The sequence below is a fragment of the Paralcaligenes ureilyticus genome, from assembly GCF_004346225.1.
Taxonomy (GTDB): Bacteria; Pseudomonadota; Gammaproteobacteria; order Burkholderiales; family Burkholderiaceae_B; genus Paralcaligenes; species Paralcaligenes ureilyticus.
In genome coordinates this window covers 1-57,671 of record NZ_SMAJ01000019.1, presented here as the reverse complement: position 1 = coordinate 57,671, position 57,671 = coordinate 1, and the positions used below count along the sequence as shown (strand labels likewise).

Sequence of the window (57,671 nt, the reverse complement as noted above, 5' to 3'; positions counted from 1 at the left end):
TTACGGGCGGCGCCGGCCTACTGGGCTCGCGTCTTGCCAAAGCACTTCTCAAGCGCAACACACTGGCCGATGCGCAGGGCGTTCAACAGACCATTTCACGCATCACCTTGCTCGATGTGGTGGCAGCTCACGGGTTTAACGACCCCCGCATCCAAACCATTACCGGCGACATTTCCGACCCGGAAGTCGTGCGGGCCGCCGTTACTCCAGACACCCAATCCATCTTCCATCTGGCCGCGATCGTCAGCGGCGAGGCCGAAGCCAACTTCGATCTGGGCATGCGCATCAATCTGGACGCCACCCGCCTCATCCTCGAACGCGCGCGCCACAATCGCAACTGTCCGCGTGTCGTGTTCACCAGCTCGGTAGCCGCCTTCGGCGGCATTCTGCCCGCACAAGTGCTCGACAGCACGCCCACCACGCCGCAAAGCTCGTACGGCGCGCAGAAAGTCATGGGCGAACTCCTGATCAGCGACTACAGCCGCAAGCAGTTCATCGATGGCCGCGCCCTGCGCATGCCCACAGTATGTGTGCGCCCCGGCGCCCCCAACAAAGCCGCGTCCAGTTTTGCCAGCGGCATCATACGCGAGCCGCTAAACGGCACCGTATCAGTCTGTCCCGTAGCGCCAGGCACCGCGCTGTGGCTGATCTCGCCCGGCAAAGCCATCGCCAATCTGATACATGGCCACGAAATCGGCAGCCTGCTTGGCGCCAGCCGCGCCCTGAACCTACCCGGCCTGTCTACGACCGTAGGCGAGATGGCACAGTCGCTCGAACGCGTAGGCGGCGCTGCGGCCGCACAACGCATACGCTGGCAAATCGATCCGGCCATCGAACGCATCGTCAATTCATGGCCCGGCGATTTCCTCACTACCCGCGCCAACGCCATGGGATTTACGCGCGACGCCAGTTTCGACGCGATCGTGCAGGAATATATAAGTGAGGAGTTGAAGGCGGGGGGGAAATAGGCGGGAGTGGGTTTGGGCGTAGATGGCACCCACAAGGGGTGCCGCTACAAATACGTATGCGTCCCAATAAAATACGTATCCGTTGCCAATGTAGCGGCAGCCCTTGTGGCTGCCATTTCAACAATGTAGCGACGTGGGCGGTTAAGGCAGGGCGGGCGACTCGGGCACGCCGCGCGAATAATCTGCTTCGGGGATCCAAGGCGTGCGCTGTTTGAGTGGGACGCTTGCGATCAGTCCAGTGGACTGATCGCCCCACGAGTTCGCACGCCGCCCCGAAGCAGATTATTCGCGCGGGAAGTTCTGGCGTAGCCAGAACCGGGCACGTCGGAGCCTGACCTGCCTTAACCGCCCACGGCGCGGGGCTAGGAGGTTTTAAGCGGGATAGGGTGAGCCACTTTCAGCGAATGCCACCCACAAGGGGTGGCGCTACAAACATGGGATACCATCCCACGCATCCATTATTCCTTCACCGCCCCCGTCATCCCCGACACGTAATATTCCACAAAGAACGAATACACAATCGCGACCGGCAAAGACCCCAGCAAGGCGCCGGCCATTAACTCGCCCCAATGGTATACGTCGCCTTCGATCAGTTCCGTAACCATGCCCACCGGCACGGTTTTGACCTCGGTCGAAGAAATGAACGTCAGCGCGTAAATGAACTCGTTCCAGGAAAGTGTGAATGCGAATATGCCGGCCGAAATCAATCCAGGAACGGCCAGGGGCATGATGATCTTCACCAGAATCTGCCAACGCGTCGCGCCGTCGATAAGCGCACACTCTTCCAGCTCGTAGGGAATGGACCGAAAATACCCCATCAGCAGCCAGGTGCAAAACGGAATCAAGAACGTGGGATAGGTAAGAATCAAGGCCCAGCGTGTGTCGAACAGGCCCAGCTGGAACACGATCGACGCAAGCGGAATGAACAGGATCGACGGCGGCACCAGATACGCGAAGAAAATCCCCAGGCCCACTTGCTTGGAACCCTGAAAGCGCAAGCGCTCTATCGCATATGCCCCAAACACGCTCGCGGTGAGCGATATGAAGGTCGCCGCCACCGACACGATCACCGTATTGATCATCCACCCGTTAAAGGGCGTATCGAACAACAACCGTTTGAAGTGATGCAGCGTGGGCGCCACCACCCAGAACGGGTTGCTGGTGTGTAACGCCAGTTCCGCGTCGGACTTGAACGCCGTGATCACCATCCAGTAAAACGGAAACAGCAGTACAAAAACAAATATGGCCAAAGGGATATAGACGGTTACCCAGCGTCGCGGCAGCGACTGCAGAAAGTCCATCCCCTGTTGCTCGGGCTGCGGCTTTTTCATTTATCCCCTCCTTGTTGCCAGGCGCGACGTTGCAGCCCGAAATACGAGAACATGATGGACGCCAGCAGGAACGGAATCATCAGTATCGCCAACGCGGCACCCTCGCCCAGCGATCCGCCCGGAATGGCGCGTTGAAACGACAAGGTCGTCATCAGATGCGTGGCATTGAGCGGGCCACCGCGTGTCAGCACGTAAATCAGCTGAAAGTCGGTGAACGTAAACAGTACCGAGAAAGTCATCACCACCGCAATGATGGGCGTGAGCAGCGGCAAGGTCACATAGCGGAACTGCTGCCAGGGGGTCACCCCGTCGATCGACGCGGCCTCATACAGCGCCGGCGAAATCGTCTGCAGCCCAGCCAGCAGCGTGATCGCCACAAAGGGAATGCCGCGCCATACGTTGGCGACGATCACCGAGGCCCGGGCCATCCATGGGTCGCCCAGGAAATTGATGTAATGATGGATCACGCCCATCTTCACGAGCGTCCAGCTGATAATCGAAAACTGCGGATCGTATATCCACCAGAATGCCAGCGCCGATAGCGCCGTGGGCACGATCCACGGCAGTAGCACCATGGATCGGAAAAAAGATTTGAACGGCAAATTCTTGTTAAGCAACAGAGCCAGCCACAGGCCCAGCATGAACTTCAGGATACTGGCCACAACGGTATAAAGTATCGTGTTGAACAGGGCCAGCTGCGCGATCGAATCGCCGATCAGATAGCGATAGTTGTCCAGGCCTATCCAATGACCCGAACTTCCTATTTTGGCATCGGTAAAACCGAGCCAAACCCCCAGCCCAAGCGGATACGTCAGAAACACCAGCAGCAATATGGCCGAGGGCAGCATAAAACACAGCCCCAGCACATTCTTGTTATTGAACAGTCGAGATAGCATAAGCATCCTAGATGGAAACGTCGCTGACGGCGGCCTGGGCCGCCGTCAGGAGGGAGCGTGCCGCCCGGCCCCCGGGCGTCGCGCTCTTAGGCCTTGTAATAACGCTTGGCGCGTTCAGCCGCCTGCTTGGCCGCTTCTTTGGGTGTCTTCGATCCGCTTGCCGCCGCGGCAAACATATCAACCACCACATAATCGGCCATGACAGCTGCCGAAGCGGTTCCAAGAGGCCCTGCATGGCCGTTGTCGATCATGATCGCCGCGGAATCGCGGAACACGGTCGCTTTCGGATCCGACGTCCAGATCGGGTTGGCCTCGTAGGCTTTCAGCGGTTGACTGACATAGCCAATGGCGGCCTGCATCCACGGGTTGTACTGATCGGCTTCCATCATGAATTGCATGAAAGCCTTGGCGGCCTTGGGATACTTGGAGTACTTGAACAACATCATCTGTGTGATCTGCATCAGCTCGGTATGCTTGCCGGTAGAGCCTACGGGAAGATGTGCATGCTCGATATCCAGCGCGATCGCCTGCATTTTCGGATCGGCGGACTTCTTTGCCGCGTAATACACCGAAATGCCGTTGGCCGTCAGACTGATCTGGCTGTCCAGGAAGGCCTTGTTATTGGACGGATCCTGCCACGCCAGCGTGCCCGGAATAAAGGTTTTGTACAGTTCCCTGGCATATTCCAGCGCCGCAACGGTTTCGGGCGACTCGACCACCACATGGCCCTTTTTATTGACCAGCATGCCGCCGTGCGACCACAGCAGCCAGTGCGCAAAGTTATTGCCGTCGCCCACCGCGTGGCCAAACGCAAAACCCGCCGGCGTGTTCTTGGCCTTGAGCGCCTGGCACAGTTTGAGAAAACCCGCCAAGTCTTTGGGAACGGTATCGAACCCGGCCGCCTTGATCATGCTTTGACGATACACCAGCGCGTTGCCGACAACCCCCAGGGGTATGGCGATCCACTTGCCATCCTTCATGCCGTATTTCTTGCATACGTCGTACCAGCCGCCGTATTTCTTGTCCAGGTAAGTACCCAGGTCGGAAACGTCAACCAGCTTCTCGGGATATTGCTCCGGGTCATCGAACCAGCCGATGATAATGTCGGGACCGCTGCCCACCCGTGCCGCCACCGCCGCCTTGGGCCGCACATCTTCCCAGCCTTCGTTGTCGATGCGTACCGGTATGCCGGTTTGCTCGGTGAATTTTTTGGTGTTTGCCATCCAGAGGTCTTCGTCGCCCTGCACGAAGCGCTTCCACCGCAGCACACGCAAGGTGGCGCCTTTTTCCGGCGTGTAATTCAGCTTGGTGCCGGCTTCGGCGGCAAAAGCGCTGCCGCTCAGGGTTGTTGCTGCAGCCGCTGCGGCCGTAGACACCAGAAAATCGCGTCTTGTAAGTTTTGTCATGTCTTCCACTCCTTTGGTTAAAGGGACTAAGCCCACGGGAAATCAGTCTTGCTGTGTGCCTCCAAAAAATCAGTTTTGCCGCAAAGCCTTGCCGGACTCTGCGTCGAACAAATGGGTGTGATGGTGGTCGGGAACCAGGCGCAGCGTGTCGCCCGCCTTGAAGTTGTGGCGCTCGCGAAAGATCGAAATGAGATCCGCATTGCAAAACCGTGAATAGACCTCGGTGTTGGCGCCGGTGGGCTCAATGACGACAACCCCCGTTTTGATCCCTTCGTCGCCCGAAGCAACATTCAAGTGCTCGGGGCGTACGCCATAAATCACCGGCTGGCCATCGACTCCAGCCGTCTGGCCGGTGGTGATGGGCGCAGGCACGAACGAGCCGTCGGGAAACTCTACCCGCGCGCCGGATCCACTGCGACGCAACACGCCAGGCACGAAATTCATCGCCGGCGAACCGATGAAGCCCGCTACAAACAGGTTATCGGGGTGGTCGTAAAGGTCGAGCGGCTTGCCGCGCTGCTCAACCACGCCATCGTGCATGACAACGATCTGATCGGCCATCGTCATGGCTTCGATCTGATCGTGGGTCACATAGACCGAGGTGGTGTGAAGGCGCTGATGCAGCTCTTTGATTTCCGCACGCATTTGCACACGCAGCTTGGCATCGAGGTTGGACAAGGGCTCGTCGAACAGAAAAACCTGCGGGTCGCGCACAATGGCGCGGCCCATCGCAACACGCTGACGCTGACCGCCTGAAAGCTGACGCGGGAAACGCTCCAGCAATTGCGAAAGGCCCAGAATTTCAGAGGCGCGATCGACCCGCTTCTTGATATCGTCTTTGTCGATTTTGGCCAATAACAAGGAAAACGCCATATTGTCGTACACCGTCATGTGCGGGTACAACGCGTAATTCTGGAACACCATGGCAATGTCGCGTTCCTTGGGCTGCATATTATTGACAACCTTGCCATTGATCAGGATTTCACCTTCGGTGATCTGCTCCAGCCCGGCCAACATCCGCAACAAGGTCGACTTGCCGCAACCCGACGGCCCAACCAGTACGGCAAATTGCCCATCTTCGATGTCGATATCGACACCGCGAATAACCTGTGTGCCGCCGAAATACTTCTGTATTCCTCGAATCTGCACTGATGCCATGCCGTGTTCCTTTGTCTCGTTCTACTTATGATTTATGCCACGCCTTCCACTACCACATACGATGGGCGGCCTCGTTGCGCCCAATCGATTAAATTCTGCGCAGCCTTGCGCCGCAATTCTTTTTCCGCCACCACAGAATAAAACGCAGCGTGCGGCGTCAGCAATACACGCGGATGCTGCACAATGCGGGCATCTATGGCGGGCGGCTCGATCGGCAGCACGTCGAGCGCGGCCCCATCGAGACGACCGCTGTCGAGTGCCGCAAGCAAGGCGTCGATATCAACAACGGGGCCGCGCGCCGTATTGACCAGGACGCCGCCCTGCGGCATCAGGCCCAGCGCTCGAGCATTGACCAGGCCGCGCGTCTCATCATTTAGCGGAACATGCACCGAGATCGCATCGGACTGGGAAAACAACTCGTCCATGCTAACGCGTTCTACGTAAGCCGGGAAGTCCCCGTCGATAATATGCGGATCGCAGGCGATCACCCGCTTGAAACTGTTTCGGCTGATGTGCGCCATACGCTTGCCTATACGGCCCAGCCCCAGAATGCCGATGGTCATGTCGCCCACGCGCCGCATCTTGCCCGCCGACGTGAAATGCCATTTCCCGGCCTTCACGTCGCGGTCGTAGAAAGCAATATGACGCAATAAGGATAGCGTCATCGCCAGCGCATGAGTGGCCACCTCGCCCACGCCGTAATCAGGCGAATTGCCCACCCATACGCCATGCTCTTCGGCGTCGGCCAGATTTATCGTATCGAACCCGGCGCCAAACCGGCTGACAATGCGAATCTCCGGCCTTGCGGCAAATACACGGGCGTTCACGGGGGCGTACTGCACCAGCAGCCCCTGGCAACCTTCCGAGGCGGCGATGACATCGGCTTCGCTGCGGCATTGCGCCACGACGACCTCGACGCCCGCGGCACGATACAGATCTTGCTCCAGGTCAAGATCGGGAAAATCATAATCTGTAATCAAAACTTTCATGCACCGCTCTCAGTGATTGTCTTTGGGTATGCCCGCGCCGCTTTTACCTCGCAGAAAATCAAGGTCGGCGCCCAGATTGGCTTGCTGCACATGCTCGACATAAAGCTTGACCCAGCCGCGCGCCATGGGCGCCGGCGGCGCTTGCCATGCCTCGCGGCGGCGTGCGAGCTCTTCATCGGACACATGCAAATGCAGCTTGCGCGCGGCCACATCCAGTTCGATGATGTCGCCGTCCTGCACCAGCGCCAAAGGGCCGCCCGCGGCGGCCTCGGGGGCCACATGCAGAACCACCGTGCCATACGCGGTGCCGCTCATGCGGGCGTCGGACACCCGGACCATATCGGTGATGCCTTTGCGCAGGATTTTCGGCGGCAGCGGCATATTGCCGGCTTCGGCCATACCCGGATAGCCGCGGGGCCCGCAATTCTTCAAAACCAGCACGCAATTCTCGTCGACGTCCAGGTTTTCATCGTCCATGCGCTCGTGCATATGTTCGCTGTTTTCGAACACGACCGCGCGGCCCTTGTGCTTGAGCAGGGCCGGCGTGGCGGCCGAAGGTTTGATGACGGCCCCATCGGGGCATAGGTTGCCACGCAGTACGGCTATCCCCGCCTCGGTCTTGAAAGGCTCGTTAAAGGCATGGATGACCTCGCGATTCCAGTTTGGCGCATCCTTGCAGTTATCCCACAGGGTCTGGCCATTCACCGTCAGGGCATCGCGGGCAATGACATCGCCCAGCTCGCGGATCACGGCGGGCACGCCGCCCGCATAATAAAAGTCTTCCATCAGATGAGTGCCCGAAGGCTGCAGATCAACCAGGCACGGCAATTTGTGGCCGAGCGCATCCCAGTCGGCAAGCGTCAGGTCAACCCCGATACGCCCCGCAATCGCCAACAGATGAATCACCGCGTTGGTCGAGCCACCGATAGCGGCGTTCACGCGGATGGCGTTTTCAAAGGCCTGGCGCGTCAGGATTTTCGACATGACCAGATCATCTTTGACCATCTGCACAATGCGCCGGCCCGAAGCGCGCGCGAGCAGATTGCGGCGCGCATCCACGGCGGGAATCGCCGCGTTGCCAGGCAGGCTCATGCCCAGCGCTTCCACCATGCTGGCCATCGTGGATGCCGTACCCATCGTCATGCAATGCCCATGCGAGCGATGCATGCAGCTTTCCGCTTCGAAAAATTCTTCCTGCGACATTTGCCCGGCGCGAACTTCTTCAGACATCTTCCAGACGTCGGTGCCTGAACCCAGTTCGCGGCCTCGAAACTTGCCGCTAAGCATGGGACCGCCCGACACACCGATAGTGGGCAGGTCGCAGGACGCCGCCCCCATCATGAGCGAAGGCGTCGTTTTGTCGCAGCCCATCAGCAATACGACGCCATCCAACGGATTGCCGCGTATCGATTCCTCGACGTCCATGCTGGCCAGGTTGCGAAACAGCATGGCCGTAGGCCGCAACATCGTCTCGCCCAGCGACATGACCGGAAACTCGAGAGGGAAGCCGCCCGACTCCCAAACCCCGATCTTGACCTGCTCGGCCAAGGTGCGGAAATGCGAATTGCACGGCGTCAGTTCAGAGAAAGTATTGCAAATGCCAATCACCGGGCGACCGTCGAACTGATCGTGCGGGATGCCTCGATTCTTCATCCACGAACGGTAGATGAAACCGTCGCGGTCAAGCCGTCCGAACCAGGCCTGGCTGCGACGCACAGGCTTTTCTTTGTCACTCACTATTGTCTCCTTTACCGCCCGCGATTATTTTTTGTACCGCCGCACCATCACATGGTTGGCCCGAGTATCCAGGGCGCGAACTCGTCTTCGCCAAACCCCTGCAGCTCGCTTTTCGTGCGATCGCCCGATGCCACTTCGATGATGCGCCGGAAAATCTGCTCGCCTACCTGCTGCACGGTATTGGCGCCATCCAGAATCTCGCCGCAGTTGATGTCCATGTCTTCGCTCATGCGCCGATACATGGTTGAATTGGTCGCCAGTTTCAGCGACGGCGAGGGCTTGCAGCCGTAGACCGAGCCGCGGCCAGTCGTAAAACAAATAACATTGGCCCCTCCCGCTACCTGGCCGGTGGCTGAAACCGGGTCGTACCCCGGGGTATCCATAAACACCAAGCCATGGGCCGTCACGGTTTGCGCGTATTCGACGACATCGGACAGATTGCTGGTGCCGGCCTTGGCGACTGCGCCCAAAGACTTTTCCAGAATCGTCGTCAACCCGCCCGCCTTGTTCCCAGGCGATGGATTGTTATTCATTTCGCCGCCCAGACGTTCAGTGTATTTTTCCCACCAATGAATCCGGTCGACCAGTTTTTCACCCACCGCGCGGGAGATCGCCCGGCGCGTCAGAAGATGCTCGGCACCGTATATTTCCGGCGTTTCGCTAAGAATGGCCGTGCCACCGTGTTCGACGAGCAAATCCATCGCCGCGCCTAGCGCCGGATTGGCCGTAATGCCCGAATAACCGTCAGATCCGCCGCACTGCAAACCCACGGTTATATGGCTGATGGGCAGCGGCTGGCGCTCATCTCGGTTGGCAACGGCGAGCATTTCGCGCACGATCTCGATGCCGCGCTCTATGGTTTTACGCGAACCGCCCGTGTCCTGAATGGTTAGAGTGCGCAGCCGGTTGGACTCGGCCAAATGTTCGGCCGCCAGCAAAGACGAAATCTGATTGGATTCGCATCCCAGTCCTACAAACAGAACCCCGGCAAAGTTTGGATGCCGGATATAACCGGCGATCACCCGCCGTAGTAAATCGATGCCTTCGCCTTTGGAAGCCATGCCACAGCCGGTTTTATGCGTAATGGGCACCACGCCATCCACATTCGGGAACGCGCCAAGGGCTTCATCGCGAAACGCGTCGGCAATCTGCCGACAGACCCGGGCCGAACAATTGACGCTGCTGACGACACCGATGTAGTTGCGTGTGGCCACGCGCCCGTCCGGGCGGACAAAGCCGTTGAAGGTCAGGGCCGCTGGCGGTTTGCGCACAGGTTTGACGTCGGCGCAAAAAGCATAATCGCGCGCGAAATTGTGCATGGTCATATTGTGCAGATGGATATGCTGGCCCGCGGCAATATCACAGCTGGCAAAACCAATGATCTGGTCATACCGGCGTATGGCGTCGCCCGCAGAAATCGCATGCGCCGCCATTTTGTGACCGGCCGGAATGGCCTCGGAGGCAGCGATGTTTTCGGCAGCAATGGCCGTACCCGGCTTGATATCGCGGGTCGCAATCAGCACATCGTCGTTTTGATTCAGGCGGATTACGGCTGGCGCCTGATCCAGCCGGCCGATCTCGTCGACCGGTATTGAAATTTCCTGTGCCACACGGCCTCCAGACTATAAACTTTCTGATCCCTGCCGGCGGTCGCCAATGCGTCGCGCCCTGATTTCCAATTCGGCCTTCAGTCTATTACACAAACAAATATGGGTAAAGTGGTATTACCAAATCTCGCTCGTCAGGGTAGGGTAATCCATGGCAGCCCTTTTACCTTGACAAGCCCATTGAGATATGGAAATCTGTAGCTACCGATTGGTAAGGCCAATTTACCCATTGCGACGCGCAGGCGCCGCCAACCTAAGGAAAACCCGTGGCACAAGCGAATCACTACGATTTTTCAGGCCGTCATGCCGTTGTGACGGGCGGCGCGGCGGGGATCGGGCTGGCCATCGTGCAACGTTTGCTTGCGGGTGGCGCAACCGTTGCGCTTTGGGATCGCGACGCCAAGGCGCTAGACCAGGCGCGCGCATTGCTTGATTCGACACAGGTCCACACAGTAGGGCTCGATGTCGCGAGCGAAGACGAGGTAGCGCACGCAACCGCTTCCACCCTGCAGGCGATGGGCAGCATCGACATCCTGGTCACCAGCGCGGGCATTACCGGGCCAAACGCCACGGTATGCGACTACCCGGTCGCCGAATGGGACCGTGTCATGAACATCAACCTGCGCGGCCCATTTTTATGCTGCCGCGCGATCGCGCCGCAAATGCAGGCCAGGGGTTACGGCCGCATTGCCAACATTGCATCGATCGCCGGCAAGGAAGGCAACCCGAACGCCTCCGCCTACAGCGCCTCCAAGGCCGGCGTCATTGCCTTGACAAAATCCTTGGGCAAGGAGCTCGCGCAGGCCGGCATCACCGTCAACTGCGTAACGCCCGCCGCCGTGCGCACGGCCATGTTTTCGCAAATGACCCAACAGCATATCGATTACATGCTCTCCAAAATCCCCATGAACCGTTTCGGCACAACGGCTGAAATCGCGGCGCTCGTATCCTGGCTCTGCTCGGAAGAATGTTCTTTCACCACCGGCGGCGTATTCGACGTTTCGGGCGGCCGGGCCACGTACTGATGGCCGCCCCGCGTTTTTCCGCCGGCTCACTGCGACAATTCGCCACCGATCTGCTGGCGGCGGCCGGCATGGCAGACGCCCCCGCGCAAGCCGTCGCCGATACCCTGGTCGAGGGGGATCTGCTGGGCCACGACACGCACGGGCTGGCGCTCCTCGCACCCTACCTTCAGGAAATCCGCAAAGGCTCAATGGCCAAGTCAGGCCAGCCCGAAGTGCTCTCCGACCGCGGCGCGGCGCTGTGCTGGGATGGCCACCGGTTGCCCGGCCCCTGGCTGGTCAGAGAAGGCATGGACGCTCTTGAACCTCGCGCCCGCCAGTTCGGCAGCGCCACGCTGGTCATCCGCCGCAGCCACCACATCGCCTGTCTGGCGGCCTATCTGCTGCGCGCCACCGAGCGCGGCCTGGTCATGCTGCTGGCCAGTTCCGACCCGGCCGTCGCCAGCGTCGCGCCCTATGGCGGCACGCAAGCCGTTTTTACACCGAACCCCATTGCCGCCGGCATTCCCGCCACGAGCAATCCCTTCCTGATTGATATCTCGTCATCCATTGTGACCAATGGCCTGTGCGCGCGCCTGCAAAAGGCAGGCCAATCGTTCGATCACGACTGCATGCTCGACGCCAACGGCCATCCCAGTCGCGACCCGGGCGTATTGTCGGGCACCCCGCCCGGCACCATCATGCCGCTGGGCGGCGTCGCGTCGGGACACAAAGGCTTTGGCCTGGCATTGCTGATCGAGGCCCTCACGGGCGGGCTGGCGGGCCACGGCCGCGCCGATCCCGCCGAAGGATGGGGCGCCACGGTGTTCCTGACGCTGTACGACCCGGAAGCGTTTGGCGGCAGCGCCAACTTTACGCGCCAAACGGATTGGCTGGCCGAGGCCTGCCGGGCCAATCCCGCAGCACCGGGCTTTGACTCCGTGCGCATGCCTGGCGATCGCGGCGTCGCCCGCAAGCACGAACAACTACGCGACGGCGTGGCACTCCATCCCAGTATCCCGCCCGGGCTGCGCGACTGCGCCAAACTCTACGGTATTGAATTCCCGGCCGCGCTTGGCAGCCCTCTATAATCCGGGATTCCGTTTCCAAATAATTGCGAACACGAAGCGCAGGCAGTACAAACAGTACGACAAGCAAGACGCCCATGCCCATTAAAGCCATCGAAACGCAAAGACTCTACCGCCAGATCAGCGATCAATTGCGATCCCTGATTCTGGCGGGCGAATTTCCAGTCGGGTCGCGCCTTCCGGCCGAGCGCGACCTGTCCGTGCAATTGGGCGTAAGCCGGCCCTCCTTGCGCGAGGCGCTGATAGCGCTTGAAGTGCAGGGCTATATCGAAGTTCATATGGGCTCGGGCATTTACGTCTGCGAGCCGCCGTCCTCCTCAACGCAAGAGCTTGACCTTTCGCGCGAAGAAGGCCCCCTGGAACTGATACGCGCACGGGCCTTGCTCGAAGGAGAGGTCGCGGCCACCGCGGCCCGGGTCGGGCGCAAGCCGCAGTTCGACGCAATTGCCCAGGCGCTCGACACCATGGCGGCAGACGCCAGCGCAGGCGTCACGCCCATCGACGCCGACCGGCTTTTCCACGTACGCATTGCCGAAGCAACCGGCAACAGCGTGCTGGTCAATGTGGTGCAACGGCTGTTCGACTTTCGCCTAGGGCCCTTATTTGACCAATTGCACAGCCATTTCGAAACCGCCGAAGTCTGGTCCCAAGCCATTGCCGAACATCGCGAAATTCTCAAGGCGCTGCGCGCCAAGGATTCGGAGCAGGCCCGCGCCGCCATGCAGGCGCACATGGGCATCGCCTACAAGCGCCTCAGTTCCAGCCTGACACGCGCACGCCCACGGGCGACAGCAGGAAAAGGAAAAAAGAAATGAATACTTCAGCAAAAATCGCACTGGTCACCGGCGCCGGATCCGGAATAGGCAAGTGCATCGCACTGGCCCTGATGCAGGAAGGCTACTCGGTCGTCCTGGCCGGGCGCCGCACGGCCCCCTTGGAGGCGACGGCGCAAGAAGGACAGGCGTCTGGCGCAAAATCCCTGGTCGTCGCCACCGATGTCAGCAGCCCCGACTCGGTCAACGCCCTGTTCGCCAGAACCCGCGAGGCGTTCGGGCGGCTCGACCTGCTCTTTAACAACGCCGGCATTTTTGCACCCGAGGCCTCGCTCGAAGACCTGAGCATCGAGCAATGGAAAGCCGCTGTCGATATCAACCTGACCGGCGCCTTCCTTTGCACGCAGGGAGCCTTCCGCTTAATGAAAAGCCAGCAGCCGCGAGGCGGGCGCATCATCAACAACGGCTCGATCTCGGCCCACTGCCCGCGTCCTCGCGCGGTGTCGTACACCGCAACCAAGCACGCCATCACCGGCCTGACCAAGGCCACCTCGCTCGACGGCCGGCAATACGATATTGCCTGCGGCCAGATCGACATCGGCAACGCCGCCACCGCACTCACTGAAAAAATGGGTAAAGGCGTCCTGCAGGCCGACGGTTCGGTGGCGCCCGAACCCACCATGGACGTGCAAAACGTAGCGCGTGCCGTGGTGTACATGGCCAGCCTGCCGCTTGACGCCAATGTGCAGTTCATGACGGTCATGGCAACCAAAATGCCATTTATCGGGCGTGGCTGATACCTGCGGTAACCAGACAGCGGGATCCGGCCGCCTTTACCGTGACACCTTTACCGGCTAACCTTGTTCCATTCCTACATCAACCGTGCGCTTTGTCAGCTTCGCTGGCCGTATCTGCTATATCGATGGCAGCCACAAGGGCTGCCACTACGTCTACACTTCCCTTTCGCGTTCACGATTTCAAGGAGAGGACTTCATGAAAAAGCTGACCACTGCCGCCGGCGCACCGGTTGCCGATAACCAAAACACCCAGACAGCCGGCCCGCGCGGACCCGCCTTATTGCAAGACGTATGGCTAATCGAAAAACTGGCCCATTTTGACCGCGAGGTCATCCCCGAACGACGCATGCATGCAAAGGGCGCCGGGGCTTTTGGCACGTTCAAGGTGACACACGACATCAGCCAATACACCAAAGCCAGGATTTTTTCGACGATCGGGAAAGAAACGCCCGTGCTGATGCGTTTTTCCACCGTTGCAGGCGAACGTGGAGCCGCTGACGCCGAGCGCGATATCCGCGGTGTCGCCATGAAGTTCTACACCGAAGAAGGCAACTGGGATCTGGTGGGCAACAACACGCCGGTTTTCTTCATGCGCGATCCGCTCAAGTTCCCCGACCTGAACCATGCGGTCAAGCGCGACCCCCGAACCGGCCTGCGCAGCGCCCAGAACAATTGGGAATTCTGGACCGGACTGCCTGAAGCCCTGCACCAAATCACCATCGTCATGAGCGATCGCGGAATCCCTCGGGGGTTTCGCCACATACACCTGTTCGGCAGCCACACCTTCAGCTTCCTCAATGCAAAGAACGAGCGCCACTGGGTCAAGTTTACCTTCAAGACTCAGCAAGGCATCGAAAACCTAAGCGACGCGCAAGCCGCCGAACTGGTGGGACGCGATCGCGAAAGCTCGCAACGAGATCTGTTTGAAAGCATAGAGAAAAAGGATTTCCCTCGCTGGACGCTATACGTTCAGATCATGCCGGAAAAAGAAGCCGGCACTTACCACATCAATCCCTTCGATCTGACCAAAGTCTGGCCGCATAAAGACTATCCACTCATCGAGGTCGGCGTTCTGGAGCTGAACCGCAATCCTGAAAACTTCTTCGCCGACATCGAACAGGCCGCCTTCAACCCGGCCAACGTTGTGCCCGGCATCAGCTTCTCGCCCGACAAAATGCTGCAGGCGCGCCTCTTCTCTTATGGCGACGCGCAGCGCTACCGCCTGGGTGTCAATCATCATCAAATTCCGGTCAACGCACCCAAATGCCCCTTCCACAGCTACCATCGGGACGGAGCCATGCGGGTTGACGGCAATTACGGCCGCATCACCGGCAACGAGCCCAACACCCAGGGCGAATGGCAGGAGCAACCGGATTTCCGGGAGCCGCCGCTGGCGCTCGAGGGGGCGGCCGACCACTGGAACCATCGCGTCGACGAAGACTATTACTCACAACCCGGCGCACTCTTTCGCTTGATGAACGATGCGCAAAAGAAAGCGCTCTTTGAAAACACAGCGCGAGCCATCACCGGCGTTTCGCAAGATGTCCAACGCCGTCACATCGAACACTGTGCCAAGGCCGATCCGGCCTACGGGGCAGGCGTAAAGGCAGCGCTGGGACTCAAGTAGCTCTGCGTATGGCGGCCTATTCCACCGATCCGATCATCGCCATCGCCACCGCCCCCGGGCGGGGCGGGATCGGCGTCGTACGCATTTCCGGCCAGGATCTGAGCGCCCTGGTCGGCCAGCTGTTCGGCGTAGCGCTGACGCCGCGCCATGCCCATTACCTGCCATTCAACGACACCCACGGCCAGGCCATCGATGCCGGTATCGCCCTGTTTTTTAAAGGGCCCCATTCGTACACCGGCGAAGACGTGCTCGAACTGCAAGGCCATGGCGGCCCGGCCGTGTTGCGCCGCTTGCTGGAACACTGCCTGCGCTCGGGTAAAGAACTGGGCCTGCGCCACGCCGAGCCCGGCGAATTCACCCAACGCGCCTTTTTGAATGAACGCATCGACCTGGCCCAGGCCGAAGCGGTTGCCGACCTGATCGACGCTTCGTCCGAGGCCGCTGCGCGCAGCGCCATGGCCTCTCTCGCCGGCGTCTTCTCCACCCATGTCAACGCACTGAGCGACCGCATCGTGCATCTGCGCATGCTGGTCGAAGCCACGCTCGACTTCCCCGAAGAAGAAATCGATTTCCTGGAAAAATACCAGGCGCGCGAAGCGCTGGCCCAAATCCAGAACGATTTGCACGCCCTGACCCGGCAGGCCCAACAAGGAATGATCTTGCGCGAAGGCCTGCACGTGGTCCTGGCCGGACAGCCCAATGTCGGCAAGTCCAGCCTGCTTAACGCCCTCGCGGGCGACGACATCGCCATCGTCACGCCCATTGCCGGCACCACACGCGACAAAGTCACCCAGCAAATCCACATCCAGGGCGTGCCCATTCATATCGTCGACACGGCGGGCCTGCGAGACACCGACGATGCGGTTGAAAGCATCGGTATCGCGCGCACCTGGGCGGAAATTGAAAAGGCCAACGTCATCATCCACCTGCAAGACGCCCGCACCCACGACGACGAGCTCGACTCAGCCATTACAAAACGCTTGCCCGCACGCACACCGGTTCTCAAGGTCTTTAACAAAATCGATTTGCTGGATGCGGCCGATCCCGCTGTTCGCCACACAGGCAGCCGTGCAACCCACGCGCCCGTCGATGGGCGCGACGGTCTGGAGCCCATCGCCATCTCCGCCAAAACCGGCGCGGGCCTGGACGCGCTGCGACAAACCTTGCTCGACCTGGCCGGCTGGAACCCCGGCGCCCAATCGCCGTGGCTGGCCCGAGCGCGCCATTTGCACGCGCTGCAACAAGCTGACGAGCACCTGGCCCAAGCCGCTGAACATGCCAGTCACAATGACCGGGTGCTCGACCTGTTCGCCGAAGAACTGCGCCTGGCGCACGACTCGTTAAGCTCGATCACCGGCCAATTCACCAGCGACGATCTGCTGGGCGAGATTTTTTCCAGCTTCTGCATAGGGAAGTAATTGGACGTCCAAGGATGTCTGAAAAAATCCTTTGCGAGCCGCATAAATAAAGGAACTTTTGATAGAGTCCGATCGTATGCCGCCCCGCCAGAGGATCAAAGAGAACCCGACCGGTCAGCGCAACTCGTACCAAGTCCCACGCCCGCCACCATGCTGTATCAGATGCCTCTGCTCCACCAGCATCCGGAAATGTTGCTTTAGCGTGTTGCGGTTGCCGCCGGTCAGGCGGATCGCCTCGGCCATGGTGATGCGGCCATGCTCGCGCGTAAATTCGACGATCTGCAGTGCCAGGCCCGGCAGCTTGGCCAGCACCAGTTTCTCGCGCTCGATCTTGCGCTCAAGCCGGCGCACTTGCTCGGACAGTACACGCAGGAAGAACGCCAGCCACGGCTGCCAGTCAGGCGCATCCGTGCGGATGCTGCCCTGGGTCTGGCGCAACGCCAGGTAGTAGGCTTCCTTGTTCTGCTCGATCACGCTTTCGAGCGAGCTGTAGGGTACATAGGCGTAGCCTGCCTGCAACAGCAGCAGCGTGGTCAGCACTCGGCTCAGACGGCCATTGCCGTCCTGAAACGGATGAATCTCCATAAACACGACGACCCAGATACCGATCAGCAACAGCGGGTGCAGACGTCCTGTGCCGCGCTCCTCGTTGAACCAGGTCGCCAATTCGGCCATCAGGCGTGGCGTGTCGAAGGGCGCGGCGGTCTCGAACACTACGCCCAGCGGCTTGCCGTGTTCGTCGAACGCGGCCACGCTGTTGGGGGTCGTCTTGTAGTTGCCGCAATGCCAGGCGTCCTTGTCGCTGTGGGTCAGCAGGTCGCGATGCAACTGCCGGATGTGGTTCTCGGTCAGCGCGATGTCCTGCCAGGACGAGAACACCAACTCCATAACTTCAGCATAGCCTGCCACCTCCTGTTCGTCGCGGGTCTCGAAAGACTTGATCTGCAGGTTGGAGAGCAGGCGTTCGACGTCACGATCCAACAGCCTGCTTCCCTCGATCCGGGTCGAAGAGCCAATACTCTCGATGGTGGCGACCCGTCGTAGCGCCGATAGCCGATCAGGCGCCAGCGTGCCCAGCGCACGCCAGGCGCCCTTGAATTCGTCGATACCGGCGATCAGGCCGAGGATCTCCGGGGTGATCTGGAGGGAGTCGGTGAGGATCATGGGAACCAATGATACACCCATTTACACCCAATTTATTGCCTCATACCGTTTTCTCACCCGTTTGCACCCATTTCTTCAAGAAGGAAGCTACGGGGGGCTGGGGGACATTGTGCGGTTGATGCTACGGGCAATGAAATCACGGGACTTTCCGTCCTAATAAATAGGATTAAAATCCTATTTCTCGGTTTACACACGGCCATACCCCATGCTAATCTTGGCAACAGGTCAGTGTTGACGCCCTGATCTTCCCGTGCGCCCCTGCACAACGGGTTTCGGTTAACACAACGTCGAAATGCTCGGAAAATCATTGAAGAAGGACGTCGTATGAACGACGAGTTGTTGATCAATAAAGATGGGCCTTGCTGGACGTTGACGCTGAACCGGCCGAACAAAATGAATGCCTTGTCGGCCTCCGTCGTCGAATCCTTGATTGCCGCGGTAGACGCAGCGCCGCAGCAGCATGCACAGATCCTGGTGATTAGAGGCGCCGGTAAAACGCTAAGTGCAGGATTCGACTTCACCGATGTTCACGCGCAAAGTGAAGGCGATATCGTGTTGCGTTTCTTGCGCATCGAAATGCTGCTGCAAAAAGTTGCAAGCTCGCCGTGCCTGACCGTCGGCCTGGCGCACGGCCGTATTTTCGGCGCCGGGGCCGATCTCTTCGCCGCGTGCCGCAAACGCATCGCGACGCCAGATTCAAGCTTCCGGATGCCGGGGCTGCATTTCGGCGTGGTATTGGGCACGCGTCGATTTGCGGCGATTGTCGGCAACGACGCCGCAAGTGAAATTCTGACTTCGACACGTGTGTTTGACGCGGCGGAAGCGAAGCGGCTGGGCTTCTGCCACGCGTTGTCGGCGATGACAAGCTGGGACTCCATCATCCAGGAAGCAACGGCAACGGCCCAATGCCTACCGGATTCAAGCCGGCGCACATTGTTTGAACTCACCAAGGCGAACAATAACGACAGTGATCTCGCCGACCTCGCGCGCTCGGTGGCCGCACCCGGGCTGATTGCCCGGATACAACAATTCAGAGAAAAGAAATAACGGTGGAGATCCAATTATGCATAGTAAATCTGTCTTGACTGATCTGCGCGATATGGTGGCGGCGCACCGCTCGCACAATACTGCCATTATTTTTGACGACAAGGCTTATTCATATGCTGCGCTGGATGATTTATCCAACCAATTCGGTAATCTGTACCTGAGTCTCGGGCTGCCCCCACAAAGCCGCGTGAGCTTCATGCTAAGCAACGATATTTTATTGATAGCCGCCTATTTCGGGGCGTTCAAGGCCGACAAGGTCGCAAATCCAATGGGTACGCGGCTGACGGCCGAGGAAATCGCGTACATCCTTGACCATGCCGGCAGCGAGCTGCTGCTTACATCTCGGGAATATGCCGCGGTAGTCGCCGACGCGCTAGCTCTACTAAAAAATCCGCCAACCGTTTTAAGCATCGATGCCATTGACGACGACGTCCTACAAGCAAAGCTGCAAGCACTGCCATTCAAGCTACTAAGGCAACAATCCGTCAACCCGCCCAACGTCCCCGCCCCAGCCCCCGACGACGGCGCTCTGCTGCTCTACACGTCTGGCACAACAGGCAAACCCAAGGGCGTGTTACTTACTCATCGCAACGTCGCCACCGCCATTGCGGCGGTAAAAGCCGGCTTTTCCCTGACGCCTGCTGACAGAACCTTGTGCGTCATGCCTCTATCGCACACCAACGCGCTGATGTTCAGCACGCTGTCCTATTTACACGCCGGTGGGTCGACGGTGATCTGCCGCCGCTTCAGTGCTTCCGAACATTGGAAACTCTGCAAAAAATATCACGTCAATAGTTTCAGCGCATCGCCGACAATACTCGCGATTCTGCTCGAGACTCCGCCGTGCATGGCCGATGAGGGCGAGGGGCTGAAGTTTATCAAAGTAGCGTCGGCGCCAACGTCCTTCGATCTGGCCGAGCGCTTCGAAGCCCGCTTCGGCCGCGGCTTGTTATTAGAGACCTATGGGCTGACCGAAACCACCGCGATCAACGTAATGAACCCTCTGGCGGGCCCGCGCAAGCGCGGCTCTATCGGCAAGGCCTTGCCTCCGAGCATCGTCAAAATCGTCGATAGCCAAGGCACGGCCTTGCCCGCTGATGAGGTCGGCGAAATCGCGATACGTGCACCGACCGTAATGAAGGAATATTTCCGCGATCCACAGGCCACCAAGCACGCGGTGCAAGATGGCTGGCTGCATTCGGGAGATCTGGCGAAAATGGATGAAGACGGTTTCATTTTTATCGTCGGCCGCAAAAAAGAAATGATTATTCGCGGTGGCGAAAACATTTCCCCCCTGGAAGTCGAGCGTGTGATTGCCAGACACCCCTCGGTCCGCGAGGCGGCCGCATTCGGCTTGTCCGATCCGCTATGGGGAGAGATTGTTGCCGCATGCGTCACGCCCCAGGACGCGCTCAACAAACCACCGCGCGAAGCGGATATCATCGAATTCTGCAAAGGCTACCTGGCCTCGTTTAAAGTACCTCAGCGAATAGCTTTCGTCGACGAGTTGCCGCGTAATGGTGTCGGCAAGATAAAGCGGCACGAGCTGCACCGATATTTTCAAGAACAACCCGCCAAGTAGGCCTCACCAGAGAATGCAATGAATATGAAATCCGTAGCCGTCGACTTTGGCGACAGGAAATTGGAAGTCGAAGTACCTGAAAGCGCCGTCATCGCCGAATTTGAAAATCCGCCCTTGCTTGAAGATCCCGTCGCTGCGGTGCGTGCGGCGCTTGCCAGGCCCTATGGATGCGCACCTCTTTCTGAACTTGCCAAGCCTGGAATGCGGGTTGCGATCGGTTTTGATGATCCGACACGTCCAAATACTCCGCCACAGACCATCCTGCCCGAAATCGTTGACGTCCTGCTCCTGGCCGGTATACGCGAGCGCGACATCATTTTCGTTAACGCTTGCAGCAATCACAAGAAAAGCACACGCTCGGAACTCGCCAACCACCTTGGCCTGAAAATATTCAATCGTTTCTGGCCGCTCGGGCAAATTCTCAATCACGACTGTGCGGATCCGGCGCAGCTTAAATATTTTGGCATTACCGACGGCGGGCGTTATGTAGAAATGAACCGCCACTTCTTCGAAGCTGATCTTATGATCTACCAGGGCAATGTCGCCTCCGCCGCCTGGAAAGGCTACACAGGCACCGGAGCCGTCGTCGGGCTCGCGTCGACGCGAAGCATTGCGTCGCACCACAGTTTTCACAGCATTCCGGACCCTGGGTCGAAGAATGCCGCCAGCACCAAGCGTTATGGCAGTGTGAAAGAAGAGATGACGACCTATCTGGACCAGGCAACCGGTAAGCAGATTTTCTATATCAATTCGGTAAACGGCCTTGGCGGCAAAATGGCCGGCGTATTCGCAGGGACTGCTCAAGAAGTCAAGCCTCCAGCCTGGGAGTTAGCCGAGAGGCTGTTTCGACGGCCCGTTCCACAAGCCGACGTACTCGTGATCGGGCTGCCGCAAGCGTACTCATACGGCAGCGCAAACAATACTTTGATTGCCGCGGTCGGCGCACTGGTTCCACCGCGCTTCAGCCCAGGCAAGCCGATATTGCGCGAAGGTGGCGTGGTCATTGCCGTAAGTCCGAGCAGTGGCGTCATCGACGAACGCACTTTCCCCTCTTATTCCGAAGCCATCCGGCTTTATCGGCAATGCTATTCCTCCCACTCGCTAGTGGACTACGAGGACGAGTTCAGCCATCGGCCAGAATATCTTCACAGATACACACATAATTACGCTTATCCGGCCATTCATGCATTTTGGCTGCTCTACGAGAACGAATACACGCTCAGCCGTGCTTCACGTGTCATCATGGCGGGAACAACTAATCCAGGAGCGTTCAGGGAACTGGGCATTACGCCAACGGCGAATTTCGCAGACGCATGGAAAATCGCCACACGGACCGTAGGACCCGACCCGGTGACGGTCGTCGCCCCAACCTTCTGGAGCAGACCCAGGCTTAAATTCGACGTGCAGTCATAATTTGAGAAACGACATGCCTCTACATTTGCACCTTGATCCGGTCGGTGGCGTGGCGGGCGATATGTTCATCGCCGCCGTACTTGATGCCTTTCCACAATTGGCGGATGGCATGCAGGCTGCGATCCGATCAGCGGGGCTGCCACAGAATATCGCCTGCAAACTGATCGAACATAAAGATCATGCACTGACCGGCCGACGCTTCGTTGTTGGCGAGCCGGATAGCCACACGCATAGCGGGCATCATCCTACGCATGAGCAAGCTGTCGCGCACGAACACGGGCATATTTCTTTTGCGACGGTGCGAAGCAACCTGACAGGCTCCACACTCGCCGAGCCCGTCAAACGACGCGCCATCGCGATTTTTACCTTATTGGCGCAAGCCGAAGCGAAAGTCCATGGCGGGACGGCCGACCAAATTACCTTCCACGAAGTCGGATCCTGGGACTCGATCGCTGATATTGTGGGTGCCGCCTATTTAATCGAAACACTCGACAAGCACGATGACAGTCAGGGTACAAGCTGGTCGACGGCGCCATTGCCGCTCGGATCGGGCCGGGTTAAAAGCGCGCATGGACTGCTGCCCGTGCCTGCTCCGGCTACCACGTTGCTGATGGAGGGAATGCTGGTACGCGGCGACGAACTGGAAGGCGAGCGAGTCACGCCAACCGGCGCCGCCATTTTGCGCCACCTCAATTGCAGCGCCGGCATAGGCGTGCACCCCAAACGTCTTATTGCTTCGGGCACGGGCTTCGGCACGCGCAGCCTCCCTGGCATCAGCAATGTGTTGCGTGTCCTGGTGTTCGAAAAAACCGAACAGACGCACGAGGAGTCCCGCATCGATCACGTGATCGCGTTGAATTTCGAGGTCGACGACCAGTCCGCCGAAGATCTGGCGGTGGGCCTGGCACATTTACGCGAAGTCGAAGGCGTGATGGATGTCTTGCAGATACCCGCCTTCGGGAAAAAGGGTCGGATGGTCTCGCATATTCAAATACTGGTTCAGCCAGCCGACCGAGACAAAGTGATCGAAGCATGTTTTACCCAAACCACGACCATTGGACTGCGCGTGCAGTCGCTGGAACGGCAAATCCTGCCGCGTAAAGAATCCGCCGTAACGGCAGGGCATTACACGCAACGTGTAAAAACGGCGCTCAGGCCTGCGGGGATCGCTACCGCCAAAGCTGAAATGGACGATTTGGCAAGTCACGCAAACAGCCATGCCGAGCGTGAGGCGCTACGTGTAGCTGCGGAAAGTATTGCGCTCGACAAGGAGCAATCAAATGAATAACGCCACCGATATCAAAACGGCAACACTTGAACAAATATTGTCGAGTATTGGTCGCGTCGCCGTCGCCGTTAGCGGCGGAGTCGATAGTCTTACTCTCGGGGTGATCGCCCATCGTTTACTCGGTCCTGACTGCGAGGTATTCCATGCTGTATCGCCGGCCGTTCCACCCGACGCCACTCAGCGGGTGCAAGCGCTTGCCACACAAGAACACTGGCGGCTCACCATTGTCAATGCGGGCGAATTCAACGACGATCGCTATATGGCCAACCCTGTCAACCGTTGCTTTTATTGCAAGACAAATCTGTATTCGTCAATTACCGGCCATACCGACAAACAGATTATCTCGGGAACCAATATCGATGATCTCGGTGAATATCGGCCTGGCCTTGAGGCCGCGAAAGTACACTCGGTTCGGCATCCCTACGTCGAAGCCGGCATCACCAAAGATGACTTACGCCAGCTTGCCCGCCAGCTTGGCCTGGCGGGTATCGCCGAACTTCCCTCGTCACCCTGTCTGGCAAGCCGTGTGGAAACCGGCATCGGCATTCGCGCTGATACGTTGAGCTTGGTTGACGCGGCCGAAAAATGGATTGCGCGCGAAATCAGCCCTCACTCGGTACGCTGCCGTGTGCGCAAGCAAGGCGTCGTCATTGAACTCGACACGGTTAGCTTGTCGGGTCTCACCCCCGCACATAAAGACAGGCTAAGACAGAAAATCGGCGCGATGTTCACGCCCATTGGCATCGCCTCGGAAATAGGTTTCGCCACTTATCGCACAGGAAGTGCTTTTATCGGAATCAAGCATGAGCCGGTCTGAAATCAACCTTGACTTTGATCGAGGTAAGCGGATTGGCTTTGACGAAGCGATTTTTTGCGAAAGCAAAAGCGTTGCTCAACTGAATGCCATTCTGGACCTCGCGCAAGATCGCGGATCGGGGTTCTTGCTCACGCGACTCGGTGCCGACGTCTATGCAAATCTAACCACGCGGCACCAGAGCCACATCGACTACGACCCCGTGTCACGTACCGGATTTTTCGGCGAGCACAAGCCATCGACTCAAAGCTCGATCGCTATCGTCACGGCCGGAACCTCGGATATTCCAGTTAGCCGCGAAGCCGCCCGCACCCTCGAGTACTCCGGCCACACCAGCAATTCCTTTGCCGACGTAGGCGTAGCGGGACTGTGGCGTTTGTTGGAGCGTATTGACGAAATACGCAAATACCCAGTCATCATTGTCGTTGCCGGTATGGACGGTGCGTTGCCTAGCGTCTTGTGCGGGCTGGTCTCTAGTCTTGTTATAGCCGTACCGACCTCGGTCGGCTATGGAGTTGCCGAAGGTGGGCGGACGGCACTAAATGCAATGCTCGCAAGTTGCGCGCCCGGACTGCTGGTCGTCAATATCGATAACGGCTATGGCGCGGCATGCGCAGCCTTGCGGGCACTGGCGGCGCTGCGTATTTTTTAGCGGAGCGTTATCGCAGCGTCCCGTTCGAATTCTTTATTCGGATCCAGAGTCGCAAGGGCTTCTATCTCCTTTTTAACGGGTGGCGCCGTTGGCCGCGCATCGTCATAGCTAAACTTAAAAGACGTCCGCTCTATGACTTCCTGGAGGCTGGACTCAGGATGCCATGACTGCAACGCCAGACGATTATCTTTTTTTACAAAAACAGCGATAGGCGTGACCACTCCGTGAAAGCCTCCCCATGAGGTGCGGAAATCCAGCTTGTCAACGAACGTGCGTTTTGAGTGCTCGGTTCTCCAGGTGCAGGCGCGCCTGGCCGTGGGCAACATTACCGCGCCGCCTCCGCCACCAGGCAAGCGAACTTTGGGATGATGCCATTCACCTATGCAGGAATTGTTCGCATTTCCTTCGCCGTCAATTTGAGCCGCGCCCAGAAACGTAAGGTCCATTTTCCCACGGGTGCAAAGATCATAAAAATCTTCGTTGGCAAAAATAGACGCGGAATTTTCAGCCAGGACCGGATCGGAACTCGAAACAGGAATGTGAGAAGGAACGGGGTCAACACCGCCTGCGACATTAATGTAAATGAAGTTCCAGGCATAGGCGCGCTTGGCCAACAAGCAGGCCAGCATCGGCATTGTGGAATTCACTCCGCTGAATGTAATTTCGTTTGGGCGAATAAAGCGCGCCAAATTGATAACGATATAAGAAAACGGTGACCAGCTTGTGTTCATCACTTAATTCCTTTTATCTCTGGGGCGGCATTCAAATGTTTTTGCAGCGATGCTTCACCGGCCTCCAGATAGCCTTCTACCGCGGGGTAGTCGATTTCATAATCTGGCCAGCAAGAACCTGGCCAAGCGCCACTCTTGACGATTGAAAATGCTTCCACCATAAAATAGGGAATCAAAGTCAATTCCGGTTGTTTGGCAAAAATTTCTGTCTCAACCAGTCGCTCAGCAACGACCAGTACGCTTTTGGCGGCACGACTCATAATACGGTCCCAATGCCATGTACCAAGGACACGCACGTTGCCGAGCCTGTCGACCTCGTTTGCATGAATTACCGCGTAGTCTGGCGTGATGGCGGGAATTACCCAGACTGGGTCACCGTTGCCGTAAGGGTCTTCCAGGCATTTCCAGTTGTTGAGCGCAGGCAGGTCGCTGCCCGATAGCCCACCGCAAGGCTGAAATGGAATTCCAAAAGCGGCTGCTCGCAGCCCCGCAGTAAGGGTGGCACACGCATGCTCTTCAAGCTCGAGCTGGCCGCTTTCGACCGCCTTTCGGTACGCCGGCGCTAACCCAAAATTGCCTTCCATCGCAACAATCCCGGTACGTGCTCTTTTGGCGACCCCGGCGCGGCAAAGCAGGTCAATGTCATACCCTGGCGACTGCTTGATTATTTCGAGATTCGTTTTCTTTTGTCGGATAAGCTCTCGTACAAAAGCGAATGGTCCTCGATGTAAAAAACTTCCTCCGAGCGCCAGAGAAGAGCCGCTAGGCACGCGATCAACGAGTTCGGCTATTGATACGCACTTGTCTGGCTGATTGAATCCGGACGGCATTTGCTTCTCCTGAATTTGGATCTAAAACCTTGTTACCCCGCGACCTTCGCCCCTAACTCAGCGAGAATTTCCGCTGAGTGTTCGCCAAGCGCTGGAGGGCTTTTACCGATGTCCGCTGTCCTCGAGTCGAAGCGGATCGGGGAGACAAACGTTTTGGTACTGACGCCATTAGGCATCTCCAGGTCTTGTACCCATTGCATATGAGCAACCTGAGGATCCGACAATACGTCCGAGTAATTATTGATGGGCGCACAAGGCACGCCGGCATCCCGAAAACGTTCCAGCCAGGTTTGCGCGTCGGCTCGGGCAAATATGAGTTCGAGGATTTCGCGCAGATCATTCTGATGGGTTGCACGATCAGTGGTGGTCAGAAAGCGCTCATCGCCAAGCAGGTCTTCACGCGAGACAACCACGCATACACTCTTCCACAGCGAATCATTACCCGCCGCCATGCCAAAGTATCCGTCCCGACATTTAAATACCTGATAAGGCGCATTTCTCGGATGTGCGGAGCCCAGTTTTTCGGGGTTTATTCCCGTGCCGAAATACTGTGACGTTTGAAGCGCAGCAATGCCTAGCGTAGCGCCTAGCATCGAAATATCGATATGCGTGCCCTGACCCTCGCGCTCCACGCCTCGCAACGCCGATACAATCGAAAAGGCCGCGTACAAACCCGCGGTAAAGTCGCACACAGGCACGCCGCATTTCACCGGAGCCCCTCCCGGTTCGCCCGTGACGCTCATCAGGCCGCTCATTGCCTGAAGGGTCAAATCAAAGCCGCCTTCCTGACTACGCGGTCCCGTTTGCCCGTAAGCGGAAATGGAGCAATACACCAGCCCTGGATTAATCTCGCGCATCGCCCCGTAACCCAGCCCGAGCCGATCCATCACGCCCGGCCTGTTGTTCTCCAACACCACGTCTGCTTCTTTTATGAGCTGCCTCGCCGTTTCAACATCACCTTTATTCTTTAAATTCAGAGTAATCGATCTTTTGCTGCGGTTGAGCGACGCAAAATTTTCGCTGAATCCTTCGGTAAGAGGCGCCCAGCTTCGCAAGGTGTCTCCTCCTTCCGGGTGCTCTATTTTTATGACGTCTGCCCCCATATCCGCAAGCAACATGCCACAAAAAGGACCCGCTGCAACATTGCATATTTCAATGACACGGACGCCTCTCAATGTTGATTCTTGTTTCATGTCGATCCTTGCGTGTTGTTTAGGCAGATATTCCGAAATAACCACCGCGATATCCCATGTTTCGCGATAGCTCCTGTGCCGCTCGCAGCACCAAAGGGGCCAACTCGGCCATTTTTGAAACACTCAACCGTTGAAGAGGCCCGGAAATGCCCAAAGCGGCAATGGGCTTGTCCATGCCATTAAAAATTGGAGCGGCAACGCCCCCGACTCCCTCCCGCCATTCACCACGGTTAATGGCGTAACCAACACGCGATACCTTGGAGAGTTCCAATTTCAACGTTTTAATTGAAATTTGAGTGGCAGGCGTATGTTGCTGCAGCTTGTCGGCATGTCGGTCAATATAGTCAGGCGTCTGGAAAGCCAGGAGAGCCTTTCCCGTCGCAACCGCGTAGGCGGGAGCCCGTCCTCCGATGACGGAGTACGCGCGTATGGGCTTCGGGCTGTCGAGTTTGTCGATGTAAACGACGTCGAATCCGTCCAACACCGAAAGATGTACCGTTTCCCCCGTGCTATCGGCGAGCATATGCATAAAAGGGGGCGCAAACTTTCTGACATCCATGTGCGCCAACTGCGCCGCGCCCAATTCAAACATTTTCAGCGTGCATCGATAGCCGCCCGAATCGGAATCGCGCTCGATGTAACCCGCATGCGTAAGCGTCTGTAGAGTTCTATGTGTATTGCTGCGGGTAAGCTGGACGAGTTCAGCTATCTGTTCGAGATTGCGGGGTTGGCCATCGAATTTGCTGATGGTCTCTAAAACCATGAGGCCTTTCAATAAAGTCTTATCCACTATCGTCCTACAAAATAGGATGTGTATTTCATAAATTAATTATTTCAGTGACAACAACAAAATTATTGACGGGTAGTTTATTGTATGAGATTCTAACTCATACCACATAATAATATATTAATCCTAACATTTAGGACATTTATATTTGCATATAGGAGGCAACATGAAATTATTTTTGTCGCATCTATTAGCGGGAATTTTTATCGGTTTATCGGCCAGCAGCGCTTATGCACAACCATGGCCGACGCACTCGGTGAAGTTGGTCGTGCCCTACCCGCCCGGAGGAGCGAGCGATTTTTCCGGACGGGTTTACGCCGAGCAACTGACGAAAATCTTCGGCGAGTCATTTGTAGTCGAGAACAAGGCCGGGGCTAGCGGTGATATCGGTGCGGGGTATGTAGCCCGCTCCACTCCCGATGGCTATACCCTGTTGATGGCGGCGATAGGCAGCCACGCGATTCACTCCGTACTCCCTTCCTTCAACCCCGGGTACAAATTCCCCGGCGACTTCGAAGGCGTGTCGATGGCCACAACAACACCATTGGCAGTAGTGGTCAGGTCTTCGCTGCCCGTCCATAGCATTCAAGACCTTATCGCGTTAGCAAAAAGCAAACCAGGCGTTCTTAGTTTTGGCTCGGCCGGAATCGGATCTCCCGAACACATGACGGGCGAGAAATTCCAGCTGGAGACCGGGACGAAGCTGCTCCATGTACCTTATAAGGGTAGCGGCCCTGCCATTAGCGGCTTGATGGGGGGGCAGGTCGATGTGGTGTTCGATACCCTGCCCACACTATTGCCGCAAATCAATAACGGCAAGGTACGTTTTCTGGCCGTGACAACCCGGCAGCGCAGTCCGTTGTTGCCCAAGATAAAAACCTTGCAAGAGCTGGGTGTTAAAAACGTCGATATAAGCACACGATATGCTCTGTTGGCGCCCAAAGGAACGCCTAAGGAGGTCATCGACCGGCTTTCGGCAGCCATGAAGAAAATTACGGAAATGCCCGAGGTGCAGAAAAAGATGAAGGCTCAGGGCGCCCAAGCACTTTTCACCACGCCGAAACAAACCGACCAGGCATTGAAACAAGAAGTTGCCATTTGGGCCGATGTGGCAAAACGGGCCGATATCAAGTAAAGCAACCCAGACCCGCATTTGATTAAGGGACTTCGGGGCGGGGCGGACAACATTCCGCCCCGCCTGTGTTTTACTAGCACGAACTCCCGATCGTTCGACTCAACGGTAATCTCTGTGCCCGCACACTTAAACGAATGGCATGCCAGGCTGTCGCTTTCTTTCGCAAAACAGGCCACCGGAAAGACCGTGTTGGCCGAAAGCAAGCACGAAGGCCCTCTGCTGGTTCAAAAAGCGCTCTACCCCGAAGGGCCGGAAATCTGCCACGTCGCCATACTGCATCCACCCTCGGGCATCGCCGGAGGCGATGTACTAACTATCAATATCCATGCAAACGCCGACACGCACGCCCTGCTGACCACACCAGGCGCGACGCGCTGGTACAAGGCCAACGGCAGGCAAGCTTCCCAGACGGTTCATATTGCGCTGGACGCCGACGCCCAGCTGGACTGGCTGCCGCAGGAAAATATTGTCTTCGAGCAGGCGCAAGCCACGCTATCGACCCACCTGCATCTTCAAACCGGGTCGCGCGCCATAGGCTGGGAAATTACTCAACTGGGCAGCATTGCCCTGGCCACGCATTGGTCGGAAGGAGCCATTCGGCTCAATACGCAGCTAACGCTGGACGAACACCCCATCTGGCTGGAGGCCGGTGAAATCCAGGCCGACGGTCTCTTGCGCGGGGCCGATAACGGCCTGGCCGGTTTTCCGGTCGTGGCGACACTGTGGGCATTCGGCCCACGCCTGGGCGCCGAGCCGATCGAAAAGATTGCACAGAGCCTGCCCTGGAACGACTCATTGCGTGCAGGCATAAGCTGTCTGCCGCAAGAAAACGAACAGGATTTGTACCTGCTGCGAGTGTTGGGCCGGCACACCGCCGAGGTCAAGGCGTTGTTGATCGAGAACTGGATGTGGCTGCGCCCTCTTCTCCTGGGCGTACGCGGCGAATATTTGCGTCTCTGGAACACCTGAAAGCCGTTTTATGGAGTCATAATAGGGCGTTATTTGCGCTGACTCGAACGCAGCTCCAAACCGATTCAAGAACAGGATTAAGGCGATGGAACTCACCCCCCGCGAAAAAGACAAGTTGCTGATTTTTACCGCCGCCCTGCTGGCCGAACGACGCAGGGCCCGGGGCGTAAAGCTCAACTATCCGGAATCGATAGCCCTGATTACCGCCGCCCTGCTCGAAGGCGCGCGCGACGGGCGCACGGTGGCCGAACTGATGCACCAGGGCACCCAAATCCTGTCGCGCGAGGACGTGATGGAAGGCGTGCCTGAAATGATTGCCGACGTGCAGGTCGAGGCCACCTTTCCCGACGGCACCAAGCTCGTCACCGTGCATAACCCGATTATCTGATCGCTCGCCAGTCTTCTATGAGGATATTCCCATGATCCCAGGTGAAATTTTCGCCGAGCCCGGTCAAATCGAGCTCAACGTCGGCCGCAAAACGTGCGCCATCGACGTCGTCAATACCGGCGACCGTCCCGTCCAGGTCGGCTCCCATTACCATTTTGCCGAGGCCAATAGCGCGCTGCAATTCGATCGCCGGGCCGCGCGAGGCTTTCGCCTGAACATCGCGGCGGGCACCGCCGTGCGTTTCGAGCCCGGGCAAAGGCGCAGCGTCGAACTGGTGGCCGTGAGCGGCGAACGCAAGATTTACGGCTTTAACGGCGACGTCATGGGAGCGCTCTAATGGTTGCGATGTCACGCAGTGCCTACGCCGAGATGTTCGGGCCGACCACCGTCGCCGGCCGGGGCGATCGCATCCGCCTGGCCGATACCCAGTTGCTGGCCGAAGTCGAAAAAGACTACACCATTTTTGGCGAGGAAGTTAAATTCGGCGGCGGCAAAACATTGCGCGACGGCATGGGGCAAAGCCAGCGCATGAGCGCCGATTGCGTCGATACCGTCATCACCAACGCGCTTATCATCGATGCGGTCAGCGGCATCGTCAAGGCGGATATCGGCATTAAAAACGGGCTGATTTCAGGCATAGGCAAAGCCGGCAACCCCGACATCCAGCCGGGCGTCACCATCGTGGTGGGCCCGGGCACCGAAGCCATCGCCGGCGAAGGCATGATCGTGACAGCCGGCGCCATCGACTCCCACATCCATTTCATCTGCCCGCAGCAAATCGAAGAAGCCCTGGCCTGCGGGACCACTACGCTGATCGGCGGGGGCACGGGTCCAGCGACCGGCACGCTGGCCACCACCTGTACGCCCGGCCCCTGGCATATCCACTCCATGCTATCGGCGCTGGATGCCTTTCCGATCAACATCGGCCTGCTGGGCAAGGGCAACGCCAGTACTCCGGGGCCTTTGCTCGAACAAGTCCGCGCCGGCGCCATAGGCCTGAAGCTGCACGAAGACTGGGGCAGTACGCCGGCGGCTATCGACTGCTGCCTGTCGGTCGCCGAACAAACCGATATCCAGGTCGCCATACATAGCGATACCTTGAACGAATCGGGCTTCGTCGAAGCCACTTTCAAGGCCTTCAAGGGACGCACGATTCATTCATTTCATACCGAAGGCGCAGGCGGCGGCCACGCCCCCGACATTATCCGCGCGGCCGGCATGCCCAATGTCCTGCCAGCCTCTACGAACCCCACCATGCCCTACACGGCCAACACCATCGATGAGCATCTGGATATGCTGATGGTTTGCCACCACCTGAATCCGGCCATCGCCGAAGACCTGGCCTTTGCCGAAAGCCGTATTCGGCGCGAGACCATTGCCGCCGAAGATATCCTGCACGATCTGGGCGCTTTTTCGATCATGAGTTCCGACTCGCAGGCGATGGGACGCGTGGGAGAAGTCGTACTGCGCACCTGGCAAACCGCGGACAAAATGAAACTTCAGCGCGGCGCGCTAGAAGGCGACAGCGCGCGCGCCGATAACCAGCGCATCAAACGATATATTGCCAAATACACCATCAATCCGGCCATCGCCCACGGTGTTTCGCATCTGGTCGGTTCGATCGAGGTGGGCAAACTGGCTGATATTGTCTTTTGGCGTCCGGCCTTTTTCGGCGTCAAGGCCAGCCTGATATTGAAAGGCGGCATGATTGCGCAAGCCACCGTGGGCGACCCCGGCGCATCGATTGCCACACCCCAGCCGGTGCATTCCCGCCCCATGTTCGCCTCGTTTGGCAAGGGCCTGAAAACCTCGCTGACTTTTTTATCGCAAGCGGCCATGGACAACCCCGCCGTCCACGAACTTGGCTTGGTCAAAACCTTGAAAGAGGTCCGTGGCTGCCGCAATCTGTCTAAATTAAACATGGTGCACAACGACTGGCTGCCGCACATTACGGTCGATCCTCAAACCTACCAAGTCATGGCCGACGGCCAGCTGCTTACCTGCGAGCCCGCCAAGGTATTACCCATGGCTCAGCGTTATTTCCTATTCTAACGATGCGTATCATCACAAAAATACTGCACGACACCCGGGTGGCCCAGGCACTGATCCGCCATGCTCCCAAGGCCGTCCTGCCTTTTGCAATGCGGCGCCGCAGCCGGCAAAAAATCACCCTGGACACGGGTGAAGAAGTTGGGCTTGTGCTCGATCGGGGAACCGTCATGCGCAACGGCGACCTGCTCGTGGCTGACGATGGAAAATTCATCGTCGTCCAGGCCGCGGAAGAATCCATTTTGCGGGTCACGGCCAAAACGCCAATCCAGCTTACACGCGCCGCCTACCATCTAGGCAACCGCCATGTTCTGCTTGAAGTGGGTCCGGGCTATTTGCAACTTGAACACGATCCCGTACTGATCGACATGCTGCTGCGCCTGGGCGAGGTCAGCGTGCAAACCATCCAGCATCCGTTCGAGCCCGACGCCGGCGCCTATGGCGGCGGCCACAAGCACGGGCACGATACAACGTTCGACAACGATTACGCACTGGCTCAGGCCGCATATGCCGTCCATGAACACGATACCGGCCACCGTCACGAGCCGGTGCACCACCACGACCATTCCCACGCGAATGAAAGCATGCACGATCATCCGTCCACACACGGACACACGCCTGATCGGGCCGCACACAAGTCCTGAGCCATGGATACGAATCCGCTGCTTGCGCTGCTGCACTTGTCCTCGCCAGCTCTTCCGATCGGGGGGTACAGTTACTCGCAAGGCTTCGAAACAGCCGTCGACCTGGATATCGTTCACGACGAAGCCAGCGCTTGCCGCTGGATCGAAGACCAGCTCGATCTGGTCATGGCGCCATGCGAAGCGCCCGTCTGGAGCCTGCTGTTCAAGGCGTGGTCGGCGGGAGACCTCGCCGGCGTCCGCCACTGGAACGATTGGTTCCGCGCTTCTCGCGAAACACACGAACTGCGCCGGGAAACCGAGCAGATGGGCTGGTCCTTGAGCAAACTCGCCTCGGATCTCGACTGGGGTTGCGACGCGGCACGTTCATCTTTGCGCCAGCTGAAAAATACCACCCTGCCGGCGGCCCACGCTTTTGCCGCTTATGCGCTAGAAGCGGAACACGATTGCGCCCTGTCTGCATACGTGTTTTCCTGGATCGAGAATCAGGTCATGGCGGCGATTAAAACCGTGCCTCTGGGACAAATGGCCGGCCAAAGGATACTGAATCGGTCGCGACAAAAAATCCCTGCCGTAACCGCCCAGGCGGTCGCCCGCGCCAACGACGCTCCCCCTAGCCTTTGCTCCATGGCACCGCAGTTGACGATCATGTCGTCGCGTCACGAAACCCAGTACTCTCGCTTATTTCGTTCGTAAGGATTCTTATGTCCAGGCATTCTTCCTCATCCGCGGCTCGGACCAAGGCGCTTGCGCCTCTGCGCGTGGGCGTAGGCGGTCCGGTCGGCTCGGGCAAAACTACACTGCTGGAAATGCTATGTAAAAGCATGGCCGCCAAATACGACCTGGTCGCCATCACCAACGATATCTACACCAAGGAAGATCAGCGCCTGCTCACCGTTTCAGGCGCCCTGCCGGCCGAACGCATTATGGGCGTCGAAACCGGAGGCTGCCCCCACACGGCCATTCGCGAAGACGCATCGATCAACCTTGAAGCCATCGACCGCATGTTGGGTAAATTTCCCGACGCCGATATCGTCTTTATCGAATCGGGCGGCGACAACCTGGCCGCCACCTTCAGTCCGGAGCTATCCGACCTGACCATTTATGTTATTGATGTGGCGGGCGGCGAGAAAATTCCCCGCAAGGGAGGCCCGGGCATTACCCGTTCCGATTTGCTTATCATCAATAAAATCGATCTGGCTCCCTATGTCAACGCATCCCTGAAGGTTATGGAAGAAGACACCCGGAGAATGCGCGGGGAGCGGCCGTTCGTCATGTGCAACCTTAAAGACGGCACCGGGCTGGCAAACGTTATCGCCTTCATCGAACGCGAGGGGCTGCTGCATCTATAGCCACCACTGCATTGGCTAGCGAGTACACTCAATTATTCTGTCTCCGCCATCCTCTACTTGCCATGTCTTTAGTCCAGAGCCTGCCAGATAACCCCTTGGATATCGTCGGGGATGTCCATGGCGAACTGGATGCCCTGCTGCGGCTTCTGGCTCACTTGGGGTACGACTCCCATGGTATGCACCCTGAACACCGCAAATTGGTGTTTGTAGGCGATCTGTGCGACCGCGGCCCGGATAGTTACGGCGTGATAAACCTTGTGCGCCGCTTAATCGCGCAGGGCAACGCCTGCGCGATTCTGGGCAATCACGAAATAAACCTGCTGATCAATGACGCCAAGGATGGCTCAGGCTGGTTTTTTGACGAACGATACGAACGGGATCAAAAAAACTACGCGCCTTTTGCACGCGTGCCTTCAAATCAGCGCGAAGCCGTCAGAGCTTTTTTAGCTGCGCTGCCGGTTGCGCTGGTTCGAGACGACATCCGTATCGTACATGCGGCATGGATCACGCCGGCCATTGACGCCATTCGTACCCTGCCGCCGGGAAGTACCGCCACGCAATACAAAATATGGGACGGCCTGGCCCAAAGTGCCGCCCGGGATTCAGGCCTGTACCAGCAGTACCTGGCTGAAAAGCGGCAATGGGCGCTTGAGGATGAGCTTTCGGCCCCGCCTTTCCTGCCTGCGATTGCCGACTATGAAGCGATGCAGCAGATGCTTAACCCGCTCAAGGTGCTTACCTCAGGCGTTGAATGCCCGGCGAATACCCCCTTTTTTGCCGGAAACCGCTGGCGCTTTTCGGATCGCGTCAATTGGTGGGACGATTACGACGACGCCATTCCCGTGGTGGTCGGTCACTACTGGCGCCTGTTTCAGACCCAGGAGCAGCCCAGCAGCTCACGCTACAGCCAGCTGTTCAAAGACATTCCCCCCGCCTCCTGGCACGGCAAACGTCACAACGTATTTTGCGTTGACTACTCGATCGGAGCACGATGGCGCGACCGAAAACTACAGCGACCGGACAACAGTTCGCGCTTTAAGCTGGCAGCGTTGCAATGGCCCGAAAACCGTCTGGTGTTCGATTCAGGTGCCATCGTCGCCACCGCCTGAAATTACAATTTGATTCAAATTAAACAGCCTGTGGATAACTACGGGAAGCCGGATATGTGCACAGGCTGTGAATAGAAAAGGGATAAACCCGAATTTTCTTCCCTTATTCAAAGTTGTTCATTTTCGCTCCACCTCGGAAACAGCCTTTATGCTCTCCAAAAAATAGCTCTATCTTGTTGAGAATACAGTTAAATTTTGAGATGTTCCACTTATCCACAGACACCCATTATTAGTTATCTTTTTATATAAAGAAAACAAGGAAAAGGTGAACCACCTCGACCTGGGCCCCACTGCTCCGCTCTTCGGTTTTGGGTTTCATTCGGCCCAATAGATGAAATAGAATGACGACATCGCAGACTTATGCCGAGACCGGATAGAAACTGTTTGGGTCAAGGTCAGCAACTGGAGTGGGCAGCTCCAGCCGTCTGCAGGCTTCTAAATGGCGGCGAGTTTGGCTACAGCGGCATCCAGCGTGTCGTCTTGCTTGGCGAAGCAAAAACGGGCGAGCTGGTGGTTGGAATCGGGATGGTTGGGGTCTCTGTAAAAAGCAGAGACGGGTATCACAGTCACGCCATGCTCCACAGTTAGCCAGCGGGCGAATTCGGCCTCTGGCAGATCGGAAATGCGGCGGTAGTCGGCAAGCAGGAAAAAAGTGCCTTGGCTGGGCAGAGGCCTGAAACGAGTGGTCAGCAGGCCTGCATGCAGCCGGTCGCGTTTTTTCTGGTAAAAGGCGGATAGGCTCAAGTACGGTTCCGGGTCTTGCATGTAGTGGGCCAGAGCGTGTTGCATGGGAGAGCTGACGGTGAAAACCATAAACTGGTGCACCTTGCGAATTTCGGCGGTAATGGCTTTGGGTGCGCAGCAATAGCCTATTTTCCATCCCGTGGTGTGATAGGTTTTGCCAAACGACGAGATAACGATGGAATGGGCCGCCAGCGACTTTCGACGCGCCAGGCTCTGGTGTTTTTTTCCATCGAAAATAATATGTTCGTATGCCTCGTCCGATAGCAACATAATGCCCGTGCCATGAACAATCGTTTCCAGGGTGTCCAGGTCATCGTCGTTCAGAACCAGACCAGTTGGGTTGTGCGGAAAATTCAGCATCAATAGTCGCGTTTTACGGCCGATGGCGTCCCGCACGCGTTGCCAGTCCATGCGGTACGAGGGGTCGTTGATGGTTGGTGGGCGCATGGGCACTATTACCGGCGTGCCCCCCGCCAATTTGATGGCAGGAAGGTACAAGTCGTAGAACGGCGCAATAACGATCACCTCGTCGCCGGGCTTGACAAAGGCCATGATAGTGGCCATAAGGGCTTCGGTGGCGCCACTGGTAATGGTGATTTCGGTTTGCGGAGCATAGGCCATGTCGTACAAGGCTTGAACTTTGGCGGCTACGGCGTTGAGCAAGGGTGCTACCCCAGGCATGGGGGGATACTGGTTGTGGCCGTCTGCCATGGCTTGAGCAACGAACGCTAGTAATTTAGGGTCTGGATTGAAGTCCGGGAAACCCTGCCCCAGATTAATAGCTTTGTGTTCGTTTGCGAGTTGGCTCATGACCGTGAATATGGTCGTGCCCACCTCTGGTAATTTTGACTCGAGTTTCATGGCGGCTTAATTAGCGGGAAAAGAAATATTTTGGACCAATTAACTATTTTGTGTGTGAAACGCAGGCATTAATTGGCCGTGTGTGATGCTTGACGAAAAAATACCACACTGAGGTGGCCAGGTAATTGATTATGAATGGTGGCGTGGGTATGCTCGTTCTTGCGATTTACGTCGGGCCGAACGTTATTGTTTAAGCTTAAACTATTAGCTGCGATAATTTATTGAGTCCGGTTTATTTTGCAGCAGTTGTTTTGATTTATCGTTTTCTGCTTATTTTTAGGATATTACGCATCATGGCTCAGAAGGGGAAAGTTAAGTGGTTCAATGCCGATAAGGGTTTCGGCTTTATTACACCGGACGCTGGCGGTGCGGATGTGTTTGCACATTTCTCCGCTATAGAAGGCCGTGGCTATCGCAGTTTGAACGAAGGCCAGGACGTTGAGTTCGAGGTTAAAGATGGTCCTAAAGGTCCACAAGCAGCGGAGATTCGCCCTTTGTAATCAAAATTTTGCGGCAGGTTTTGTACCGCGGGTTTTGTAGCGGCACCCCTTGTGGGTGCCACCACCCCAATAGACAAGTTATTCCGTTTCTAAATCAATCGTGAATGCGAAAGCGAAGCGCAGACGGTACCTGTTGTACGGCAAGCGAAGCTGACAAAGTGCACGCCTGATTTAGAAATGCAGTTAGTGGCTATATTTAGTAAATGGTGCTCCATCGGGCACCATTTTTATGGGCAAGAATAATAACCCTCACAGCCAGATATCCCCAGATTGTCCACCGAATATACACGGCTTATCCACAAGTTATCTACATGGTTATCCTTTCAACCTAGGTTTTCCTGCGTAATTTATTGTGTTCCACGTGAAACGTTCCGAGTGGGAAATAGATGGCTAGGTTTTTCTTATGAGTTCTACGTGGTTGCGTCAGGTTAGTATTTGCGTCGATTAGCCATTATCGGATTCATGTTTATGATCTCGATAGATCATTCGCATTTCTGTGCTGCTTAAATCTTCTCCCACAGCGTGGGGTTAGCTCGGGGAGCCAACTCACCGTGCACTTTGCTGTCTTTGTATGGTTGCTTTGATGAGGGTCAAAAGGGCTACCACTATATCTGGGTGGCGGGCGACCACAATGGTCGTCTCTAAAGGCATTCAATTGGCCTTGTAGGAGCGTACCCTTGTGCTCATCCTCTGGAGAAATCATTTGGGCCTAAATTAGAGACTAGGACAGCATTCTTGCGTGGATGACAGGCGTAAGGCCTGTCGCTACAAATAGGTACCAGTCTCTCATGTAGTAGCGCCCCACTGTGAGTGTAAAAAGATAGAAGCTCGAAGACGCCTTTTTCTTGTTGCGATGCGTAAGAATAATCGATGGTGATTATTTGCGAACGCCCTTTCATTTTTACCTATAACCATGTTTCACGTGGAACATGGCCAACTCTTACAATCTAGGCTGTGTTTCACGTGAAACAACAACTGGGTCGAAAGGTATAATGGCTATAGTTTCGAATTTAAATTAAGTGAAAAATGATTTACCCAGATGTATTCGACGTAATTGTTATCGGTGGCGGTCATGCCGGCACAGAAGCTGCCTTAGCTGCGGCTCGTACCGGCGCGTCAACATTGCTGCTCACCCATAATATGGAGACGCTGGGCCAGATGTCCTGCAATCCCTCCATAGGCGGTATAGGGAAAGGGCATCTGGTTAAAGAGATTGATGCCCTGGGCGGTGCCATGGCGCTCGCGGCCGATCAGGCCGGTATACAGTTCCGGATTCTTAATCGTTCCAAGGGTCCCGCCGTTCGAGCCACGCGTGCGCAAGCAGACCGATCGCTGTATCGTCGCGCAATCCGAACTTCTCTGCAGAACCAGAAAAATTTAACCATATTCCAGCAGTCTGTCGAAGATCTAATGCTGGATGGCGACCGGGTCTGTGGAGCCATAACCCAGATAGGCCTCAAATTTCAAGCAAAAGCCGTGGTACTGACCGCAGGCACATTTTTGAACGGGCTGATTCATGTCGGGTTGAATCATTATTCCGCTGGCCGTGCGGGTGATCCTCCGGCCATCACCCTGGGCGAACGTCTTAAAGAACTGAAATTACCGCAAGGGCGTCTGAAGACCGGTACGCCGCCTCGTGTCGATGCGAGGTCGATAGATTTTAGCCGGACAGAAGTACAACCTGGCGATGCGGATCCTGTGCCTGTTTTTTCCTATATGGGGCAAGCAGCGATGCATCCCAGGCAGTTGCCTTGCTGGATCACGCACACCAATACGCAGACTCACGACATTATTCGCGCGGGCTTGGACAGATCGCCTTTGTACAGTGGTTTGATAGAAGGGGTCGGTCCCCGATATTGCCCGTCAATTGAAGACAAGATCCATCGCTTTGCCGATAAAGACAGCCACCAGGTCTTTCTGGAGCCCGAAGGCCTGTCAACGAACGAAATTTATCCCAATGGAGTCTCGACCAGCCTGCCGTTCGATGTGCAATTGGCCCTGCTAAGAACCTTGCCCGGCCTGGAAAAGGCCATCATTATGCGCCCCGGCTATGCCATCGAGTACGATTATTTCGATCCGCGTGCGCTTGATGCCAGCCTGGAAACCCGGTCGATCAAGGGCTTGTTTTTCGCCGGGCAAATCAACGGCACGACGGGATATGAGGAGGCCGCGGCGCAGGGGCTGCTGGCAGGCCTGAATGCGGCGCGAAAGGTAAAAGGCGAAGAGGCGTGGGCGCCAAAACGTAATCAAGCGTATCTAGGCGTAATGATTGATGACTTGGTGACTCGAGGAGTTACCGAGCCCTATCGCATGTTTACCTCACGCGCCGAGTACCGTCTGAGCCTGCGTGAAGATAATGCGGATATGCGCCTGGCCGATGATGGCCGGAGCATGGGTCTGGTCGATGATGCACGTTGGGACCATTTCAATCGCAAGCGCGACGCGGTAGCGTCCGAGGTGGAACGATTGAAGTCGGTCTGGGTCAATCCCAAGACGCTCGACGCACAGGTCGCCCAGGCGCTTCTGGGCAAGCAGGTGGAGCGTGAATATTCTCTGGCGGATTTGCTCAAGCGCCCGGAAGTCGGCTACCACGCCTTGATGGCAACGCCTACGGTCGCTGGCGACACGTTCGCTGGCCCGGTGGTTCTCGATGAGGTGGCGGCCGAGCAGGTTGAAATCCAGGTGAAATATGCCGGTTACGTGACCCGTCAGCAGGTCGAAGTGGAAAAGCAGGCGACTCACGAGCAACAGGCCATCCCTTCCAATATGGATTACGACGCGGTGACGAGCCTGTCCATAGAGGTACGCCAGCGGCTCAAGGCCAGCCGCCCGCAAACAGTGGGGCAGGCCAGCCGCGTATCGGGTGTTACCCCGGCGGCCATGTCCCTGTTGCTGGTGCACATCAAGCGCCTGCAGTACGGCAAGAAAGCAGCCTGATGGCGGCGCGGTCGAGCCCGATCGAGCGGCTGGATAAGGCGGCGCGCACAATGGGTCAGGTGCTTGAGGCGGCGCAGCTGCAGGCCTTGCTCGATTACATGGCCCAGATGCAGCGTTGGAATAAAACCTATAACCTGACTGCGCTGCGCGATGGTGAGCAGATCTTGGTGCAGCACCTGTTCGATAGCGTGTCGGTGCTGGGTCCGATACGCGCAGCGCTCGGTGCACGCGCTGGCGCCGATGCTCTGATCGTGGATGTTGGGTCGGGGGCGGGCTTGCCCGGTGTGGTGCTGGCGATAGCCTGTCCGCATTGGGAGGTGCATTGCATTGATGCGGTTGAAAAGAAAACGGCTTTTGTGCGCCAGATGTCGGGCGCGCTGCACTTGCCCAACCTGCGTGCGACTCATGCACGCGTCGAAAAACTCGAGCCGATGCAGGCGGACATCGTAGTGTCGCGCGCCTTTGCTTCCTTGGCCGACTTTGCGACACTGGCGGGCAGGCATGCTGCCGATGGGGCGAGTTTGCTGGCAATGAAAGGCCATGAGCCACAAGATGAAAAGCAGGCGCTTATACAGAACACCGACTGGCGCATCGCGCGAGTCGAACCGTTGACGGTGCCCGAATTGAATGCCCAGCGCTGCCTGGTTTGGTTGACTCGAGCCCAAGGAAACCCATGAATCCCCCCGCTACACGCAAACCCGCTCAGGTATTTTGCATTGCCAATCAAAAGGGCGGAGTGGGTAAAACCACCACGGCCATCAATCTTGCGGCGGCCTTGTCCACACACGGCAAGCGTGTGCTGCTCATTGACCTCGATCCGCAGGGTAATGCCACGATGGGTAGCGGCATCAACAAGAATACGGTCGAGAAAAACCTGTACCAGGTCTTGATAGGGACCGCCACCATTACCGAGGCGCGAGTCCGTTCTGAGGCCGGAGCCTATGATGTATTGCCGGCCAATCGGGAGCTCTCAGGCGCGGAGATCGACCTGGTTCAGATGGAGGACCGCGAGCAGCAGCTCAAGCAGGCCATCAGCCTGATTATTGACGAGTACGACTTCATCCTGATCGATTGTCCGCCAACGCTGTCGTTGCTGACCTTGAATGGCCTGGCCTCGGCTCATGGCGTGATCATTCCCATGCAGTGCGAATATTTTGCGCTCGAAGGTTTGTCGGATCTGGTCAATACGGTCAAGCGCGTACATCGCAATATCAATCCGGAGCTGCATCTGATCGGTTTGCTGCGGGTCATGTTCGATCCGCGTGTAACCCTGCAGCAGCAGGTGTCCGCGCAAATCGAAACGCACTTCGGCGACAAGGTATTCAAGTCTATCGTGCCGCGTAATGTGCGTTTGGCCGAAGCGCCCAGCCACGGCTTGCCAGGCATTGTCTATGACAAGAACTCGCGCGGCGCCAAAGCCTATATTGAATTTGGCAACGAACTGATCAAGCGTATCAAACAAGAGGCCGCACAGGCTGGCGCCTGATCGCCAGACCGGCGCAACGTAAAGGAAGAAACGCAATGGCTACAAAAAAACCTAAAGGACTGGGGCGCGGCCTGGAAGCCCTGCTGGGCGAAGATGCCGGCGCAATCGGCGACCTGGGCAAAGCCGGCGACGACAAGCGTGCCGCACCCTCGACGCTTAGCCTGAAGAAGTTGCGCGCGGGCAAGTACCAGCCGCGCACGCGCATGGATGAAGGCGCCTTGAATGAGTTGGCCGAATCCATCCGGACTCAGGGCATTATGCAGCCCATACTGGTTCGTCCCTTGGACGGCAGCGGGCAGTACGAAATTATCGCCGGCGAACGGCGTTTTCGTGCGGCCCAACTGGCCGGCCTGACCGAGGTGCCTGTGCTGGTGCGCGATGTGCCCGACGAAAGTGCAGCCGTCATGGCCTTGATCGAAAATATCCAGCGAGAGGATTTGAATCCGTTGGAAGAAGCGCATGGCGTGCGCCGCCTGCTCGACGAATTCGGTCTGACCCACGATCAGGCGGCCCAGGCGATTGGGCGCTCGCGGTCGGCCACCAGCAACCTGTTGCGTTTGCTCAATTTGACTGGGCCGGTGCAAACCATGTTGCTGGCCGGAGATATCGATATGGGCCATGCGCGAGCCTTGCTTGCCACGGAAGCCGCCGCGCAGATATTGCTGGCCAATGAGGTTATCGCCAAGCGTTTGTCGGTGCGTGAAACTGAAAAGCTCGTGGGGCGGTCATTGCGCGAGGCCGAGGAGGGCCAGACGCCTAAAGCGCCGCGTAAAACGGTGGGCCAGTCGGGTGACCTCAAGCGGTTGGAGCAAGCTTTGTCGGATCATCTGGGCACCCGGGTGGCGCTGAAAATCGGCGCCAAAAGCCGTGGACAGATTGTCATTGATTTTCATGGCTGGGAACATCTGAATTCTTTGCTCGAACGCCAGGGGCTGTCCGGCGTGGTCGATGCGTGACCGGCAGGCGCAGTCGAGTATGGTTTTGCGCAATATCGATGGCAGCCACAAGGGCTGCCACTACAAAAGCGGTTCCGTCGGTATGTAGTGGAAGTCGTAGCCGTGAATAATGTAGCGCCACCCCTTGTGGGTGGCAAAACCCGGGCGAGCAGAATCGTATCTTGCATCGATGACAGGCACAAGGCCTGTCGCTACAACGGCGTCTTAAATCCCCACCTTTCAACACCTCCCTCTTCCCGTTCACCCCTGCCTTCCAATTTGACAAGCCATTAAAAAGTCAGCATAATTCGCAGTTCTCTTTTGGTGGGGTGCCCGAGTGGTTAAAGGGGGCAGACTGTAAATCTGTTGACCTTGCGTCTACGTTGGTTCGAATCCAACCCCCACCACCAGAAACAACAAGCGGCACAAACAAAAGCGGCAACAAGCGGCACGAAGAGAATCCCCTGCGGGTGTAGCTCAATGGTAGAGCAGAAGCCTTCCAAGCTTACGACGAGGGTTCGATTCCCTTCACCCGCTCCAGTTTTCAAATCTCGCCCAATAGGGCGGGTTGCAACACAACGCTTTGCCCATGTGGCTCAGTGGTAGAGCACTCCCTTGGTAAGGGAGAGGTCACGCGTTCGATCCGCGTCATGGGCACCACACTTTTATTATTGATAGCTCTATTCCACAGTCAGGAGTCAGCCATGGCAAAAGGCAAATTTGAACGGACCAAACCGCACGTCAACGTAGGGACGATCGGTCACGTGGACCACGGCAAGACGACGCTGACGGCGGCGATCACGACGGTGCTGGCGGCGGCGTTTGGGGGCGAGGCGAAGGGGTACGACCAGATTGACGCGGCGCCCGAAGAGAAGGCGCGCGGGATCACGATCAACACCTCGCACGTGGAATACGAGACCAAGGCACGTCACTACGCGCACGTGGACTGCCCGGGGCACGCGGACTATATCAAGAACATGATCACGGGTGCGGCACAGATGGACGGCGCGATTTTGGTGGTGTCGGCCGCTGACGGCCCGATGCCGCAAACGCGCGAACACATCCTGCTGTCGCGCCAGGTGGGCGTACCGTACATCATCGTGTTCCTGAACAAGGCCGACATGGTGGACGACGCCGAGCTGCTGGAGCTGGTCGAGATGGAAGTGCGCGAGCTGCTCTCGAAGTACGACTTTCCGGGCGACGATACGCCGATCATCACGGGTTCGGCCAAGCTGGCGCTCGAGGGCGACAAGGGCCCGATGGGCGAGCAGGCGATCCTGGCGCTGGCCGAGGCGCTGGATACCTACATTCCGTTGCCCGAGCGGGCCGTCGACGGGGCGTTCCTGATGCCGGTCGAAGACGTGTTCTCGATCTCGGGCCGTGGCACGGTGGTGACGGGCCGGGTCGAGCGTGGCGTGGTGAAGGTGGGCGAAGAGCTGGAGATCGTGGGGATCAAAGACACGGTGAAGACGACCTGCACGGGCGTGGAGATGTTCCGCAAGCTGCTCGACCAGGGTCAGGCGGGCGATAACGTGGGGGTGTTGCTGCGCGGCACCAAGCGCGAAGACGTCGAACGCGGCCAGGTGTTGGCCAAGCCGGGCTCGATTCACCCGCACACGGAGTTCACCTCGGAGGTGTACATTTTGTCCAAGGAAGAGGGGGGCCGTCATACGCCGTTCTTTAACGGGTACCGTCCGCAGTTTTACTTCCGCACGACGGATGTGACCGGGACGATCGACCTGCCCAAGGACAAAGAGATGGTGTTGCCGGGCGATAACGTGTCGATGTCGGTGAAGCTGATCGCGCCGATCGCCATGGAAGAGGGGCTGCGCTTTGCCATCCGCGAAGGCGGACGCACCGTCGGCGCCGGCGTCGTTGCCAAAATCATTAAATAAGCGTTATACTTCAGAGTTGTCTTTCGGATAATCGCTTCAGAGCAATCTACTAGGGCGGCGGTCTGGCAGGTAGCGCTGTCGCTCTTTGCGGGTATAGGGGCATAGCTCAATTGGCAGAGCGTCGGTCTCCAAAACCGAAGGTTGAAGGTTCGATTCCTTCTGCCCCTGCCACAATCAGTATCACAAGCTTGCTCACAGCGGGCCATCACGCCGGAATATGTCGAACACCAACGTAGAAACTGTTACAAGCACCGCAGACCGTCTCAAGATTGGTCTGGCTGTGCTTGTTGTTATTGCTGGCATAGTTGCGTTTTCTATGCTCGAGGGCCGGCCGTCGTTATTGCGGGTGGGCGTTTTCATAGGCAGTCTGTTGCTGGCTGCCCTGATTGTCTGGTTCAGCGAGCCCGGCCGCCGCACCATGAGTTTTGGGCGCGACTCGTACAACGAAGTCAAGCGCGTGACCTGGCCGCAACGCAAGGAAACCACCCGGATGACGGGCATCGTGTTTGCCTTTGTCGTGGCTATGGGCATCTTGCTGTGGGTCGTCGACAAACTGCTGGAGTGGATCATCTACGGCGTTTTGCTGGGCTGGAAATAAAAGGGCACACATGAGCAAGCGGTGGTACGTCGTCCATGTCTATTCGGGAATGGAAAAAAGTGTGCACAAGGCTTTGGTCGAACGGATCGAACGGGCGGCGCTGCAAACCTTTTTTGGCCGCATTCTGGTCCCTTCCGAAGAAGTCGTCGAAGTCAAGGGCGGCAAGAAGTCAATTTCCGAACGCCGCATTTTCCCAGGCTATGTCCTGGTCGAGATGGATCTCACCGACGAGACATGGCATTTGGTAAAGAATACCAACCGGGTGACCGGTTTTCTGGGCGGGTCGGGCAATCGCCCGGCGCCGATCTCCGATCGCGAAGTAGAAAAAATACTCTCGCAAATGGAAGAAGGCGTCGAGAAGCCCAAGCCCAAGGTTCTCTTTGAAGTGGGTGAGCTGGTGCGCGTCAAAGACGGCCCGTTTGCCGATTTCAACGGTAATGTAGAAGAAGTGAATTACGAGAAAAGCAAGGTTCGCGTGTCGGTCACCATTTTTGGCCGCGCAACCCCAGTCGAACTCGATTTTGGCCAGGTCGAAAAGGCCTGATTTACAAACCCCGGGGAGCGCGTCTTGCAAGGCAGAACGCGTGTTTGAACCCGCAAGGAGCTAAGCATGGCGAAGAAAATCGTCGGCTTTATCAAGCTGCAAGTCCCAGCTGGTAAGGCTAATCCCTCACCCCCTATCGGTCCGGCGCTGGGTCAGCGCGGTCTAAACATCATGGAATTCTGCAAGGCGTTCAACGCCAAAACCCAAGGCGTCGAGCCGGGTTTGCCGATTCCGGTGGTCATTACCGCCTACGCAGACAAGAGCTTCACCTTCATCATGAAGACGCCGCCCGCGACGGTCCTGATCAAAAAGGCCTCCGGTGTGTCCAAAGGTTCGGCTCGCCCCAATCTTGACAAGGTAGGCACACTGACGCGTGCGCAGGCAGAAGAAATCGCCAAGAGCAAAGCGCCCGACCTGACCGCTGCCGATCTGGACGCCGCTGTGCGCACTATCGCCGGAAGCGCTCGCAGTATGGGCATTACGGTTGAAGGGGTATAAGCATGGCCAAGTCAAGCAAACGCGTTGCCGCCATCGAGGCGAAGATCGACCGCAGTAAATTCTATCCCGTTGCTCAGGCACTGACCCTGGTCAAAGAAACCGCCACGGCCAAATTCGACGAGTCCATCGACATTGCCGTGCAGTTGGGGATTGACCCCAAGAAATCGGATCAATTGGTGCGTGGCTCGGTCGTTTTGCCCGCGGGCACCGGTAAAACGGTGCGTGTCGCCGTTTTTGCGCAAGGTGAAAAGGCCGAGGCCGCCAAAGCGGCGGGAGCCGATATCGTCGGTCTCGAAGACCTGGCCGAAAGCATCAAGGCGGGGCAACTCAACTTTGATGTCGTGATCGCCTCGCCCGACACCATGCGTGTGGTGGGTGCCCTGGGTCAGATTCTCGGCCCTCGCGGCCTGATGCCCAACCCCAAAGTGGGTACGGTAACGCCTGATGTGGCGACGGCGGTTAAAAACGCCAAGGCCGGCCAGGTCCAGTATCGTACCGACAAGGCCGGCATCGTCCATGCAACGATAGGCCGCGCCTCGTTCGGCGTCGAGCAGCTGCAATCCAATCTGGTTGCCCTGGTCGATGCCCTGAACAAGGCCCGCCCAACCGCGGCAAAAGGTATTTACCTGCGCAAGCTCGCCGTATCGTCCACGATGGGCGGCGGTGCTCGTGTAGAAATTACTTCACTGACGGCTTGATTACAAGCCGCAGGCAACAAGAACTTTGGGCCGCGTCCGGAATTCGGACGCTGCTGTCAAAGACCGCTGGAGCAGCGGGTCTGGCGCGACGCAAGTCCTGTCAGCCCAAGCTTAATCCCGGGTTGTTCGCAACCTGAGTCCAGCGCAGACGGCGCCCCCGGAAGAATTCTTTTCTGAAGAACTCGACCAGTGCGCCGCATTCGGTTGACGTGAGGGAACCTCCCTGACGTCGTTTGATGGAGTGTTCAAACCGTGAGTCTCAATCGTCAAGAGAAAGCGGTAGTAATCGAAGAAGTCTCTGTAGAAGTTGCAAAGGCGCAATCGATTGTTATCGCTGAGTACCGTGGTCTGGACGTCGCCTCTGTCACCGTACTGCGCAAAACTGCGCGTGAGTCGGGCGTGTATTTGCGTGTTCTTAAAAACACGCTCGTTCGCCGTGCTGTTGCGGGTACCCCTTTCGAGGGTTTGTCCGCGCAGCTCACTGGTCCGCTAATTTATGGAATTAGCGCCGATCCAGTGTCGGCGGCAAAAGTGCTTGCCGGTTTCGCAAAAAGCAACGAAAACCTGGTTATCAAAGGCGGGGCATTGCCCAATAACGTCTTGAGCCAGGATGGCGTGAAGGCTTTGGCCACCATGCCTTCTCGCGAAGAGTTGCTCTCGAAACTGCTGGGTACCATGCAAGCGCCCATCACACAGTTTGTGCGTACGCTCAACGAAGTTCCAACCAAGTTCGTGCGAGGCCTGGCGGCCGTGCGCGACCAGAAACAAGCTGCGTAAGCAGTGGAGTCGGAATTCGTCGAACGACCGAGCGACACCCAACCCTGGCATTTATTTATATATTTGGAGTTCTAAAAAATGGCATTAAGCAAAGCTGAGATCCTTGACGCTGTCGCTAGCATGACCGTGCTCGAATTGTCCGAGCTGATCAAGGAAATGGAAGAGAAGTTTGGCGTGTCGGCAGCTGCCGCCGCTGTGGCTGTGGCAGCTCCTGCCGCCGGCGGCGCTGCTGCCGCTGAAGAGCAAACCGAATTCACCGTCGTGTTGACGGAATTCGGCGCGAACAAGGTCAGCGTCATCAAGGCCGTGCGCGAATTGACCGGCCTGGGCTTGAAAGAAGCCAAGGACCTGGTCGACGGCGCACCCAAGCCTGTCAAGGAAGGCGTGTCCAAGGCTGATGCAGAAGCAGCGAAGAAGAAGCTGGAAGAAGCGGGCGCAAAAGCCGAGCTTAAATAAGGCTTTTGTTGTTCGCCCGGGAAGGCGGTGTCTTCCCGGGCTTTTGCGTTTCCAGAAAATCCCTGATTTAAGCCCTGGGGCCAACAAGTCGGATTTTCTGGAGTCGTAAACCGGGGCCGTGGTTGACGGCCCATGTAACCCTCGAGTCGGAGTGCTCATGCCTTATTCGTATACCGAAAAAAAGCGCATACGCAAGAGCTTCGCCAAACGTGAAGACGTCCAAGACGTTCCTTACCTTCTGGCGACTCAACTGCAATCGTTCTTAACGTTTCTGCAGGCGGATACTACACCATCCAAACGTAAAGATGAAGGCCTGCAAGCGGCGTTCACTTCCATTTTCCCGATAGTCAGCCACAATCAGATGGCTCGCCTCGAGTTCGTCAGTTACGTGCTCGGCGAACCCGTGTTCGATGTCAAGGAATGCCAGCTGCGCGGCTTGACCTTTGCTTCGCCTTTGCGTGCCAAGGTGCGCCTGGTGCTGATGGATCGCGAAGTCAGCAAGCCCACGGTCAAAGAAGTCAAAGAGCAGGAAGTCTACATGGGCGAAATTCCGCTCATGACCGACACCGGCTCGTTCGTGATCAACGGCACCGAGCGCGTTATCGTGTCGCAGTTGCACCGCTCGCCGGGCGTGTTCTTCGAGCACGATCGCGGCAAGACCCACAGCTCGGGCAAGTTGCTGTTTTCGGCCCGCGTGATTCCTTACCGCGGCTCGTGGCTCGACTTCGAGTTCGACCCCAAGGATGTGCTGTTTTTCCGGGTTGACCGTCGCCGCAAGATGCCTGTGACGATACTGCTCAAGGCCATCGGCATGACGCCCGAGTCGATCCTGGCGCACTTCTTCGATTTCGACAATTTCGAAATCCACAACGAAGGCGGCATGCTCGAATTCGTCTCCGAGCGCTGGAAAGGCGAAGTGGCGCGCTTCAATATCACCGACCGCAAGGGCGTCGTGATTGTCGAGAAAGACAAGCGCATCAACGCCAAGCATTTGCGCGATCTGGCTGCGGCCAAGGTCGAGCACGTTTCGGTGCCGGAAGACTTCCTTCTGGGCCGGGTGCTGGCCAAGACCGTAGTCAATGCGGAAACAGGCGAAATCATTGCAAACGCCAATGATGAACTTACCGAAACCCTGCTGGGGGAATTCCGCGCGGCCAATATTCGCGAAATCCAGACCTTGTACACCAATGATCTGGATCGCGGTCCTTATATCTCGCAAACGCTGCGCGCCGACGAAACGGCGGATCAGATGGCTGCGCGTGTCGCCATTTATCGCATGATGCGTCCTGGCGAGCCGCCTACCGAGGATGCCGTCGAAGCTCTGTTCCAGCGCTTGTTCTACAGCGAAGATGCCTACGATTTGTCGCGTGTCGGCCGTATGAAAGTCAATAGCCGCCTGGGTCGCGGCGACGACATCACGGGCGCCTTGACCCTGACCAACGAAGATATCCTTGAAACCATCAAGGTGCTGGTCGAGTTGCGTAACGGCCGCGGGCAGATCGACGACATCGATCACCTGGGCAATCGTCGCGTACGTTGCGTGGGCGAGCTGGCCGAGAATCAGTTCCGCGCCGGTCTGGTGCGTGTCGAGCGTGCCGTCAAAGAACGCCTGGGGCAGGCCGAAACCGAAAATCTCATGCCCCATGACTTGATCAATTCCAAGCCGATTTCGGCAGCGATCAAGGAATTCTTCGGCTCAAGCCAGCTGTCGCAGTTCATGGATCAGACCAACCCCTTGTCCGAAATCACGCACAAGCGTCGCGTGTCGGCCTTGGGGCCAGGCGGCCTGACGCGCGAACGCGCAGGTTTCGAAGTGCGCGACGTGCACCCCACCCATTATGGCCGGGTGTGCCCGATCGAAACGCCTGAAGGTCCGAACATCGGCCTGATCAATTCGATGGCGCTGTATGCGCGCCTGAACGAATACGGCTTCCTCGAGACGCCGTATCGCAAGATTGTCGAGGGCCGGGTCAGCGAACAGATCGATTACCTGTCGGCTATCGAAGAAAGCCACTATGTGATTGCGCAGGCCAACGCCGAGCTCGACGAAGAAGGCCGTTTCACCGACGACCTGGTGGCGTGCCGCGAAGCGGGCGAAACCATGCTGACCTCGCCCAAGAATGTGCACTACATGGACGTGGCACCCTCGCAGATCGTGTCGGTTGCTGCTTCGTTGATTCCGTTCCTGGAACACGATGACGCCAACCGGGCACTGATGGGCGCCAATATGCAACGCCAGGCCGTGCCTTGCCTGCGTCCTGAAAAACCGCTGGTGGGTACGGGTATTGAACGCACCGTGGCCGTTGACTCTGGGACGACGGTTCAGGCGCTGCGCGGCGGGATAGTCGATCACGTCGATGCCGAGCGTGTCGTTATCCGTGTCAATGACGATGAAAATATCGCCGGTGAAGTAGGCGTCGATATCTATAACCTCATCAAATACACGCGCTCCAACCAGAACACCAATATCAATCAGCGCCCCATCGTCAAACGCGGCGACAAGGTGGCCCGTGCCGACGTATTGGCCGATGGCGCCTCGACCGATATGGGCGAGCTCGCGCTTGGGCAGAACATGCTGATCGCGTTCATGCCCTGGAATGGCTATAACTTCGAGGATTCGATCCTGATTTCCGAGAAGGTTGTGGCCGACGATCGTTACACGTCGATTCATATCGAAGAGCTGACGGTTGTGGCGCGCGACACCAAGCTGGGTGCCGAGGACATCACGCGCGACATCAGCAATTTGGCCGAAACACAATTGAATCGCCTGGATGATTCGGGCATTGTGTATATAGGTGCCGAAGTGCGCGCCGACGACGTGCTGGTCGGCAAGGTGACGCCTAAAGGCGAAACCCAGCTGACTCCGGAAGAAAAGCTGCTGCGCGCCATATTTGGCGAGAAAGCCTCGGACGTTAAAGATACGTCGCTGCGCGTGCCTTCGGGCATGGTGGGGACGGTGATCGACGTCCAGGTGTTTACGCGTGAAGGCATTGAGCGCGATAAGCGCGCCCAGTCCATTATCGACGACGAACTGCGCCGTTATCGTCAAGACCTGAACGATCAGCTGCGCATTGTCGAAGACGATACCTTTGATCGTATCCAGAAGTTCCTGGTGGGTAAAACCGTCAACGGCGGCCCGCGCAAGCTGGCCAAAGGCACGGCGCTGGCCAAAGACTACCTGGCTGACCTGGACCGCTGGCAGTGGTTCGACATCCGCTTGGCTGACGAGGCCCATGCCGTTGTGCTCGAGCAAGGCAAGGAGTCGCTTGAACAAAAACGCCATCAGTTCGATCTGGCGTTCGAAGAAAAGCGTAAAAAGCTGACTCAGGGCGATGAGCTGCCTCCTGGCGTGCTGAAAATGATCAAGGTGTATCTGGCGGTCAAGCGCCGTTTGCAGCCTGGCGACAAGATGGCGGGCCGTCACGGCAATAAAGGCGTGGTTTCGCGGATTACTCCGGTGGAAGACATGCCGCACATGGCCGATGGCACCCCTGCCGACATCGTGCTCAATCCTTTGGGCGTGCCCTCGCGGATGAACATCGGCCAGGTGCTTGAGGTGCACTTGGGCTGGGCCGCCAAGGGCGTTGGGCAGCGTATCGCCGATATGTTCGAGGATGAGAAAACGGTGCAGGTAAAAGCGGTGCGTGCCTATCTGGACAAGGTGTACAACACCACCGGGACGGGTGCGCGCATCTCTGAGCTGACGGATGCCGAAGTCATTGAAATGGCGAACAACCTGAAGAACGGCGTGCCTTTTGCGACCCCGGTCTTTGACGGCGCGACCGAAGAGGAAATCGGCCAGATGCTTGAACTTGCCTATCCCGACGATGTGGCAAAGCAGATGCGGCTTACCGAATCCCGTACGCAAGCCTGGTTGGTCGACGGGCGCACCGGCGAGCAGTTCGAGCGCCCCGTTACCATCGGCTATATGCATTACCTCAAATTGCATCACCTGGTCGACGACAAGATGCATGCCCGTTCCACAGGCCCGTATTCGCTGGTTACCCAGCAGCCTCTGGGCGGCAAGGCGCAGTTCGGGGGTCAGCGGTTCGGTGAAATGGAAGTCTGGGCGCTGGAAGCCTACGGTGCTGCGTATACCTTGCAGGAGATGCTGACGGTCAAGTCCGACGATATCTCCGGCCGCACAAAGGTCTACGAGAACATCGTCAAGGGCGATCACGTCATCGATGCCGGCATGCCTGAGTCGTTTAACGTGTTGGTTAAAGAAATTCGATCCCTGTCTCTCGACATGGATTTGGAGCGTAAATAATGAAGGCGCTACTCGATCTTTTCAAACAAGTCTCGCAAGACGAGCAATTCGACGCAATCAAAATCGGTATTGCGTCTCCCGAAAAGATACGTTCCTGGTCTTACGGCGAAGTCCGCAAGCCCGAAACGATCAACTACCGTACGTTCAAGCCCGAGCGCGATGGCCTGTTCTGCGCCAAGATTTTTGGCCCGATCAAGGACTATGAGTGTTTGTGCGGCAAGTACAAACGCTTGAAGCATCGCGGCGTTATCTGCGAAAAATGCGGCGTCGAGGTCACGGTGGCCAAAGTGCGTCGCGAACGCATGGGCCACATTGAGCTGGCCAGTCCCGTGGCGCACATCTGGTTCTTGAAGAGCCTGCCGTCGCGTCTGGGCATGGTGCTGGATATGACCTTGCGCGACATCGAACGCGTTCTGTATTTCGAAGCATGGTGTGTCATCGAACCGGGAATGACGCCGCTCAAGCGCGGCCAGATCATGTCCGACGATGACTTTCTGGCGAAAACCGAAGAGTACGGCGACGATTTCCACGCCCTCATGGGCGCTGAAGCCGTGCGCGAACTGCTGCGCACGATCAATATCGACCGCGATGTCGAGCATTTGCGCGCCGAACTCAAGGCAACCTCGTCGGATGCCAAGATCAAGAAGATTTCCAAGCGCCTGAAGGTGCTCGAAGGCTTCCAGAAATCGGGCATCAAGCCCGAGTGGATGGTCATGGAAGTCTTGCCGGTCCTGCCGCCCGATCTGCGCCCATTGGTGCCGCTCGATGGCGGGCGCTTCGCGACCTCGGATCTGAACGATCTGTATCGCCGCGTCATCAACCGCAACAATCGTCTCAAGCGCCTGCTCGAGCTGAAGGCGCCCGACATCATCTTGCGCAACGAAAAACGCATGCTGCAAGAGTCCGTCGATTCCTTGCTCGATAACGGCCGCCGCGGTAAAGCCATGACGGGCGCCAACAAGCGCCAGCTCAAGTCGCTGGCCGACATGATCAAAGGCAAGAGCGGCCGCTTCCGCCAGAATCTGCTGGGCAAGCGGGTCGACTATTCGGGCCGTTCGGTCATTGTGGTGGGCCCGCAGCTCAAGCTGCATCAGTGCGGTTTGCCCAAGCTGATGGCGCTTGAACTGTTCAAGCCGTTTATTTTCAACCGCCTGGAAATGATGGGACTGGCCACCACGATCAAGGCGGCCAAGAAGCTGGTGGAAGGTCAGGAGCCGGTGGTCTGGGATATTCTCGAAGAGGTTATTCGCGAGCATCCCATCATGCTCAATCGCGCGCCTACCCTGCACCGTTTGGGCATACAGGCGTTTGAGCCGGTTTTGATCGAAGGCAAGGCCATCCAGCTGCATCCTCTCGTTTGCGCGGCGTTTAACGCCGACTTCGACGGCGATCAGATGGCGGTGCACGTGCCTCTGTCGCTGGAAGCGCAGATGGAAGCGCGTACCCTGATGCTGGCTTCGAACAATATTCTGTTCCCCGCCAACGGCGAACCCTCGATCGTGCCTTCACAGGATATCGTTCTGGGCTTGTATTACACAACACGCGAACGCATCAACGGCAAAGGCGAAGGCCTGTTCTTTATTGATGTGGCCGAAGCGCAGCGCGCCTACGACAGCGGCGAGGTCGAGCTGCAAAGCCGCATCACCGTGCGTCTGAACGAGTACGAAAAAGACGCCGATGGCGAATGGCAGCCTGTATTGCGCCGTTTTGAAACCACGGTCGGCCGCGCTCTGCTCTCCGAGATCCTGCCCAAGGGCCTGCCTTTCTCGGTGCTCAATCGCGCCCTCAAAAAGAAAGAAATTTCGCGCCTTATCAATCAGTCGTTCCGTCGCTGCGGTTTGCGCGCCACCGTTATCTTTGCCGACAAACTGATGCAGTCGGGCTTTCGCCTGGCTACACGCGGCGGTATCTCGATCGCCATGGGCGATATGCTGATTCCGCGCGCCAAGGAAGACATCCTGGCGCAGGCCAGCAAAGAAGTCAAAGAGATCGACAAGCAATATTCGTCGGGTCTGGTGACTTCGCAGGAACGTTATAACAATGTGGTCGATATCTGGGGCAAGGCTGGCGACAAAGTCGGCAAGGCCATGATGGAGCAGCTGGCCACCGAGCCGGTGATCAACCGTCAGGGCGAAGAGGTGCGCCAGGAGTCGTTCAACTCGATCTACATGATGGCCGATTCCGGCGCCCGCGGTTCAGCGGCGCAGATTCGCCAGCTGGCAGGCATGCGCGGCCTGATGGCCAAGCCCGACGGCTCGATTATCGAGACGCCGATTACGGCCAACTTCCGCGAAGGCCTGAATGTATTGCAGTACTTCATCTCGACGCACGGTGCACGTAAGGGCCTGGCCGATACGGCGCTCAAGACGGCCAATTCAGGCTATCTGACGCGCCGTCTGGTCGACGTGACTCAGGATCTGGTGATTACCGAATCCGATTGCGGCACCACGCGTGGCTATGCCATGAAAGCCCTGGTTGAAGGCGGCGAGATCATCGAACCGTTGCGCGATCGTATTCTGGGCCGGGTCGCGGCGATCGATATCGTCAACCCCGAAACTCAGGAAACGGCGATTGTGGCCGGCACCCTGCTTGACGAAGATCTGGTCGAACAGATTGATCAGTTGGGTGTGGACGAAGTCAAAGTGCGCACGCCGCTTACCTGCGAAACGCGGCATGGCCTATGCGCCCACTGCTACGGCCGTGATTTGGGCCGTGGCTATCTGGTCAACAAGGGCGAGGCCATCGGCGTGATTGCCGCCCAGTCGATTGGCGAGCCGGGCACACAGTTGACAATGCGTACCTTCCACATCGGGGGTGCGGCATCGCGCGCCGCCATGGCAAGTTCGATCGAAACCAAGTCCACGGGTAACGTGGGCTTCGCCATTACCATGCGTTATGTCACCAACGCCAAGGGTGAGCGCGTCGCCATTTCCCGTTCGGGCGAGATTGTGATTTTCGACGACAACCGCCGCGAGCGCGAGCGCCATAAGGTACCCTATGGCGCCACCGTTCTGGTGGGCGACGGCGATGCCGTCAAAGCCGGCGTGCGTCTGGCCTCGTGGGATCCTCTGACTCGCCCGATCGTGTCCGAATATGCCGGCCAGGTGCGTTTCGAGAATATCGAAGAAGGCGCCACGGTTGCCAAGCAGCTTGACGAAGTCACCGGTTTGTCGACCCTGGTCGTCATTACACCTAAAACGCGTGGCGGCAAAACCATCATGCGTCCGCAGATCAAGCTGATCAACAGCGCCGGCGAAGAGGTCAAGATTGCCGGCACCGATCACTCGGTCAATATTTCGTTCCCTGTCGGTGCTCTGATTACCGTGCGCGACGGCCAGGACGTGACGGTGGGTGAAGTGCTTGCGCGTATTCCCCAAGAGTCGCAAAAGACGCGTGATATTACCGGCGGTCTGCCGCGCGTGGCCGAACTGTTCGAAGCCCGCTCACCCAAAGATGCCGGCATGCTGGCCGACATCACCGGTACGGTTTCGTTTGGCAAGGACACCAAGGGCAAGCAGCGTCTGGTCATCACCGACCTGGACGGTGTTGGCCACGAGTTCCTGATTCCCAAAGAGAAACAGGTGCTGGTGCACGATGGCCAAGTCGTCAACAAGGGCGAAATGATTGTCGACGGGCCGGCCGATCCGCACGATATCCTGCGTTTGCAGGGGATTGAGCGTTTGGCCAGCTATGTGGTCAACGAAGTGCAGGATGTGTACCGTTTGCAAGGTGTGAAGATCAATGACAAGCATATCGAAGTGATTGTGCGTCAGATGTTGCGTCGCGTGAATATGGTTGATGCGGGCGACACGAAATTCATTCCGGGCGAACAGGTCGAGCGTGCCGAATTGCTCAACGAAAATGATCGCGTCGTGGCCGAAGGCAAGTTGCCGGGGGTCTACGAGAACGTTTTGCTGGGTATTACCAAAGCGTCGTTGTCGACCGACTCCTTCATTTCGGCTGCCTCGTTCCAGGAAACCACTCGTGTGCTGACCGAAGCCGCCATCATGGGCAAGCGCGACGATTTGCGTGGCTTGAAAGAGAACGTGATTGTGGGCCGCTTGATTCCTGCAGGTACAGGCATGGCCTATCACATTGCGCGCAAAGACAAGGAGCTGCTCGAAGCAGCCGAACGTCAAGCCGCACGTGCTCTGGCCAATCCGTTCGAGGATGCGCCTGCCGAAACGGTGGAAACACACGAAGGGCAAGCGCCCGACGAAACGGCCGCGGGTACGACAGAGTAGTTTGTATTCCGGTAGTAATGCGGTAAGAAAAAGGCGCCTTCGGGCGCCTTTTTTGTAGCGGCAGCCCTTGTGGCTGCCATCCTGCGATCTGCGCCTGCGCCACAGCGAATACCGCGAATGGTAAGAAAATAGCAGCCACTAGAGCATTTTCGGTCAACCTGTATACGGCACGGGGTGTTTGGGTATTTGTCGGTTGGGTATCTGAAGACGCCGTCTATGGGGGCCGGGGCGGGGCCGGCACGGCGTGCTTGATCCGGATCTGCCTCGTCCAGGCGGGCGTCGGGCCAA

Annotated in this window: 49 protein-coding genes and 4 tRNA genes (1 of these 53 running past the window's edge); 40 read left to right on the top strand and 13 right to left on the bottom strand. The window is 57.5% G+C overall.

All coding sequences use genetic code 11. The features are described from left to right. Nucleotides 1–968 carry the 3' portion of a D-erythronate dehydrogenase gene (denD, locus tag EDC26_RS17765; protein ID WP_132585163.1) on the top strand. It extends 13 nt beyond the left edge of the window, so the window shows 968 of its 981 coding nt (coding positions 14–981); its start codon lies beyond the left edge, outside the window; its stop codon occupies nt 966–968. 458 nt (nt 969–1,426) lie between these two features. On the opposite strand, the gene EDC26_RS17760 is transcribed toward denD, so the two are convergent. The 7 genes from EDC26_RS17760 to EDC26_RS17730 form a co-directional block, all read right to left on the bottom strand. Continuing rightward, nucleotides 1,427–2,299 carry a carbohydrate ABC transporter permease gene (locus EDC26_RS17760; protein WP_132585160.1) on the bottom strand — a complete coding sequence of 291 codons (873 nt, stop codon included), beginning with the start codon at nt 2,297–2,299 and terminating at the stop codon, nt 1,427–1,429. Beyond that, complete coding sequence (locus EDC26_RS17755) at nt 2,296–3,195, bottom strand: carbohydrate ABC transporter permease (RefSeq protein ID WP_132585157.1); 900 nt, start codon at nt 3,193–3,195, stop codon at nt 2,296–2,298. Before EDC26_RS17755 ends, EDC26_RS17760 begins: the two co-directional genes overlap by 4 nt. Before the next feature lie 86 nt (nt 3,196–3,281). Then, on the bottom strand, nt 3,282–4,601 hold the full coding sequence (locus EDC26_RS17750) for an ABC transporter substrate-binding protein (RefSeq protein WP_132585154.1): 1,320 nt from the start codon (nt 4,599–4,601) through the stop codon (nt 3,282–3,284). 69 nt (nt 4,602–4,670) lie between these two features. Beyond that, on the bottom strand, nt 4,671–5,759 hold the full coding sequence (locus EDC26_RS17745; RefSeq protein WP_132585151.1) for an ABC transporter ATP-binding protein: 1,089 nt from the start codon (nt 5,757–5,759) through the stop codon (nt 4,671–4,673). Nucleotides 5,760–5,791: 32 nt separating this feature from the next. Then, nucleotides 5,792–6,748 carry a C-terminal binding protein gene (locus EDC26_RS17740; RefSeq protein WP_132585148.1) on the bottom strand — a complete coding sequence of 319 codons (957 nt, stop codon included), beginning with the start codon at nt 6,746–6,748 and terminating at the stop codon, nt 5,792–5,794. A gap of 9 nt (nt 6,749–6,757) precedes the next feature. Next, the gene (locus EDC26_RS17735) at nt 6,758–8,485 is read right to left on the bottom strand and encodes an IlvD/Edd family dehydratase (RefSeq protein WP_132585145.1); all 1,728 of its coding nucleotides are present in this window, start codon (nt 8,483–8,485) and stop codon (nt 6,758–6,760) included. A 47-nt stretch (nt 8,486–8,532) separates the two neighbouring features. Further along, a complete protein-coding gene (locus EDC26_RS17730; RefSeq protein WP_425012865.1) occupies nt 8,533–10,062 on the bottom strand; it encodes a UxaA family hydrolase in 1,530 nt (509 codons plus the stop codon). Nucleotides 10,063–10,358: 296 nt separating this feature from the next. Between EDC26_RS17730 and EDC26_RS17725 the strand changes: the two genes are divergently transcribed. The 6 genes from EDC26_RS17725 to mnmE all read left to right on the top strand — a co-directional run bounded on the left by EDC26_RS17725 (nt 10,359) and on the right by mnmE (nt 16,796). After that, a complete protein-coding gene (locus EDC26_RS17725) occupies nt 10,359–11,117 on the top strand; it encodes an SDR family NAD(P)-dependent oxidoreductase (RefSeq protein WP_132585142.1) in 759 nt (252 codons plus the stop codon). Continuing rightward, nucleotides 11,117–12,184, top strand: coding sequence for an Ldh family oxidoreductase (locus EDC26_RS17720; protein WP_132585139.1), 1,068 nt, complete (start codon nt 11,117–11,119; stop codon nt 12,182–12,184). Before EDC26_RS17725 ends, EDC26_RS17720 begins: the two co-directional genes overlap by 1 nt. A gap of 74 nt (nt 12,185–12,258) precedes the next feature. Further along, nucleotides 12,259–12,996, top strand: a complete 738-nt coding sequence (locus tag EDC26_RS17715) for a FadR/GntR family transcriptional regulator (protein WP_132585136.1) — start codon at nt 12,259–12,261, stop codon at nt 12,994–12,996. Continuing rightward, nucleotides 12,993–13,751 (top strand): SDR family oxidoreductase, encoded by a 759-nt coding sequence (locus EDC26_RS17710; RefSeq protein WP_132585133.1) that lies wholly within the window; start codon nt 12,993–12,995, stop codon nt 13,749–13,751. The genes EDC26_RS17715 and EDC26_RS17710 overlap by 4 nt, the downstream gene beginning before the upstream one ends. A gap of 196 nt (nt 13,752–13,947) precedes the next feature. Continuing rightward, nucleotides 13,948–15,378 (top strand): catalase, encoded by a 1,431-nt coding sequence (locus EDC26_RS17705; protein ID WP_132585130.1) that lies wholly within the window; start codon nt 13,948–13,950, stop codon nt 15,376–15,378. An 8-nt stretch (nt 15,379–15,386) separates the two neighbouring features. Next, a complete protein-coding gene (gene mnmE, locus EDC26_RS17700) occupies nt 15,387–16,796 on the top strand; it encodes a tRNA uridine-5-carboxymethylaminomethyl(34) synthesis GTPase MnmE (protein ID WP_132585127.1) in 1,410 nt (469 codons plus the stop codon). A gap of 114 nt (nt 16,797–16,910) precedes the next feature. On the opposite strand, the gene EDC26_RS17695 is transcribed toward mnmE, so the two are convergent. Continuing rightward, nucleotides 16,911–17,960: a Fic family protein gene (locus tag EDC26_RS17695; protein WP_132585124.1), complete on the bottom strand. Its 1,050-nt coding sequence runs from the start codon at nt 17,958–17,960 to the stop codon at nt 16,911–16,913. 324 nt (nt 17,961–18,284) lie between these two features. On the opposite strand from EDC26_RS17695, the gene EDC26_RS17690 reads away from it, so the two are divergent. The 6 genes from EDC26_RS17690 to larB are packed head-to-tail and all read left to right on the top strand — an operon-like array spanning nt 18,285 to nt 24,756. Beyond that, on the top strand, nt 18,285–19,007 hold the full coding sequence (locus tag EDC26_RS17690) for an enoyl-CoA hydratase/isomerase family protein (protein ID WP_132585121.1): 723 nt from the start codon (nt 18,285–18,287) through the stop codon (nt 19,005–19,007). A gap of 16 nt (nt 19,008–19,023) precedes the next feature. Continuing rightward, a complete protein-coding gene (locus EDC26_RS17685) occupies nt 19,024–20,589 on the top strand; it encodes a class I adenylate-forming enzyme family protein (protein WP_132585118.1) in 1,566 nt (521 codons plus the stop codon). Nucleotides 20,590–20,607: 18 nt separating this feature from the next. After that, nucleotides 20,608–22,002 carry a lactate racemase domain-containing protein gene (locus EDC26_RS17680; protein ID WP_132585115.1) on the top strand — a complete coding sequence of 465 codons (1,395 nt, stop codon included), beginning with the start codon at nt 20,608–20,610 and terminating at the stop codon, nt 22,000–22,002. Between the two features lie 13 nt (nt 22,003–22,015). Further along, complete coding sequence (larC, locus tag EDC26_RS17675; RefSeq protein ID WP_132585112.1) at nt 22,016–23,290, top strand: nickel pincer cofactor biosynthesis protein LarC; 1,275 nt, start codon at nt 22,016–22,018, stop codon at nt 23,288–23,290. Next, complete coding sequence (larE, locus tag EDC26_RS17670) at nt 23,283–24,107, top strand: ATP-dependent sacrificial sulfur transferase LarE (protein WP_132585109.1); 825 nt, start codon at nt 23,283–23,285, stop codon at nt 24,105–24,107. The genes larC and larE overlap by 8 nt, the downstream gene beginning before the upstream one ends. Beyond that, entirely contained in the window at nt 24,094–24,756 is a 663-nt protein-coding gene (gene larB / locus EDC26_RS17665; protein WP_132585106.1) for a nickel pincer cofactor biosynthesis protein LarB, read from the top strand. Before larE ends, larB begins: the two co-directional genes overlap by 14 nt. Here larB and EDC26_RS17660 read toward each other — a convergent pair. Genes EDC26_RS17660 through EDC26_RS17645 form a run of 4 tightly spaced genes read right to left on the bottom strand, consistent with a single transcriptional unit; the run spans nt 24,753 to nt 28,300 of the window. Continuing rightward, complete coding sequence (locus tag EDC26_RS17660) at nt 24,753–25,487, bottom strand: CoA-transferase subunit beta (protein WP_132585089.1); 735 nt, start codon at nt 25,485–25,487, stop codon at nt 24,753–24,755. The two genes, larB and EDC26_RS17660, sit on opposite strands and share 4 nt — an antisense overlap. Then, entirely contained in the window at nt 25,487–26,317 is an 831-nt protein-coding gene (locus EDC26_RS17655) for a CoA transferase subunit A (RefSeq protein ID WP_132585087.1), read from the bottom strand. Before EDC26_RS17655 ends, EDC26_RS17660 begins: the two co-directional genes overlap by 1 nt. A 32-nt stretch (nt 26,318–26,349) precedes the next feature. Then, nucleotides 26,350–27,510 (bottom strand): CaiB/BaiF CoA transferase family protein, encoded by a 1,161-nt coding sequence (locus EDC26_RS17650; RefSeq protein ID WP_132585085.1) that lies wholly within the window; start codon nt 27,508–27,510, stop codon nt 26,350–26,352. 19 nt (nt 27,511–27,529) lie between these two features. After that, nucleotides 27,530–28,300 (bottom strand): IclR family transcriptional regulator, encoded by a 771-nt coding sequence (locus EDC26_RS17645; RefSeq protein WP_165931064.1) that lies wholly within the window; start codon nt 28,298–28,300, stop codon nt 27,530–27,532. 163 nt (nt 28,301–28,463) lie between these two features. On the opposite strand from EDC26_RS17645, the gene EDC26_RS17640 reads away from it, so the two are divergent. The 9 genes from EDC26_RS17640 (at nt 28,464) to EDC26_RS17600 (ending at nt 35,940) form a co-directional block, all read left to right on the top strand. Next, entirely contained in the window at nt 28,464–29,432 is a 969-nt protein-coding gene (locus tag EDC26_RS17640) for a Bug family tripartite tricarboxylate transporter substrate binding protein (protein WP_132585081.1), read from the top strand. Nucleotides 29,433–29,546: 114 nt separating this feature from the next. Beyond that, nucleotides 29,547–30,401 (top strand): urease accessory protein UreD, encoded by an 855-nt coding sequence (locus tag EDC26_RS17635; protein WP_132585079.1) that lies wholly within the window; start codon nt 29,547–29,549, stop codon nt 30,399–30,401. An 85-nt stretch (nt 30,402–30,486) separates the two neighbouring features. After that, nucleotides 30,487–30,789: an urease subunit gamma gene (locus EDC26_RS17630; RefSeq protein ID WP_132585077.1), complete on the top strand. Its 303-nt coding sequence runs from the start codon at nt 30,487–30,489 to the stop codon at nt 30,787–30,789. A gap of 31 nt (nt 30,790–30,820) precedes the next feature. Beyond that, complete coding sequence (locus EDC26_RS17625; RefSeq protein WP_132585075.1) at nt 30,821–31,126, top strand: urease subunit beta; 306 nt, start codon at nt 30,821–30,823, stop codon at nt 31,124–31,126. Beyond that, nucleotides 31,126–32,841 carry an urease subunit alpha gene (gene ureC, locus EDC26_RS17620; RefSeq protein WP_132585073.1) on the top strand — a complete coding sequence of 572 codons (1,716 nt, stop codon included), beginning with the start codon at nt 31,126–31,128 and terminating at the stop codon, nt 32,839–32,841. Before EDC26_RS17625 ends, ureC begins: the two co-directional genes overlap by 1 nt. Before the next feature lie 2 nt (nt 32,842–32,843). Next, nucleotides 32,844–33,482, top strand: coding sequence for an urease accessory protein UreE (gene ureE / locus EDC26_RS17615; RefSeq protein ID WP_132585071.1), 639 nt, complete (start codon nt 32,844–32,846; stop codon nt 33,480–33,482). A gap of 3 nt (nt 33,483–33,485) precedes the next feature. Further along, nucleotides 33,486–34,175, top strand: a complete 690-nt coding sequence (locus EDC26_RS17610; RefSeq protein ID WP_132585069.1) for an urease accessory protein UreF — start codon at nt 33,486–33,488, stop codon at nt 34,173–34,175. Nucleotides 34,176–34,183: 8 nt separating this feature from the next. Further along, the gene (gene ureG, locus EDC26_RS17605) at nt 34,184–34,831 is read left to right on the top strand and encodes an urease accessory protein UreG (RefSeq protein ID WP_132585067.1); all 648 of its coding nucleotides are present in this window, start codon (nt 34,184–34,186) and stop codon (nt 34,829–34,831) included. Between the two features lie 62 nt (nt 34,832–34,893). Next, on the top strand, nt 34,894–35,940 hold the full coding sequence (locus EDC26_RS17600) for a metallophosphoesterase (protein ID WP_132585065.1): 1,047 nt from the start codon (nt 34,894–34,896) through the stop codon (nt 35,938–35,940). Nucleotides 35,941–36,375: 435 nt separating this feature from the next. Here EDC26_RS17600 and EDC26_RS17595 read toward each other — a convergent pair whose 3' ends face one another. Next, nucleotides 36,376–37,545, bottom strand: coding sequence for a methionine aminotransferase (locus EDC26_RS17595; RefSeq protein WP_132585063.1), 1,170 nt, complete (start codon nt 37,543–37,545; stop codon nt 36,376–36,378). A gap of 293 nt (nt 37,546–37,838) precedes the next feature. Between EDC26_RS17595 and EDC26_RS17590 the strand changes: the two genes are divergently transcribed. From EDC26_RS17590 to rpoC, 18 genes are all read left to right on the top strand, one after another. After that, a complete protein-coding gene (locus tag EDC26_RS17590; RefSeq protein ID WP_132585243.1) occupies nt 37,839–38,045 on the top strand; it encodes a cold-shock protein in 207 nt (68 codons plus the stop codon). Between the two features lie 1,026 nt (nt 38,046–39,071). After that, nucleotides 39,072–40,982 carry a tRNA uridine-5-carboxymethylaminomethyl(34) synthesis enzyme MnmG gene (gene mnmG, locus EDC26_RS17585; RefSeq protein ID WP_132585061.1) on the top strand — a complete coding sequence of 637 codons (1,911 nt, stop codon included), beginning with the start codon at nt 39,072–39,074 and terminating at the stop codon, nt 40,980–40,982. After that, nucleotides 40,982–41,659 (top strand): 16S rRNA (guanine(527)-N(7))-methyltransferase RsmG, encoded by a 678-nt coding sequence (gene rsmG, locus EDC26_RS17580; protein ID WP_132585059.1) that lies wholly within the window; start codon nt 40,982–40,984, stop codon nt 41,657–41,659. The genes mnmG and rsmG overlap by 1 nt, the downstream gene beginning before the upstream one ends. Next, nucleotides 41,656–42,468 carry a ParA family protein gene (locus tag EDC26_RS17575; RefSeq protein WP_132585057.1) on the top strand — a complete coding sequence of 271 codons (813 nt, stop codon included), beginning with the start codon at nt 41,656–41,658 and terminating at the stop codon, nt 42,466–42,468. Before rsmG ends, EDC26_RS17575 begins: the two co-directional genes overlap by 4 nt. A gap of 35 nt (nt 42,469–42,503) precedes the next feature. Then, complete coding sequence (locus EDC26_RS17570) at nt 42,504–43,424, top strand: ParB/RepB/Spo0J family partition protein (RefSeq protein ID WP_132585055.1); 921 nt, start codon at nt 42,504–42,506, stop codon at nt 43,422–43,424. 302 nt (nt 43,425–43,726) lie between these two features. Next, a tRNA-Tyr gene (locus EDC26_RS17565) sits at nt 43,727–43,813 on the top strand. Between the two features lie 56 nt (nt 43,814–43,869). Further along, nucleotides 43,870–43,943, top strand: a tRNA-Gly gene (locus EDC26_RS17560). A 45-nt stretch (nt 43,944–43,988) separates the two neighbouring features. Beyond that, nucleotides 43,989–44,063 (top strand) — tRNA-Thr (locus EDC26_RS17555). A gap of 44 nt (nt 44,064–44,107) precedes the next feature. Then, entirely contained in the window at nt 44,108–45,298 is a 1,191-nt protein-coding gene (tuf, locus tag EDC26_RS17550) for an elongation factor Tu (RefSeq protein ID WP_132585054.1), read from the top strand. Between the two features lie 95 nt (nt 45,299–45,393). After that, nucleotides 45,394–45,469: transfer RNA gene (locus EDC26_RS17545), tRNA-Trp, on the top strand. A 46-nt stretch (nt 45,470–45,515) separates the two neighbouring features. After that, complete coding sequence (gene secE / locus EDC26_RS17540) at nt 45,516–45,896, top strand: preprotein translocase subunit SecE (RefSeq protein ID WP_132585053.1); 381 nt, start codon at nt 45,516–45,518, stop codon at nt 45,894–45,896. Nucleotides 45,897–45,906: 10 nt separating this feature from the next. Then, complete coding sequence (gene nusG, locus EDC26_RS17535) at nt 45,907–46,440, top strand: transcription termination/antitermination protein NusG (protein WP_132585052.1); 534 nt, start codon at nt 45,907–45,909, stop codon at nt 46,438–46,440. Nucleotides 46,441–46,506: 66 nt separating this feature from the next. After that, the gene (gene rplK / locus EDC26_RS17530; protein ID WP_132585051.1) at nt 46,507–46,938 is read left to right on the top strand and encodes a 50S ribosomal protein L11; all 432 of its coding nucleotides are present in this window, start codon (nt 46,507–46,509) and stop codon (nt 46,936–46,938) included. 2 nt (nt 46,939–46,940) lie between these two features. Beyond that, a complete protein-coding gene (rplA, locus tag EDC26_RS17525) occupies nt 46,941–47,636 on the top strand; it encodes a 50S ribosomal protein L1 (RefSeq protein WP_132585050.1) in 696 nt (231 codons plus the stop codon). A 252-nt stretch (nt 47,637–47,888) separates the two neighbouring features. Further along, nucleotides 47,889–48,413 carry a 50S ribosomal protein L10 gene (gene rplJ, locus EDC26_RS17520; protein WP_132585049.1) on the top strand — a complete coding sequence of 175 codons (525 nt, stop codon included), beginning with the start codon at nt 47,889–47,891 and terminating at the stop codon, nt 48,411–48,413. A gap of 78 nt (nt 48,414–48,491) precedes the next feature. Continuing rightward, nucleotides 48,492–48,869 carry a 50S ribosomal protein L7/L12 gene (rplL, locus tag EDC26_RS17515; RefSeq protein ID WP_132585048.1) on the top strand — a complete coding sequence of 126 codons (378 nt, stop codon included), beginning with the start codon at nt 48,492–48,494 and terminating at the stop codon, nt 48,867–48,869. A 157-nt stretch (nt 48,870–49,026) separates the two neighbouring features. After that, nucleotides 49,027–53,139 (top strand): DNA-directed RNA polymerase subunit beta, encoded by a 4,113-nt coding sequence (rpoB, locus tag EDC26_RS17510; protein WP_132585047.1) that lies wholly within the window; start codon nt 49,027–49,029, stop codon nt 53,137–53,139. Further along, nucleotides 53,139–57,383, top strand: a complete 4,245-nt coding sequence (gene rpoC, locus EDC26_RS17505; RefSeq protein ID WP_132585046.1) for a DNA-directed RNA polymerase subunit beta' — start codon at nt 53,139–53,141, stop codon at nt 57,381–57,383. Before rpoB ends, rpoC begins: the two co-directional genes overlap by 1 nt. Nucleotides 57,384–57,671: the final 288 nt, after the last annotated feature.

Excerpts from the sequence above, each read along its gene's own strand:
- rpoB (WP_132585047.1), top strand. The coding sequence starts at position 49,027 with ATGCCTTATTCGTATACCGAAAAAAAGCGCATACGCAAGAGCTTCGCC.
- EDC26_RS17750 (WP_132585154.1), bottom strand. The coding sequence starts at position 4,601 with ATGACAAAACTTACAAGACGCGATTTTCTGGTGTCTACGGCCGCAGCG.
- ureG (WP_132585067.1), top strand. The coding sequence starts at position 34,184 with ATGTCCAGGCATTCTTCCTCATCCGCGGCTCGGACCAAGGCGCTTGCG.
- EDC26_RS17600 (WP_132585065.1), top strand. The coding sequence starts at position 34,894 with ATGTCTTTAGTCCAGAGCCTGCCAGATAACCCCTTGGATATCGTCGGG.
- ureE (WP_132585071.1), top strand. The coding sequence starts at position 32,844 with ATGCGTATCATCACAAAAATACTGCACGACACCCGGGTGGCCCAGGCA.
- mnmE (WP_132585127.1), top strand. The coding sequence starts at position 15,387 with ATGGCGGCCTATTCCACCGATCCGATCATCGCCATCGCCACCGCCCCC.
- EDC26_RS17710 (WP_132585133.1), top strand. The coding sequence starts at position 12,993 with ATGAATACTTCAGCAAAAATCGCACTGGTCACCGGCGCCGGATCCGGA.
- rplK (WP_132585051.1), top strand. The coding sequence starts at position 46,507 with ATGGCGAAGAAAATCGTCGGCTTTATCAAGCTGCAAGTCCCAGCTGGT.
- rsmG (WP_132585059.1), top strand. The coding sequence starts at position 40,982 with ATGGCGGCGCGGTCGAGCCCGATCGAGCGGCTGGATAAGGCGGCGCGC.
- mnmG (WP_132585061.1), top strand. The coding sequence starts at position 39,072 with ATGATTTACCCAGATGTATTCGACGTAATTGTTATCGGTGGCGGTCAT.
- EDC26_RS17655 (WP_132585087.1), bottom strand. The coding sequence starts at position 26,317 with ATGCCGTCCGGATTCAATCAGCCAGACAAGTGCGTATCAATAGCCGAA.
- rpoC (WP_132585046.1), top strand. The coding sequence starts at position 53,139 with ATGAAGGCGCTACTCGATCTTTTCAAACAAGTCTCGCAAGACGAGCAA.
- EDC26_RS17610 (WP_132585069.1), top strand. The coding sequence starts at position 33,486 with ATGGATACGAATCCGCTGCTTGCGCTGCTGCACTTGTCCTCGCCAGCT.
- ureC (WP_132585073.1), top strand. The coding sequence starts at position 31,126 with ATGGTTGCGATGTCACGCAGTGCCTACGCCGAGATGTTCGGGCCGACC.
- EDC26_RS17660 (WP_132585089.1), bottom strand. The coding sequence starts at position 25,487 with ATGAACACAAGCTGGTCACCGTTTTCTTATATCGTTATCAATTTGGCG.
- larB (WP_132585106.1), top strand. The coding sequence starts at position 24,094 with ATGAGCCGGTCTGAAATCAACCTTGACTTTGATCGAGGTAAGCGGATT.
- EDC26_RS17625 (WP_132585075.1), top strand. The coding sequence starts at position 30,821 with ATGATCCCAGGTGAAATTTTCGCCGAGCCCGGTCAAATCGAGCTCAAC.
- secE (WP_132585053.1), top strand. The coding sequence starts at position 45,516 with ATGTCGAACACCAACGTAGAAACTGTTACAAGCACCGCAGACCGTCTC.
- EDC26_RS17680 (WP_132585115.1), top strand. The coding sequence starts at position 20,608 with ATGAATATGAAATCCGTAGCCGTCGACTTTGGCGACAGGAAATTGGAA.
- EDC26_RS17650 (WP_132585085.1), bottom strand. The coding sequence starts at position 27,510 with ATGAAACAAGAATCAACATTGAGAGGCGTCCGTGTCATTGAAATATGC.
- EDC26_RS17575 (WP_132585057.1), top strand. The coding sequence starts at position 41,656 with ATGAATCCCCCCGCTACACGCAAACCCGCTCAGGTATTTTGCATTGCC.
- EDC26_RS17715 (WP_132585136.1), top strand. The coding sequence starts at position 12,259 with ATGCCCATTAAAGCCATCGAAACGCAAAGACTCTACCGCCAGATCAGC.
- EDC26_RS17640 (WP_132585081.1), top strand. The coding sequence starts at position 28,464 with ATGAAATTATTTTTGTCGCATCTATTAGCGGGAATTTTTATCGGTTTA.
- EDC26_RS17595 (WP_132585063.1), bottom strand. The coding sequence starts at position 37,545 with ATGAAACTCGAGTCAAAATTACCAGAGGTGGGCACGACCATATTCACG.
- EDC26_RS17760 (WP_132585160.1), bottom strand. The coding sequence starts at position 2,299 with ATGAAAAAGCCGCAGCCCGAGCAACAGGGGATGGACTTTCTGCAGTCG.
- EDC26_RS17745 (WP_132585151.1), bottom strand. The coding sequence starts at position 5,759 with ATGGCATCAGTGCAGATTCGAGGAATACAGAAGTATTTCGGCGGCACA.
- EDC26_RS17705 (WP_132585130.1), top strand. The coding sequence starts at position 13,948 with ATGAAAAAGCTGACCACTGCCGCCGGCGCACCGGTTGCCGATAACCAA.
- tuf (WP_132585054.1), top strand. The coding sequence starts at position 44,108 with ATGGCAAAAGGCAAATTTGAACGGACCAAACCGCACGTCAACGTAGGG.
- nusG (WP_132585052.1), top strand. The coding sequence starts at position 45,907 with ATGAGCAAGCGGTGGTACGTCGTCCATGTCTATTCGGGAATGGAAAAA.
- EDC26_RS17755 (WP_132585157.1), bottom strand. The coding sequence starts at position 3,195 with ATGCTATCTCGACTGTTCAATAACAAGAATGTGCTGGGGCTGTGTTTT.
- EDC26_RS17590 (WP_132585243.1), top strand. The coding sequence starts at position 37,839 with ATGGCTCAGAAGGGGAAAGTTAAGTGGTTCAATGCCGATAAGGGTTTC.
- EDC26_RS17630 (WP_132585077.1), top strand. The coding sequence starts at position 30,487 with ATGGAACTCACCCCCCGCGAAAAAGACAAGTTGCTGATTTTTACCGCC.
- EDC26_RS17685 (WP_132585118.1), top strand. The coding sequence starts at position 19,024 with ATGCATAGTAAATCTGTCTTGACTGATCTGCGCGATATGGTGGCGGCG.
- larC (WP_132585112.1), top strand. The coding sequence starts at position 22,016 with ATGCCTCTACATTTGCACCTTGATCCGGTCGGTGGCGTGGCGGGCGAT.
- rplA (WP_132585050.1), top strand. The coding sequence starts at position 46,941 with ATGGCCAAGTCAAGCAAACGCGTTGCCGCCATCGAGGCGAAGATCGAC.
- EDC26_RS17720 (WP_132585139.1), top strand. The coding sequence starts at position 11,117 with ATGGCCGCCCCGCGTTTTTCCGCCGGCTCACTGCGACAATTCGCCACC.
- EDC26_RS17695 (WP_132585124.1), bottom strand. The coding sequence starts at position 17,960 with ATGATCCTCACCGACTCCCTCCAGATCACCCCGGAGATCCTCGGCCTG.
- EDC26_RS17570 (WP_132585055.1), top strand. The coding sequence starts at position 42,504 with ATGGCTACAAAAAAACCTAAAGGACTGGGGCGCGGCCTGGAAGCCCTG.
- rplL (WP_132585048.1), top strand. The coding sequence starts at position 48,492 with ATGGCATTAAGCAAAGCTGAGATCCTTGACGCTGTCGCTAGCATGACC.
- EDC26_RS17740 (WP_132585148.1), bottom strand. The coding sequence starts at position 6,748 with ATGAAAGTTTTGATTACAGATTATGATTTTCCCGATCTTGACCTGGAG.
- larE (WP_132585109.1), top strand. The coding sequence starts at position 23,283 with ATGAATAACGCCACCGATATCAAAACGGCAACACTTGAACAAATATTG.
- EDC26_RS17690 (WP_132585121.1), top strand. The coding sequence starts at position 18,285 with ATGAACGACGAGTTGTTGATCAATAAAGATGGGCCTTGCTGGACGTTG.